The 57,671-nt window shown below is 58.6% G+C and carries 50 protein-coding genes and 1 pseudogene (1 of these 51 running past the window's edge); 27 read left to right on the plus strand and 24 right to left on the minus strand.

Annotation, left to right across the window (positions count from 1 at the left end; genetic code table 11):
* Positions 1-97: 97 nt before the first annotated feature.
* From E8M77_RS10500 to E8M77_RS10510, 3 genes are all read right to left on the minus strand, one after another.
* Positions 98-1,336: a type II toxin-antitoxin system HipA family toxin gene (locus E8M77_RS10500; RefSeq protein ID WP_137130596.1), complete on the minus strand. Its 1,239-nt coding sequence runs from the start codon at positions 1,334-1,336 to the stop codon at positions 98-100.
* On the minus strand, positions 1,333-1,605 hold the full coding sequence (locus E8M77_RS10505; RefSeq protein WP_137130597.1) for a helix-turn-helix domain-containing protein: 273 nt from the start codon (positions 1,603-1,605) through the stop codon (positions 1,333-1,335). The genes E8M77_RS10500 and E8M77_RS10505 overlap by 4 nt, the downstream gene beginning before the upstream one ends.
* Positions 1,606-1,964: 359 nt before the next feature.
* Positions 1,965-2,351 carry a helix-turn-helix domain-containing protein gene (locus E8M77_RS10510; RefSeq protein ID WP_137130671.1) on the minus strand — a complete coding sequence of 129 codons (387 nt, stop codon included), beginning with the start codon at positions 2,349-2,351 and terminating at the stop codon, positions 1,965-1,967.
* A 184-nt stretch (positions 2,352-2,535) separates the two neighbouring features.
* Between E8M77_RS10510 and E8M77_RS10515 the strand changes: the two genes are divergently transcribed.
* Complete coding sequence (locus E8M77_RS10515; RefSeq protein WP_137130598.1) at positions 2,536-3,192, plus strand: NAD(P)H-binding protein; 657 nt, start codon at positions 2,536-2,538, stop codon at positions 3,190-3,192.
* 454 nt (positions 3,193-3,646) lie between these two features.
* Here E8M77_RS10515 and E8M77_RS10520 read toward each other — a convergent pair whose 3' ends face one another.
* Genes E8M77_RS10520 through E8M77_RS10530 form a run of 3 tightly spaced genes read right to left on the minus strand, consistent with a single transcriptional unit; the run spans position 3,647 to position 5,947 of the window.
* Positions 3,647-4,267, minus strand: a complete 621-nt coding sequence (locus E8M77_RS10520) for an NAD(P)-binding domain-containing protein (RefSeq protein ID WP_137130599.1) — start codon at positions 4,265-4,267, stop codon at positions 3,647-3,649.
* Positions 4,268-4,315: 48 nt separating this feature from the next.
* On the minus strand, positions 4,316-5,257 hold the full coding sequence (locus E8M77_RS10525) for an SDR family oxidoreductase (RefSeq protein ID WP_137130600.1): 942 nt from the start codon (positions 5,255-5,257) through the stop codon (positions 4,316-4,318).
* A gap of 42 nt (positions 5,258-5,299) precedes the next feature.
* Complete coding sequence (locus tag E8M77_RS10530; RefSeq protein WP_137130601.1) at positions 5,300-5,947, minus strand: NADPH-dependent F420 reductase; 648 nt, start codon at positions 5,945-5,947, stop codon at positions 5,300-5,302.
* A gap of 122 nt (positions 5,948-6,069) precedes the next feature.
* On the opposite strand from E8M77_RS10530, the gene E8M77_RS10535 reads away from it, so the two are divergent.
* Together E8M77_RS10535 and E8M77_RS10540 are read left to right on the plus strand one after the other, a co-directional pair.
* Positions 6,070-6,633 (plus strand): TetR/AcrR family transcriptional regulator, encoded by a 564-nt coding sequence (locus tag E8M77_RS10535; RefSeq protein WP_137130602.1) that lies wholly within the window; start codon positions 6,070-6,072, stop codon positions 6,631-6,633.
* Between the two features lie 299 nt (positions 6,634-6,932).
* Positions 6,933-7,479: pseudogene (locus E8M77_RS10540) on the plus strand (ATP-binding protein).
* Positions 7,480-7,619: 140 nt separating this feature from the next.
* On the opposite strand, the gene E8M77_RS10545 reads toward E8M77_RS10540, so the two are convergent.
* The 3 genes from E8M77_RS10545 to E8M77_RS10555 form a co-directional block, all read right to left on the minus strand.
* On the minus strand, positions 7,620-11,624 hold the full coding sequence (locus E8M77_RS10545; protein ID WP_137130603.1) for a hypothetical protein: 4,005 nt from the start codon (positions 11,622-11,624) through the stop codon (positions 7,620-7,622).
* A 665-nt stretch (positions 11,625-12,289) separates the two neighbouring features.
* Positions 12,290-13,360: a neurotransmitter-gated ion-channel ligand-binding protein gene (locus E8M77_RS10550; protein ID WP_170975821.1), complete on the minus strand. Its 1,071-nt coding sequence runs from the start codon at positions 13,358-13,360 to the stop codon at positions 12,290-12,292.
* Positions 13,361-13,364: 4 nt separating this feature from the next.
* A complete protein-coding gene (locus E8M77_RS10555) occupies positions 13,365-14,471 on the minus strand; it encodes a cache domain-containing protein (protein ID WP_137130605.1) in 1,107 nt (368 codons plus the stop codon).
* 175 nt (positions 14,472-14,646) lie between these two features.
* On the opposite strand from E8M77_RS10555, the gene E8M77_RS10560 reads away from it, so the two are divergent.
* Both E8M77_RS10560 and E8M77_RS10565 read left to right on the plus strand, forming a co-directional pair.
* Positions 14,647-16,269 carry an ABC-F family ATP-binding cassette domain-containing protein gene (locus E8M77_RS10560; protein WP_137130606.1) on the plus strand — a complete coding sequence of 541 codons (1,623 nt, stop codon included), beginning with the start codon at positions 14,647-14,649 and terminating at the stop codon, positions 16,267-16,269.
* A gap of 137 nt (positions 16,270-16,406) precedes the next feature.
* The gene (locus E8M77_RS10565) at positions 16,407-16,805 is read left to right on the plus strand and encodes a thermonuclease family protein (protein WP_246659215.1); all 399 of its coding nucleotides are present in this window, start codon (positions 16,407-16,409) and stop codon (positions 16,803-16,805) included.
* A gap of 61 nt (positions 16,806-16,866) precedes the next feature.
* Here E8M77_RS10565 and acs read toward each other — a convergent pair whose 3' ends face one another.
* Positions 16,867-18,828, minus strand: coding sequence for an acetate--CoA ligase (gene acs, locus E8M77_RS10570; protein ID WP_137130608.1), 1,962 nt, complete (start codon positions 18,826-18,828; stop codon positions 16,867-16,869).
* Between the two features lie 221 nt (positions 18,829-19,049).
* Here acs and E8M77_RS10575 point away from each other — a divergent pair, with 221 nt between their 5' ends.
* Positions 19,050-19,751, plus strand: a complete 702-nt coding sequence (locus E8M77_RS10575; RefSeq protein WP_137130609.1) for a DUF1013 domain-containing protein — start codon at positions 19,050-19,052, stop codon at positions 19,749-19,751.
* Between the two features lie 134 nt (positions 19,752-19,885).
* On the opposite strand, the gene E8M77_RS10580 is transcribed toward E8M77_RS10575, so the two are convergent.
* Positions 19,886-21,817: a propionyl-CoA synthetase gene (locus E8M77_RS10580; protein ID WP_137130610.1), complete on the minus strand. Its 1,932-nt coding sequence runs from the start codon at positions 21,815-21,817 to the stop codon at positions 19,886-19,888.
* Positions 21,818-21,928: 111 nt separating this feature from the next.
* Positions 21,929-22,588 (minus strand): YggS family pyridoxal phosphate-dependent enzyme, encoded by a 660-nt coding sequence (locus tag E8M77_RS10585; protein ID WP_137130611.1) that lies wholly within the window; start codon positions 22,586-22,588, stop codon positions 21,929-21,931.
* A 166-nt stretch (positions 22,589-22,754) separates the two neighbouring features.
* Here E8M77_RS10585 and leuS point away from each other — a divergent pair, with 166 nt between their 5' ends.
* The 3 genes from leuS (at position 22,755) to holA (ending at position 26,942) form a co-directional block, all read left to right on the plus strand.
* A complete protein-coding gene (gene leuS, locus E8M77_RS10590) occupies positions 22,755-25,388 on the plus strand; it encodes a leucine--tRNA ligase (protein WP_137130612.1) in 2,634 nt (877 codons plus the stop codon).
* 244 nt (positions 25,389-25,632) lie between these two features.
* On the plus strand, positions 25,633-25,899 hold the full coding sequence (locus tag E8M77_RS24175) for a hypothetical protein (RefSeq protein WP_246659216.1): 267 nt from the start codon (positions 25,633-25,635) through the stop codon (positions 25,897-25,899).
* A 2-nt stretch (positions 25,900-25,901) separates the two neighbouring features.
* Positions 25,902-26,942: a DNA polymerase III subunit delta gene (gene holA / locus E8M77_RS10600; RefSeq protein ID WP_137130614.1), complete on the plus strand. Its 1,041-nt coding sequence runs from the start codon at positions 25,902-25,904 to the stop codon at positions 26,940-26,942.
* A gap of 9 nt (positions 26,943-26,951) precedes the next feature.
* Here holA and E8M77_RS10605 read toward each other — a convergent pair whose 3' ends face one another.
* The 8 genes from E8M77_RS10605 to hemE all read right to left on the minus strand — a co-directional run bounded on the left by E8M77_RS10605 (position 26,952) and on the right by hemE (position 35,590).
* The gene (locus E8M77_RS10605; RefSeq protein WP_137130615.1) at positions 26,952-27,833 is read right to left on the minus strand and encodes a ParB/RepB/Spo0J family partition protein; all 882 of its coding nucleotides are present in this window, start codon (positions 27,831-27,833) and stop codon (positions 26,952-26,954) included.
* Between the two features lie 21 nt (positions 27,834-27,854).
* The gene (locus tag E8M77_RS10610) at positions 27,855-28,646 is read right to left on the minus strand and encodes a ParA family protein (protein ID WP_137130616.1); all 792 of its coding nucleotides are present in this window, start codon (positions 28,644-28,646) and stop codon (positions 27,855-27,857) included.
* 19 nt (positions 28,647-28,665) lie between these two features.
* Positions 28,666-29,283, minus strand: coding sequence for a 16S rRNA (guanine(527)-N(7))-methyltransferase RsmG (rsmG, locus tag E8M77_RS10615; RefSeq protein WP_137130617.1), 618 nt, complete (start codon positions 29,281-29,283; stop codon positions 28,666-28,668).
* On the minus strand, positions 29,283-31,160 hold the full coding sequence (gene mnmG / locus E8M77_RS10620; protein ID WP_137130618.1) for a tRNA uridine-5-carboxymethylaminomethyl(34) synthesis enzyme MnmG: 1,878 nt from the start codon (positions 31,158-31,160) through the stop codon (positions 29,283-29,285). Before mnmG ends, rsmG begins: the two co-directional genes overlap by 1 nt.
* Positions 31,161-31,199: 39 nt before the next feature.
* Entirely contained in the window at positions 31,200-32,516 is a 1,317-nt protein-coding gene (mnmE, locus tag E8M77_RS10625) for a tRNA uridine-5-carboxymethylaminomethyl(34) synthesis GTPase MnmE (protein ID WP_137130619.1), read from the minus strand.
* Positions 32,517-32,580: 64 nt separating this feature from the next.
* Positions 32,581-33,846 (minus strand): transcription termination factor Rho, encoded by a 1,266-nt coding sequence (gene rho, locus E8M77_RS10630; protein WP_137130620.1) that lies wholly within the window; start codon positions 33,844-33,846, stop codon positions 32,581-32,583.
* Between the two features lie 171 nt (positions 33,847-34,017).
* A complete protein-coding gene (hemJ, locus tag E8M77_RS10635) occupies positions 34,018-34,560 on the minus strand; it encodes a protoporphyrinogen oxidase HemJ (protein WP_137130621.1) in 543 nt (180 codons plus the stop codon).
* Positions 34,550-35,590: a uroporphyrinogen decarboxylase gene (hemE, locus tag E8M77_RS10640; protein WP_137130622.1), complete on the minus strand. Its 1,041-nt coding sequence runs from the start codon at positions 35,588-35,590 to the stop codon at positions 34,550-34,552. Before hemE ends, hemJ begins: the two co-directional genes overlap by 11 nt.
* A gap of 405 nt (positions 35,591-35,995) precedes the next feature.
* Here hemE and E8M77_RS10645 point away from each other — a divergent pair, with 405 nt between their 5' ends.
* The 5 genes from E8M77_RS10645 to dnaQ are packed head-to-tail and all read left to right on the plus strand — an operon-like array spanning position 35,996 to position 39,589.
* Positions 35,996-36,817 (plus strand): pyruvate, water dikinase regulatory protein, encoded by an 822-nt coding sequence (locus E8M77_RS10645; protein ID WP_137130623.1) that lies wholly within the window; start codon positions 35,996-35,998, stop codon positions 36,815-36,817.
* Positions 36,818-36,852: 35 nt separating this feature from the next.
* Positions 36,853-37,452, plus strand: coding sequence for a Maf-like protein (locus tag E8M77_RS10650; protein WP_137130624.1), 600 nt, complete (start codon positions 36,853-36,855; stop codon positions 37,450-37,452).
* A complete protein-coding gene (locus E8M77_RS10655; RefSeq protein WP_137130625.1) occupies positions 37,445-38,296 on the plus strand; it encodes a shikimate dehydrogenase in 852 nt (283 codons plus the stop codon). Before E8M77_RS10650 ends, E8M77_RS10655 begins: the two co-directional genes overlap by 8 nt.
* Positions 38,293-38,901, plus strand: a complete 609-nt coding sequence (coaE, locus tag E8M77_RS10660) for a dephospho-CoA kinase (RefSeq protein WP_137130626.1) — start codon at positions 38,293-38,295, stop codon at positions 38,899-38,901. Before E8M77_RS10655 ends, coaE begins: the two co-directional genes overlap by 4 nt.
* Complete coding sequence (gene dnaQ / locus E8M77_RS10665) at positions 38,894-39,589, plus strand: DNA polymerase III subunit epsilon (RefSeq protein WP_137130627.1); 696 nt, start codon at positions 38,894-38,896, stop codon at positions 39,587-39,589. Before coaE ends, dnaQ begins: the two co-directional genes overlap by 8 nt.
* A gap of 57 nt (positions 39,590-39,646) precedes the next feature.
* On the opposite strand, the gene secB is transcribed toward dnaQ, so the two are convergent.
* Positions 39,647-40,120, minus strand: coding sequence for a protein-export chaperone SecB (gene secB / locus E8M77_RS10670; protein ID WP_137130628.1), 474 nt, complete (start codon positions 40,118-40,120; stop codon positions 39,647-39,649).
* Positions 40,121-40,204: 84 nt separating this feature from the next.
* On the minus strand, positions 40,205-40,708 hold the full coding sequence (locus E8M77_RS10675; RefSeq protein WP_137130629.1) for an FxsA family protein: 504 nt from the start codon (positions 40,706-40,708) through the stop codon (positions 40,205-40,207).
* A gap of 118 nt (positions 40,709-40,826) precedes the next feature.
* On the opposite strand from E8M77_RS10675, the gene E8M77_RS10680 reads away from it, so the two are divergent.
* The 13 genes from E8M77_RS10680 to E8M77_RS10740 all read left to right on the plus strand — a co-directional run bounded on the left by E8M77_RS10680 (position 40,827) and on the right by E8M77_RS10740 (position 54,261).
* Positions 40,827-41,525 carry a Tim44/TimA family putative adaptor protein gene (locus E8M77_RS10680; RefSeq protein ID WP_137130630.1) on the plus strand — a complete coding sequence of 233 codons (699 nt, stop codon included), beginning with the start codon at positions 40,827-40,829 and terminating at the stop codon, positions 41,523-41,525.
* Entirely contained in the window at positions 41,522-42,640 is a 1,119-nt protein-coding gene (locus E8M77_RS10685; RefSeq protein WP_137130631.1) for a murein transglycosylase A, read from the plus strand. The genes E8M77_RS10680 and E8M77_RS10685 overlap by 4 nt, the downstream gene beginning before the upstream one ends.
* Positions 42,637-43,191: a Smr/MutS family protein gene (locus E8M77_RS10690; protein WP_137130632.1), complete on the plus strand. Its 555-nt coding sequence runs from the start codon at positions 42,637-42,639 to the stop codon at positions 43,189-43,191. The genes E8M77_RS10685 and E8M77_RS10690 overlap by 4 nt, the downstream gene beginning before the upstream one ends.
* On the plus strand, positions 43,188-43,553 hold the full coding sequence (locus E8M77_RS10695) for a helix-turn-helix transcriptional regulator (protein WP_137130633.1): 366 nt from the start codon (positions 43,188-43,190) through the stop codon (positions 43,551-43,553). Before E8M77_RS10690 ends, E8M77_RS10695 begins: the two co-directional genes overlap by 4 nt.
* 133 nt (positions 43,554-43,686) lie before the next feature.
* On the plus strand, positions 43,687-46,122 hold the full coding sequence (gene gyrB / locus E8M77_RS10700; protein ID WP_137130634.1) for a DNA topoisomerase (ATP-hydrolyzing) subunit B: 2,436 nt from the start codon (positions 43,687-43,689) through the stop codon (positions 46,120-46,122).
* A 319-nt stretch (positions 46,123-46,441) separates the two neighbouring features.
* Positions 46,442-47,722 (plus strand): polyhydroxyalkanoate depolymerase, encoded by a 1,281-nt coding sequence (gene phaZ, locus E8M77_RS10705; RefSeq protein WP_137130635.1) that lies wholly within the window; start codon positions 46,442-46,444, stop codon positions 47,720-47,722.
* A gap of 149 nt (positions 47,723-47,871) precedes the next feature.
* Positions 47,872-48,297: a DUF2852 domain-containing protein gene (locus tag E8M77_RS10710; RefSeq protein WP_137130636.1), complete on the plus strand. Its 426-nt coding sequence runs from the start codon at positions 47,872-47,874 to the stop codon at positions 48,295-48,297.
* Positions 48,298-48,389: 92 nt separating this feature from the next.
* Positions 48,390-49,151 (plus strand): SprT family zinc-dependent metalloprotease, encoded by a 762-nt coding sequence (locus E8M77_RS10715; RefSeq protein ID WP_137130637.1) that lies wholly within the window; start codon positions 48,390-48,392, stop codon positions 49,149-49,151.
* Positions 49,152-49,240: 89 nt separating this feature from the next.
* A complete protein-coding gene (locus tag E8M77_RS10720) occupies positions 49,241-49,912 on the plus strand; it encodes a phosphoribosylanthranilate isomerase (protein WP_137130638.1) in 672 nt (223 codons plus the stop codon).
* The gene (gene trpB, locus E8M77_RS10725) at positions 49,909-51,129 is read left to right on the plus strand and encodes a tryptophan synthase subunit beta (RefSeq protein WP_137130639.1); all 1,221 of its coding nucleotides are present in this window, start codon (positions 49,909-49,911) and stop codon (positions 51,127-51,129) included. Before E8M77_RS10720 ends, trpB begins: the two co-directional genes overlap by 4 nt.
* Positions 51,130-51,131: 2 nt before the next feature.
* A complete protein-coding gene (trpA, locus tag E8M77_RS10730; RefSeq protein WP_137130640.1) occupies positions 51,132-51,971 on the plus strand; it encodes a tryptophan synthase subunit alpha in 840 nt (279 codons plus the stop codon).
* A gap of 39 nt (positions 51,972-52,010) precedes the next feature.
* Entirely contained in the window at positions 52,011-52,892 is an 882-nt protein-coding gene (accD, locus tag E8M77_RS10735) for an acetyl-CoA carboxylase, carboxyltransferase subunit beta (RefSeq protein ID WP_137130641.1), read from the plus strand.
* A gap of 25 nt (positions 52,893-52,917) precedes the next feature.
* Complete coding sequence (locus tag E8M77_RS10740) at positions 52,918-54,261, plus strand: folylpolyglutamate synthase/dihydrofolate synthase family protein (RefSeq protein ID WP_137130642.1); 1,344 nt, start codon at positions 52,918-52,920, stop codon at positions 54,259-54,261.
* Between the two features lie 76 nt (positions 54,262-54,337).
* On the opposite strand, the gene trxA is transcribed toward E8M77_RS10740, so the two are convergent.
* Both trxA and addA read right to left on the minus strand, forming a co-directional pair.
* Positions 54,338-54,658 carry a thioredoxin gene (gene trxA / locus E8M77_RS10745; RefSeq protein ID WP_137130643.1) on the minus strand — a complete coding sequence of 107 codons (321 nt, stop codon included), beginning with the start codon at positions 54,656-54,658 and terminating at the stop codon, positions 54,338-54,340.
* Positions 54,659-54,730: 72 nt separating this feature from the next.
* Positions 54,731-57,671, minus strand: the 3' portion of a protein-coding gene (addA, locus tag E8M77_RS10750) for a double-strand break repair helicase AddA (protein ID WP_137130644.1). Its footprint extends 626 nt past the window's final position; only the last 2,941 of its 3,567 coding nucleotides appear in the window; the start codon falls outside the window, past its right edge; its stop codon occupies positions 54,731-54,733.

Below are 57,671 nucleotides of genomic sequence, written 5' to 3' on the forward strand. Positions count from 1 at the left end.
GCCCATTGGGCGTCTGTCAGTACAAAACGATCCATCCAAAGCGTGAATCACATTCGCGCTGATTTGTGAATCCCCACAGACCCTAGTTCGGTTATCTTCACCCACGACATTGCGCCTGCATACGCCGGCACCGCTTTCGGATTGAGTGCACAATCTTCTCCAGCACCCTTGCCGGATCGCCAGCCAGAGCCTCGACTTGCAGCACCACCTCATCGCACGCGGCGCTGACACGCTCAGTAAGCTCCTCTACGCGCCTCACCGTCGATGCACCGCTCAACCCAACCTCGTCAGCCAGCGCCTGCCAATCCACCTTTCGCAGTTCGGTGGCATTGAACCGGCCGGCTATCCCCTGCGGAAGACTCTGGTCGACCTGGCGGTACACTGCCGCGCACATCAGGTCATAGAGCGGTGCCATCTTCGCGGACCCGCCAGAACCGATCAGGATCGAATAATTCTTGGCGTGCGAGTCCGAATTGCAGATCAGCACGTTAAAGATCACCGCATCAAGAAGCTTCAAACGCTCGGCAGGCGAAACCAGATCGCTGACGGCGTCGAACATCATTTTCAGGGTCGCGCCGCGCCCTATCGAGGAGCGCTCGTATTTCTGCGATGGGAAATGACCCGTTAGCTGGCAAAGATCTTCCTGATGCAGTCTACGGATCTCGCCTTGCGGATCGGTGAAGCGGTCATAGCGCTTCACCAGCAGATAGCGCCGGTTACCCGCGACACCGATCGTTGCATCGGCGGCGTCCAGCCCGCACGCGCGCGCGAGGGCAAGGCAGAAAGCTTCGTTCTCGACACTGCCCGCCAGCCGTTCTGAATCCGGCTTCAGAATATGGGTTGAGGGTGTCCCATCAACCGGAATGGAGATGGCGCCGCCCTCATCTACGAAGACCGGCAGCTTCTCTTGAACGCCCGCAAGAGACATGGAGACGCCATGTTCTCCAACCAGGAAGGGTTTTGCCGGAAGCTCGTCCAGGATGCGCTTCAGTGCCGTAGCATCCGGCACGGGCTGAAGATGAATACCCGGCTTCCGGGGCTCACCAATCGACAATGCGCCGGCCGTGTCACGGCCGATATGGCCAAGCAGGCCGACGATGTCCTGGGGAGACACCTTCAGCCGCTGGCCGATTTCGGCAAGATGCGTTTCCGGGAGCAGATTGGCAAGCCAAGGCAGGAGCCTGTCGGCAGCGACTGGGCCTGAACGTAGCGGCATGGTCAGCGACACCGGGAAGGCCGAACGACGCGCCTCCCAGCTCGGATCATAGTCCAGTCGCCACTCGCCATCGAAGGTCAGGTGGGCGACGGGGAGGGCTTCATAAAAGATCGTCGTCATCGACGGTCACCGAAGGTCGGCAGGAAGTCCAAGTCATCGTCAGACGAGGTCGGGGCGGCTTGGGCCGTCCGGAGATCGCCGATTTCGATGCCGACAGTGCGCGCCACGATCAGGGACTTTTCAAGCTGACAGCTTGGCTTGCCGGATTCGAGCTCGACGATGAAACGCTCGCCCGTGCCGGACCGGGCGGCAAGCTCGGTCTGGGTCCAACCGAGGGCCTTGCGTTTGTCCCGGATGGCGCCGCCGAAATCGCTTGCAGACCTGAACATCGAGCATCTCCTGAGATGGCTTACCGTACAGGAAGATTTTTCCCAGATCAACGCAATCCTTACCGATCGGGAAGCGCACGCAGATACGCTCCGAAATCACCCCGATCGGGAAGTTTCGTGTCTCCGTACGACGTCGAAAAATGAGGTCCTTGAGATCCGGGTATCGCGTGTGGTACACCTGCGGGTATCGTAATTTCCCGAACGGGAGCAGAGGCTTACGAGAAACCCTTGTTTCTCAGGTATCGCGGGCCTAATTGGCGGAGAGTCCCACCCTCTCCGCCATTGCCGCCGATTTCTTGCTATGACCCGATATCGCCGCCTGGGCACCGGGATCGCTTTGAACCTTTGTCTGGTGCCGGTCAGTAGCGCCGCGCGAATTTATCGCGCGATTGCGTGATGGCGTCGTGATGGGCATCAGCCCAGTCCAGCACAGCTTTCAGCGGCTGCAAAAAGGAAACGCCCATTTCGGTGAGGGCATATTCAACCTGCGGCGGGGTGGATTGATGGACAGTGCGGCTGATGAAACCGTCTTCCTCCAGGTGCCGCAGCGTGCGTGACAATACCTGCTTGGAAATATCGCCGATCTTTCGATGCATCGCATTGAAGCGCAGTGATGACTCGGCAAGATGACCCAGCACCAGCAAACTCCACCGATCACCGATGCGGTCGATCACATCACGCACCACGCAAGGCTGATTAAGATCCGTGCCCACCGGCGGGAGAAGTCTGACTGAGGCTGCCGCCATTGCTTCCGACATCATGCTTCCTTTCTAGGTCATTTTCTTATGACTTGGGCCTGTCAATGTAACTCCTTGTCACCGTGAGATCAAGAGTGCAGACTAGGTCACAAATCCAGACCGGAAAATTTCTGGCTCAGGACCGAAGGCGGAGCGACAAAATCGCTCCATAACCATAGCAAGAGGATATGTCGTGGTAGCGCAAAAGAAGATCATCGTCATCGGCGGCACCGGCTATGCAGGGTCGGCCATCGTCAAAGAGGCCGCCCGGCGCGGCCATGCGGTGACATCGGTCAGCCGCTCCATTCCCGACGCGCGGGTGGACGGCGTCAGCTACGTCACCGGCGATGCGATGAACGCGACCGTCCCCCTGGGTGAGGCCGATGTCGTGATCGGCGCCCTGTCACCGCGTGGCGACAATGTCGGGCAATTGGCCTCAACCTATGAACGCTTGGCCGCGCAGGCCCAGAAGGCGGATGCGCGCTTGGTTCTGGTCGGTGGCTTTTCGTGCCTGCGCCCAGCCGAAGGCGCCCCCCGCATGATCGAAAGCGTCGCCTTCCCTCCTGAAGTACCGCAAGCGGTCGTCGCGGAAGCCAAGGAGAACATGGTTGTTCTCAACAATCTTCTGGCCGACACTTCGGGCCTGGACTGGCTGTTCGTATCGCCCGGCATGGACTTCTCGGCCTGGATGCCCGGCGAGGATCTGGGACGTTATCGAGTTGGCGGAGAAGTGGCGCTTTTTGATGAGCAGGGCAAGTCTGCCATCAGCGGCATCGACTATGCGCGCGCTGTGCTGGACGAGATCGACACGCCGACTGTTGAGCGCGCCCAGATCGGCGTCGCTTATTGACGCGCCAGATCAAGCCATGACGGTGAAGGCCGGGTCGCCATAGTGACGGAGGCCCGGCCCAATCCGCCGGCAAAAATGACTTTCTGGCGTGTCCCCCAAAAGCGGGCCCTAGAGGGGTATAGCGCAGACATAGTTCTCATCTTGGTTGCTCGCGGCCCGCCATTTTGGCTGAAATCGCCTTCTGGGCGAACAATTTGCCGACGATAGCCTGATATTCCCGCCGATCACCGCATGAGATCGTGCGATACATCTCCCATGAATCTGAGCGGGAACCCGCCAGCGTGGCAGCGGCTTAAGCCCCGCTTGCCGCTGTTCTAGCCTCATGGGAGAAATGGCGACGCGATTGCGCAGCGCGAGGCTACCGCGCTCAAACGGCTCAACCAGTTTGCTCATCGACGAATTCCTTGTGCGGTCGGGGATATACACCTGCCGACGAGGACGTGGCGTCGGTGATTCAGCCGATATCGACCTTCATGGCGAAGTCCCAGGTGCCAGCACCGTTTTTGGCCAGGCCGATCATCATCAGACCGAGCGCCTCAAGCGTCTGGGCCATTTGCAAACCGCCAACGTCGAACGGACGCAGCCCAAGACTTTCGAGGAAGGTCGCAACGCGCGCCTTGGCCTGCGCATCGTCGGCCGCGATAAACGCGTCGAGGCGTCCACCCTTGACAAGGACATGGCCGAAGATCGTGTTGAGCGCCTTCACGACATACGCGCCGGCGGGGAGGCGCTTGGCAGTCTCCTGCGCACCGGAACTGCCGGGAGGGGTGACGAGGCCCGAGAGGTCGGGAGCGACAGGATTGGCAATGTCGATGATCACCTTGCCGGCAAGCGCATCCCCGAAGTCGGCCACCACAGCCGCCACACCGGAATACGGCACGGCGATAATGACAATGTCGCCCGTCGGTGGAGCGCCATAAGCTCTTGTGGTAGCGCCGGATGCGAGCTTGTCGGCCAGTTCCTGTGCTTTGAGGGTGTCGCGGGTGATCACCTCGACAGTGTGGCCCGCCTTGGCGATCCGGCTGGCGATGGCGGTAGCCATGCTGCCCGCGCCGATGATGCTAATAGTGCTCATATTCAGTCTCCTAGGAAATGGAATGTCGTGCTTGGTCGCTACGCAGGATCAGCCGGCCGGGAAGTAGTGGCCGTTGTCCAAGTCGGCCAGCAGGCCGGGCTGAGCGGGCTCCCAGCCGAGGCTCTGGCGGGTAATGAGGCTGGACGCCGGGACATCCAGCGTGACCAGGTTCGCGAGGAACCCAAAATATCCCGGCAGCATCAGGACATCAGCGGGAATGGGCACGGCCGGCAGGTTCACGCGACTGCCGATAGCCTCGGCGATCTCGCGGAACGGGATGCCCTCGTCACCGACCGCGTGCCAGGCTTTGCCGGCTGCCCCTTTCTCCAGCGCAAGGCGGAACAAGGAGGCGAGATCGCGAGCGTGGACGGCCGACCAAAGGTTCGAGCCCTCTCCCGGATAGCCAATGACGCCTCTCTCCTTCGCCAGTCCGATCAGCAAGGGTAGAAAGCCGGCATTGTCGGTAGCGCTGTGCATGACGGGAGGAATCCGTACGACCGAAGACCGCACGCCTCGTTCGGCGAGTTCGATCACGGTCGTCTCCACGATGTTGCGAATCCGCAAGGCGCCCTTGTGCGCGTCACCGGCGGGCAAAGCGGCATCTTCCTCGGTGGCTGGACGGCCAAGGCCTTCCCAACCGGGTGAGCCAATGCTCCCCGACACGACCAGCGGCTTGCCGGTTCCTGCCAGCGCCTCGCCATAGGCGAGCATGATTTCAACCTCGGCTGCCGCCACGGCGTTGAGCCCGCCGGAGGGAAGCAGGTCTTGCCTGTGGGCCATATGGATGACGCCGTCAGAGTTTACCGTTGCGGCTTTGAGCCCGTCGAGGTCTTCCAGGCTGCCGCGATGCACTCTGGCGCCGAGTGCGGACACCTCAGCCTCTGACTTGTCCGATCGAGCCAGAGCGGTGACCTGGTGGCCGGCGGCGATGAGGTCGGAGATGATGTACGGACCGGAATGGCCGGTCCCGCCAGTAACAAAGACATGCATATGATTGCTCCAGGTAGATGATGTGGAATGAAAAGAGGGGCGCTAGCGGGGCGCTCCGCCGGGAATGCTGACGCCGATTGAGAAGTTGGCGTGTTTGACGGAATGGGTCATGAGGCCGAGCCAGAGCATGCAGGCGTGTTCCAGCGTCCGCGCCATGGTCAGTGGCCCAGCATCCAACGGCCGCAGTCCGAGGCTCTCGATGAACGCCGCTACACGCGCCTTTCCCTGCGCGTCGTCACCCGCGATGAACACGTCCAACAGGCTGCCTTCAACCGAAGCGGCGGCCAGAACGTGGGAGGGCAAGGTATTGAAGGCCTTGACGATATCCGCATCGGCAGGAGCGGCCTTGGCGATCTCCTGCGCGCCGAAGCTGTCATCCGGGGTCGAGAAACCCGAGAAGTCGGATTTGATGGGGTTGGTGATGTCGACCAGCAGTTTGCCTGACAAACCCTTGCCGTACTGCTTCACCACGTCGAGGGCGGCTGAATAGGGAACCGCCAGAATGACGAGATCTCCTGTCGGGGCGATGCCGAATGTTCCTGTCGTTGCGCCGACTCCGATCTGTTCGGCCAACGCCTTCGATGTAGCGGGGTTGCGACTCATCACCTCGACGGTATGTCCCGCCTTGGCGGCGAGGCCACCGATCGCTGCGGCCATCCCGCCAGAGCCGATGATGCTGATAGTGCTCACGTCCGTCGCCTCTGTTCCCAAGCGCATTCATGCGCTATGTCTTGTGGATCGCTGATCCGAATCCATCAATTGGATCACTGATCCACATATATGGAGCAGTGGTCCAATTATCAAGGGAACCCATGCGCGCAGACGCCAGAAAAAATTACAGCCATATCCTCGCGGTAGCGCGTACGGTGATCAGCGAACATGGCGCCGACGTTTCGATGCGCGACATCGCCCGGCGGGCCGAAGTGGGGTTGGCCACGCTGCTGCGTCATTTTCCAACGCGAGAAGCTCTGTTCGAAGCGCTGTTGTGCACGAACCTTGATGCACTGACGCAGAAGGCCGGCGAGCTAGAAGCGTCGGATGCGCCTGGCGCAGCCCTCGTGACGTGGTTCCGTGAGTGGTTGGCATTCGCACAAAGTTACAGGGGCGTTGTGGCGATGATGGCCGCCGCCCACACAAACCCGGAGTCGGCGCTTTATGCGTCATGCGCGGCGGTGCATTCTGCAAGTGCGCGGCTACTGCTCCTTGCTCAGGCCGAAGGAACGGCGCGCGCCGATATGAACGGAGACGACCTGTTCGCCCTGATGACCGCTCTTGGCTGGGCGGTAGACCAGCCCTCATTCGCGCCACGGGCGGACCATCTTGTTCTCCTTCTTGCGAGTGCTATCCTCACAAGTCGGCCGAGCGGGGATGGCTAAAAGGTAGCGCGTTGATTCAGGGCAGGATCGGATGGTCAGTGATTGCCGCCGTACGAGACAGTTCGGCACCAAGGCGAAGAGGGATCGGAAAGGCGATTGAGGACCTGAAGGAGATCCGCAACCCCGATGTCGGAGATCGAGTGGAAACGCCGGGCGGTGTCAGAGCGCTATAGCGTAGGCAAAGTGCTCATCTTCGTCGGGCGTGGCCCGCCATGTCTTTACCATTGATTTCATTGTAATTTTCGTCGCCCATCGGGTCAACTCTACCCAAGAGAATACCCAGCGCCGCCGTGGTCATCATGCTGCGGAGCCTAAAAATGTATGGCATGGCCCAGGCGGTCATGGATCTGATCGAGCAGGGAGCGCCAGCCTTCGATACATCCGTGCCGATCCTGTCCCAGTTGCTGAAAGCCGAGATGGCAGAGCGCGAGGTCCGCTCCATCGCCTATCACATGAAGGCAGCTCGCTTCCCGGCCTACAAAGACATCTCCGGATATGACTTCGCCGCCAGCGAGATCAACGAAGCTACCGTGCGCCAATTGCATCGGTGTGAGTTCATGGACGAAGCCCAGAATATCGTTCTCGTCGGCGGGCCTGGCATGGGAGAAACACATGTCGCGACCGCCCTCGGTGTCCAGGCGGTCGAGCATCATCACCACCAACCTCAGCTTCAGCGAATGGGCAACCGTCTTCGGCGATGCCAAGATGACGACCGCTCTGCTCGATCGGCTGACCCATCGTTGCCACATCCTGGAAACCGGAAACGACAGCTTCCGCTTCAAGGCCAGCTCGGCCGCAGCGGCACAGAAGAGAGGAGAAAAGGCCAGCCCATTGACCAAACCCTGATCAGAAAACCATACTCAAAGGTGGCTCAGTTCCAAGTGGAAACCAACAAAACCCCCTGGATGTTGCCAGGGGGTTGTCAGCAGTCTGAGTTATGCCCGCCAAAAGGCGGGCATAACGAGTGCTGGAAGGAAGGAGCGGTATCAGGCCTGATAGGCCGCGATGACGGCTTCCACCTGGGCGGTATTCATCGCCTGCAACTGTGCCGTGGTGAAGGCCTGCAGTTGGGTCTCGGTCAGGCCACCGATATCCTCGGCGGAAAGACCGGAGATTGCCTTGGTGCTGATTGCCGCAATTTCCGCGTCGGCAAAAGCTGCGAGATCCTCGGTGGTCATCGCCGCGATCTGCACCGAACTCATCGCTGCCGTCTGCGTGAGGCTGAAGGCACCCGTCTGGTCAGCGCTCATCGCGTCGATCTGCGCCGCCGTGAGGCCGGTCACCGCTGCCGTGCTGAGAGCCGTGACCTGTGCTTCCGTCAAAGCTGCGACCTGATCGGTGGTCATTGCCCCGACCTGCGTCGATGTCAATGCGCCGACCTGCGCATCGCTCAGATAACCAAGCTGATCGGTCGTCAGTGCCTTCACCTGGTTGGCAGACAGAGCAGCGATCTGGGCATTGGTCAACACATCGATCTGACCCTCATCGAGAGCTGCAACTGCGGTGGTCGTCAGGCCGGAGATAGCCTTGGTCGTGATCGCCGTCACCTCGTCGTCAGCGAGAAGAGCAATGGCGTCCGCATCGAAACCAGCCACCTGTTTGTCGCTCATCACGGCAACCTGTGCCGCACTCAGCGCCGTCACCTGATCATCGGTGAAGAGACCGATCTGGGTGGCCGTCAGGCCCGGAACGGCCTTGGCGCTGATGGCTGTTACCTGTTCGTCGCTCAAGGCTCCGACCTGGGCATCGGTCAGCGCACCGACCTGGGTGGCCGTCATGGCACCGACCTGCGCCACTGTCAGATAGCCGATCTGGTCCGTCGTCAGCGCCTTCACCTGGGTTGCAGTCAAGGCCGCAACCTGCGTATTCTTCAAGGCACCGACCTGGGTTTCGGTCAGGGCCGCAACAGCCGCCGCCGTCACACCGGTGATGGCGTTGGCGCTGATGGCCGCCACTTCTTCATCAGCCAGAAGTGCAATGGCAGTGGCATCAAAGCCAGCCATCTGCTTGTCGCTCAAAACCGCAGCCTGGACGGCAGTCATTGCCGTCACCTGGTCATCGGTGAAGAGACCGATCTGGGTCGCCGTCAGGCCCGGAACGGCCTTGGCGCTGATCGCTGTTACCTGACCATCGCCCAAGGCACCGAGCTGGGCATCGGTAAGAGCGCCGACCTGGGTCGCCGTCATCGCACCAACCTGGGCAGTCGTCAGGAAGGCGATCTGGTCCGTCGTCAGTGCCTTCACCTGATTGGCGGTGAGGGCCGCAACCTGGGTATTCTTCAAGGCGCCGAGCTGATCTTCCGTGAGAGCGACAACAGCCGTCGTCGTCACACCGGCAATCGCCTTGGCGCTGATGGCCGCAACTTCAGTCGGGTCGAAAAGCGCGATGGCATCTGCATCGAAACCAGCCATCTGCTTGTCGCTCATCACGGCAACCTGGGCAGCGCTCAGCGCAGTGACCTGATCGTCGGTGAGGAGGCCGATCTGGGTGGCCGTCAGGCCAGGAACTGCCTTGGTGCTGATCGCCGTGACCTGTTCGTCGCTCAAGGCTCCGACCTGGGCATCGGTCAGCGCACCGACCTGAGTGGCCGTCATCGCACCGACCTGCGCGGTGGTCAGATAGCCGATCTGGTCCGTCGTCAGCGCTTTCACCTGGGTTGCCGTGAAGGCTGCAACCTGGCTATTGCTGAGAGCGCCGATCTGATCTTCGGTGAGAGCGGCAACTGCCGTCGCGCTGAGCCCTGTGATCGCCCTGGCGCTGATAGCGGTGATTTCCGCCGTGCTGAACTCCGCGATATCGTCTGCGGTGAGAGCAGCAACCTGCTTGTCGCTCAGCACTGCCGTCTGTTTGTCGGTCAAGGCACCAAGCTGATCGGCGGTCATCTGGCCGATCTGGGCCGCCGTCAGACCCACGACCGCCTTGGTGCTCATGGCGCCGATCTGGTCTTCCGTCAGCACACCGATCTGATCATTGGTCAGCGCGCCGACCTGAGCTGCCGTCATGACGCCGACCTGGGCCACTGTCAGATAGCCGACCTGGTCCGTCGTCAGTGCCTTCACCTGATTGGCGGTGAGGGCCGCAACCTGGCTGGTCTTCAACGCACCGACCTGATCTTCGGTGAGAGCGGCAACAGCCGCCGTCGTCACACCGGCAATCGCCTTGGCGCTGATGGCCGCCACTTCATCCGTTGAAAGCAGCGCAATGGCAGTGGCATCAAAGGCGGCGACCTGCTTGTCGCTCATCACGGCAACCTGGGCCGCACTCAGCGCCGTCACCTGATCATCGGTGAAGAGACCGATCTGGGTGGCCGTGAGGCCGGGAACGGCCTTGGCGCTGATGGCCGTGACCTGTTCGTCGCTCAAGGCTCCGACCTGGGCATCGGTCAGCGCACCGACCTGGGTTGCCGTCATCGCGCCGACCTGCGCCACTGTCAGATAGCCGATCTGGTCCGTCGTCAGTGCCTTTACCTGATTGGCGGTGAGGGCCGCAACCTGGGTATTCTTCAAGGCACCGACCTGATCTTCCGTGAGAGCGGCAACAGCCGTCGTCGTCACACCGGCAATCGCCTTGGCGCTGATAGCCGCAACCTCAGTCGGGTCGAAAAGCGCGATGGCATCGGCATCGAAACCGGCCATCTGCTTGTCGCTCAATACCGCAGTCTGGGCAGCGCTGAGCGCCGTCACCTGATCGTCGGTGAGGAGGCCGATCTGGGTGGCCGTCAGGCCGGTGACAGCCTTGGTGCTGATCGCCGTGACCTGTTCGTCGCTCAAGGCTCCGACCTGGGCATCGGTCAGCGCACCGACCTGAGTGGCCGTCATCGCCCCGACCTGCGCGGTGGTCAGATAGCCGATCTGGTCCGTCGTCAGTGCCTTTACCTGGGTTGCAGTCAAGGCCGCAACCTGAGTGTTCTTCAAGGCGCCGATCTGGTCTTCGGTGAGAGCGGCAACAGCCGTCGCGCTGAGCCCGGTGATTGCCTTTGCGCTCAGGGCAGCAATTTCAGTCGGGTCGAAAAGCGCGATGGCATCCGCATCGAAACCAGCCATCTGCTTGTCAGTGAACACTGCAGCCTGCGCAGCGCTCAGCGCCGTCACCTGGTCATCAGTAAACAAGCCAATCTGGGTGGCCGTCAGGCCCGGAACTGCCTTGGCGCTGATCGCCGTGACCTGTTCGTCGCTCAAGGCTCCGACCTGGGCATCGGTCAGCGCACCGACCTGGGTTGCCGTCATCGCGCCGACCTGCGCGGTGGTCAGGAAGCCGATCTGGTCTGTCGTCAGCGCTTTTACCTGGGTTGCCGTGAAGGCTGCAACCTGGGCATTCTTCAAGGCGCCGATCTGGTCTTCGGTGAGAGCGGCAACAGCCGTGGCCGTGAGACCGGTCATCGCCTTGGCGCTGATGGCCGCAACTTCAGTCGGTTCGAAAAGCGCGATGGCATCCGCATCAAAGGCAGCCATCTGCTTGTTGCTCATGACAGCAACCTGCTTGTCGGTCAGGGCCGTGACCTGATCATCGGTCAGTGCCCCGATCTGTGTTGCTGTCAGGCCAACAATCGCCTTGGCACTGATGGCGCCGATCTGGTCGGCGCTCAGAAGAGCGATCTGATCGGCTGACAGGCCTGCGACCTGGCTGGATGTCAACGCTCCGATCTGCGCGGTTGTGAGGGCACCCAGCTGATCTTCATCAAGACTGTTCAATTGAGCACTGGTCATCGCACTAAGCTGGCTATTGCCCAGCCCGCCGATCTTGGCGGCATCCAGAGCATCGATCTGGTCGAGGGTCAAACCGACAATCGCACTTGACGTGATGGCGGCCAGCTGATCGGGGCTCATGCCCGCGACGTCTTCCGCATCCAACGCGTTGATCTGGGCTGAGCTCAGCACCTTGACTTGCCCGACACTAAGCGCCTGCACGTCATCAGTCGTCAACGACTTGATTGTGGCGGTGGAAAGGGACTGTATTTGTTTGCTGGTGAAGGAAGTGACGATGGAAGTCATGGACCCAAGCCTATGATGTTAACCGGACGTGGATAGCATCACTTCTTTCCGATCATCTTCGCGGGCCATCGCCACGGAAGTTCATCGGAGAGCACGCGCTTTCTCGGAAACCCGACGCACCAAACGCTATAGAGCGCCAAAGAACATCATGATGTCTGTTTGAACGGCAGTGATGCTACTGGGAACATGGCTCGCAAGAGCCTGTGCGTGGAAGGGCATCATGCTTCCAAAGCCACCCATGGCCGTGGTTCCTACGCCTAACGATTCGATTGCACTGCAATGCATTTCCGCGCTTCGTTGGGGGTGGTAAATCTCCCTGCCGACGTGCTTACGTTAGGTTTAAAAGTATAGCTTGAAAATTAATTTTTCCCTAAGGTCCAAAAATAACTCGGTAAACATGTGATTAAAATCAGCCTGAATTAAGTATAATGAATCATAGTCACATTATTCAGTGCTATTATGATTATATATATTATTTTTATTTTGCGATATTGACTCATAAGTTCAGTTTATTGAAATAATTTTTGTTAAACTCATGATTTTTATATACAAAATATAATGTACAATTCAAAAAATCCAATATGATTGAATATTGGATTTTTGCGAAACGAAAATCTACTAGGCCGCGGAGCGGTAGTATCCCTAACATGTCTCACATTTCTGCTTCAGGCCATGGAGCGCAATGTAATGCCGATGCAGATGATAATAAAAAGTGCCGGCATGAGGTATCGCACCGCTACACGCGCTTCTTGCGGCAGATAGGGAAAAGCCAACCGACCGGGAAGGCTTTTGCTTTCCAGCAGGAGATCAACCAGCAGGGCGAGGATCAGGTAAAAATAGCCGATCGATATCATGAAGGCGATCGGCGAGGTGACCGACATGCTGCCGGGAAAGCTTGCCTCGAAAGTGAAACTCAGTGCTGCCAGGGCCAGCAGCGCCGAATAGGTAACCCCCGTCTTGTCGCCGATCAACCCTTTGGGCGACCACAGAATAAACAGCGATACCGACAAGACAGCCATGAACGGAACGAAAATGCGGAGAAAATAGCGCGGCCATTTTCTGTCGATCACCATCTCGGCTGTCATCCGGGCAAAGGGCCGGGCGCTCCAGCCATAAAATTGTGCGGTCGTGAAGGTCAGGCTTTTGGCATCCCAATCGGACGCGCTCAGCTCATCGGGAATCGTCGAAAGCTGCCGGTCCTGATGGTTGAGCACGAAGACAAGATCATCGGCCGGATAGAATTGCGACACGAAGGAAAGGGGAAGGCGCTGCATATCAAAGGGAAATGCGGAAAGATCCTTGGCAAAGCGAAAGCTGCCTTCAAGCCGGCGCGTCAGCGTCACATCGCCAGTGCTGCGAACCGACAGCGCTTCCAGTTGCACTTTCCCATCACCGATCTGGTTTTCGATAATGATGCTTGGCGTCCAGATGACAGCGGTCCTTTCGGCGGCCTCCCGGCCAGCGAAATCCTGCCGATCCCGGCCAAATGCGATCGGATTGAAAGTTTGGGTCGGATCGCGCCAGCGCTGTTGGATCTCCACCCCGATTTGCGCCTCACCAGTGGTTTCCTCGATCTTCAGCACATCAAGGATACGCACGACCAGATGCACCTGTACCGGCCTCTGGATGCCCTCGGGCAGCGGCTTGCGCACCGATGCGTCATCAGCCAGAGACAGGCCGGTCAAGCTCAGAACGGCGAATAGGGCCAGAAGGATCGACAGGCCAATGCGGTACATCCTCTCAGCCTTCCGCCCTGGGCCCATTACGATCTGACACAGCATTGGACACCGCTCGATGCAGACGCCGAAAATCCGTCAGCCCGCTGGAAGGCGGAGTATCGTCAAGTTCGTGCGGCATGGTCTCCACCTTGTGGGCAAGCTCAGCCAGTGGGCGCACGATCGCTGCCCGGATAGCAACCATGATGATGGAAAAGACGATGAGCAGACCCGTAAGGAAGATAGAACCCAAGGTTACGGCACTGCGGTTGTAATGCGCCTCCAGCCGGCTGAAATCACGCGCCGTCAGAATGACGCCGATGACATTGCCACTATAGTCAATGAGCGGTTTGCTCTGAAACGTCAGGCTCCTGTCGCCAGCACTATAGGAGAATATCGAATTGCTGCGCGACAGATGCACAGCACCCGATGCAATCACCTGGTCAAACAGCGCTTTGTCGGTCGCGGCATCCAGCGCCAGACCAATGCCGGACGAGGCGGCGCCATTACCGTCGCGCATGTAACGCGGATCGAGCACAAGCGCGAAATCGCTGCCGCTGGCAGCCTTTGCCAGATCCGCCAGCGCCTGCAGGTTGACACCAACCTCCACGGTACCGACCAGGCTCTTGCCATCATTGTCCATGACGGGTGAGACTGCGCGCAGACTGAGGCCACGAATGCCAAGCTCTAGCCCCTTCTGCGTCTGGCGATCGTGATTGGCTGCAACCACCATCGGGCGGAAGGTGGAGAGATCCTGGCCGAAATTCTGTGGCTCCCACACCCGGAGGAAGGATCTCATCTGAGCATCATGAAAATGAACGACATCGATGCCGGCCAGGCGTGCCAACCGATCGAAGATCGGTTTGGCATGCAACTGCATTTCGGCGCGGGAGCCTGCCTTCAGCAGCGCGCGCACCTGTGGATCGGAGGCCAGTGCTTCGGAATGGGTCGCCGACAGGATGGCCGCCTGATCCATGGCCGTGGTGAATACCACCGCCGTCTGGTCAATCTCGCGCTGGCGGGCGTCCGCCAACAGGGCCTGCTGATCGGCCATCATCAACCAGCCCCCCAGAAGGAGAACGGAAGCAACGGAAAACGCAGCTATGGCAGCGAGAAGGCGATCAATCGTCATGAATTGAACTTCTAATAGAGGCCTGTTGTCATCTCCCGCGGCCAGCGGGAAGTCAATACAATCTGTCTGTATCGGTCGCGGTGTTGCTGCCGGTGATTGTGCGCTGCGAAAATGGGGGACAGACGGCGGCACTCATGGCATAAGGCGCCCGTCATCCACGCCAGGCCGCCCGCACATGATCCGTATCGAAAACATTTCCAAGCAGAACAGCCATCGCCTTCTGTTCATCGAAGCATCCGCCGCCCTGAACAAGGGCGAAAAGATCGGCCTCGTCGGGCCGAACGGCGCCGGCAAGACGACGCTGTTTCGCATGATCACCGGTGAGGAATTGCCCGATGAAGGGCAGGTCTCCATGGAAAAGGGCGTAACGATCGGCTATTTCAACCAGGATGTCGGCGAAATGGAGGGCCGCAGCGCCGTCGCCGAAGTGATGGAAGGTGCAGGCCCCATCAGCATCGTGGCAGCCGAACTGCGTGAGCTGGAAGCGGCCATGTCCAATCCGGACCGCATGGACGAGATGGATGCCATTATAGAGCGCTATGGCGAAGTGCAGGCACGTTACGAAGAACTCGACGGCTATGCTCTTGACGGGCGAGCCCGCGAAGTGTTGGCCGGCCTCTCCTTCAGCCAGGAGATGATGGATGGAGATGTCGGCAAACTGTCCGGCGGCTGGAAGATGCGCGTGGCGCTGGCCCGCATTCTCCTGATGAAGCCGGACGTGATGCTGCTTGATGAGCCGAGCAACCATCTGGATATCGAAAGCCTGATCTGGCTGGAAAGCTTCCTGAAGAATTACGACGGCGCGCTTCTGATGACCTCGCATGACCGCGAATTCATGAACCGCATCGTCACCAAGATCATCGAGATCGACGCAGGCTCCCTGACCAGCTTCTCCGGCGATTACGGTTTTTACGAGCGCCAGCGCGAGCAGAACGAGAAGCAGCAGCAGGCGCAGTTTGAGCGCCAGCAGGCCATGCTGGCCAAGGAAATCAAGTTCATCGAGCGGTTCAAGGCGCGTGCCTCGCATGCGGCGCAGGTGCAGAGCCGGGTGAAAAAGCTCGACAAGATCGACCGTGTGGAGCCGCCACGGCGCCGTCAGACGGTGGCCTTCGACTTCCTGCCGGCACCGCGCTCCGGCGAAGACGTCGTCAACGTCAAGGGTGTGCACAAGGCCTATGGCAGCCGCACCATTTATGAAGGGCTGGATTTCATGGTCCGCCGGCGCGAGCGCTGGTGCATCATGGGCATCAATGGCGCCGGCAAATCGACGCTTCTGAAACTGGTGACCGGAACGACGACACCCGACCAGGGCAGCGTCACTCTGGGGGCGAGCGTCAAGCTTGGCTATTTCGCCCAGCATGCCATGGATCTGCTGGATGGCGAGGCGACCATCCTGCAATGGCTGGAGGAACAGTTCCCCAAGGCAGGCCAAGCCCCCTTGCGCGCGCTTTCGGGCTGTTTCGGCTTTTCCGGCGATGATGTGGAAAAGCGTTGCCGCGTCCTGTCCGGCGGCGAAAAGGCACGCCTGGTCATGGCCGCCATGCTGTTTGACCCACCCAATTTTCTGGTGCTGGACGAACCGACCAACCATCTTGATCTCGACACGAAGGAAATGCTGATCAAGGCGCTATCGGCCTATGAAGGCACCATGCTGTTCGTCAGCCATGACCGGCATTTTCTCGGCGCGCTGTCCAACCGCGTGCTGGAGCTGACGCCCGATGGTATCCATCAGTATGGCGGTGGCTATCTCGAATATGTCGAGCGTACCGGCCAGGAAGCGCCGGGCCTGCATTCCTGATTTTGGGCGCGTATTTGACATTTGATTTAGGTCTGAATTCCTATTGACCGCATCATGATTAAGGAATATTTTCCTTAATCATGATCAAACGCGCTCACATTCTCTGCTCTGTGACAGTTCTACTTTTCGCTGCGCCCATGCCGATTCAAGCAGAGACGCTGGTCGAAGGTCCGGTTTCGGCGGATATTGTTCGCGTGGTGGATGGTGATACGCTGCTGGTCACAGCACGACCCTGGCCTCAACAAAGCGTCGAAGTGTTTGTCAGGCTGCGCGGCATCGATACGCCCGAGCTGAAATCCAAATGCGCCTCCGGCCGTCTCGCGGCTGAGGAAGCCAAACAGCTTCTGGAAGCGCTGGCCGCGCACTCGCCGCAGGTCAAGCTGACGAAAATTGCCGCCGACAAATATTTCGGCAGAATTGTAGCCGACGTTGCGCTGGCGGATGGCAGGAACCCGGCGGATGAAATGCTGAGCGCGGGCTTGGCAAGCTTCTATTCCGGCAAGGGCGCCAAGAACGATCTCTGCAACTCAGGCTAACCAGTCGTAAAGTGAGAAGGAGAGGGGCGAATGCCTTGGCATCCGCCCTCCCGTGTTTCGATCAGGCAGGTACCGGCGCCTTGTTCTGCCGGTTCTCGATCAGATCCTCGACCACCGCCGGATCGGCAAGTGTCGAGATATCGCCGAGAGCGCCAAAATCATCTTCGGCAATCTTGCGCAGGATACGGCGCATAATCTTGCCCGAGCGGGTTTTCGGCAGGCCCGGTGCGAACTGGATCTTGTCCGGCGTGGCGATCGGGCCGATCTCTTGGCGCACATGCTTCACCAGATCCTGGCGCAGCACATCCGTGCCCTCATTGCCTTCCATCAGCGTCACATAGCAATAGATGCCCTGACCCTTGAGGTTGTGCGGATAACCGACAACGGCGGCTTCCGACACAAGGTTATGGGAGACAAGCGCCGACTCGACTTCCGCGGTGCCCAGACGGTGTCCCGACACATTCAGCACGTCATCCACACGGCCAGTGATCCAGTAATAGCCGTCCTCATCGCGCCGGCAGCCATCACCGGTGAAATATTTCCCCTTATAGGTTGAGAAATAGGTCTGGATGAAGCGCTCGTGGTCGCCATAGACGGTGCGCATCTGGCCGGGCCAGCTGTCTGTGATGCAGAGATTGCCGTCGGCTGCACCTTCCAGCACATTGCCTTCATTATCGACCAGTTGCGGCTTGATGCCAAAGAAGGGCACAGTAGCCGATCCTGGCTTCAGATCGGTTGCACCGGGCAGCGGGGTGATCATATGGCCGCCTGTCTCCGTCTGCCACCAGGTATCAATCACCGGGCAGCGCTTTTCGCCCACCACATTGTAATACCATTCCCAGGCTTCCGGATTGATCGGCTCGCCGACTGTGCCGAGCAGACGCAGGCTGGAGCGCGATGACCGGGTGACGAAATCATCTCCCGCTCCCATCAGCGAGCGGATGGCAGTCGGTGCCGTATAGAAGATATTGACATTGTGCTTGTCGATAACCTCCCAGAAACGGCCCTGATCCGGAAAATTCGGCACGCCTTCAAACATCAGCGTCGTGGCACAATTGGCCAGCGGCCCATAGACGATATAGGAATGGCCGGTGACCCAGCCCACATCGGCCGTACACCAGTAGATGTCGCCATCATGGTAATCGAAGACATATTCATGCGTCATTGCCGCATAAACGAGATAGCCGCCGGTCGTGTGCAGCACGCCCTTGGGCTTGCCGGTGGAACCGGACGTATAGAGGATGAACAGCGGATCTTCCGCCTTCATCTTCACCGGCTCGCAATGGCCCTTCACACTGGCAATTTCCTGATGATACCAGAGGTCGCGTCCCGGCGCCCAATTGGTCTTGCCACCGGTACGGCGCACGACCAGCACATTGCTGACGGTGACATACTGGCGCGCTGCAATATGGATCGCCTTGTCGGTATTTTCCTTCAGCGGCACCGGCTTACCGCCGCGCACGCCCTCATCACAGGTGATGACGAAGGTTGATTCGCAATCGACAATGCGGCCGGCCAGGGCTTCCGGTGAAAAGCCGCCGAACACGACGGAATGCACCGCACCAATGCGGGCGCAGGCCAGCATTGCATAAGCCGCTTCCGGGATCATCGGCATGTAGATGGTGACGCGGTCACCCTTCTTCACACCGTGCTTCTTCATCACATTGGCGAGACGGCAGACCTGATCATAAAGCTGGTTATAGGTGATCTTCTTGTCGATATAGGGGTTATCACCTTCCCAGATAATGGCGGTACGTTCCCCATTCGTCTTCAGGTGCCGATCGATGCAATTGTAGGAGACATTGGTGAGGCCATCCTCAAACCACTTGATCGAAACCTTGCCCTTAAAGGACGTGTTCTTGACCTTTGTATAGGGCTTGTACCAATCAATCCGCTTGCCGTGCTTGCCCCAGAACTTGTCCGGATTCTCGACGCTTTCCTCATACCATTTCAGGTACTTATCGCGATCAATCAGCGCACGGCTCTTCACGTGTTTCTGGACCGGATAGACTTTCTCCGACATCAAAATCCTCCTCATTCTCCCGCAGCTTTGCACAGACAAGCGCGGCTCCCTGAACGCATTCTTATCAGCTGGAACAGGGGCGGCAATTAGACAAAGGGTCATGCTGCTTGAAGAATTGCAATTTAGTCGTAATGCGGTTATAGAGCGGCAGAATTCCCGGAAATTTGTGGTGACAGCCCACGGCCCGCGACACCGGCGCGGACGTTAGAAGGATCATATCCATGGCTCAACAATTGCTCATGCCGAAGGCGACGGCGGTCTGGCTCGTCGATAACACAGCGCTCTCCTTCGATCAGATCGCCCAGTTCTGCAAGCTTCATCCCCTGGAGGTGAAGGCGATTGCAGATGGCGAAGCCGCACAAGGCATCAAGGGCCTGGATCCGATCGCTACCGGGCAGCTGTCGCGCGACGAAATTGGCCGTGCCGAGAAAGATATCGCCTACCGCCTGAAGCTGTCAGAGCCGAAGGTTCGCGTTCCGGAATCCAAGCGCCGTGGCCCGCGCTACACGCCGGTATCCAAGCGTCAGGACCGTCCCAATGCCATTCTCTGGCTGGTGCGCAACCATGCGGAACTGAAGGACACGCAGATCTCGCGTCTCGTCGGCACCACGAAGTCGACGATCGAGCAGATCCGTGACCGCACCCACTGGAATGCCGCCAACCTGACCCCGATGGATCCGGTCACACTTGGCCTCTGCAGCCAGATCGATCTGGATCTTGAAGTGGAACGCGCGTCCAAGAACCGTCCGCTGCCGACGGCCGCCGAACTCGGCGCAACGCTGCAGGCCGCCAGCGAAACCGAGAACCTCGGCTATCGCTATGAGCGCCCCGAGGAAAAGGAAATCGATGCGGATGCCGTCTTCGCCAAGCTCTCCTCGCTGAAATCGACCCGCACGCAGGATGAGGACGAAGACCTCTACTGAGCGACCTTCTCTTGAGAATTGCAAAAGCCGGCCTTCGCGCCGGCTTTTTTGTGTCGAGTGGAATTTTCGAATTTGACATTTGATACCCGCTTGCGACGCGTTCATCGATCAAATGTCGGAATCGAACCACTAGCTCAGGCGCTCAGCATGGTCGGATTCCCGGCATAGCCATTCTCGCGCAGGATATCGCGGATCTCATCCAGAATGGCCGGGTCATCGATCGTGGCCGGCATATTCCACGGCATGCCATCGGCGATCTTCTGCATAGTGCCGCGCAGGATCTTGCCGGAGCGGGTTTTCGGCAGGCGTTCCACGATCATCACTGCCTTGAAAGCGGCCACAGGGCCGATTTCGGTACGCACCAGATCGATCACTTCGCGGCTGATCAGGCGCGGATCCCGCTCCACGCGATGTTTCAGCACCAGGAAACCGCAAGGGATCTGCCCCTTCAACGCATCGGCAACACCGATGACCGCGCATTCAGCAACATCAGGATGCATGGCGCAGACCTCCTCCATCGCACCTGTCGACAGCCGATGGCCGGCACAATTGATGATATCGTCGGTGCGCGCCATGACGAAGATATAACCGTCTTCATCGATCAAGCCAGCATCGGCCGTCTTGTAATAGCCGGGAAATTCTTCCAGGCACGTGCTTCGGAAGCGCTCATCGGCATTCCAGAAACTGACGAGGCAGCCGGGGGGCAAGGGAAGCTTGATGACGATATTACCGAGCGTTCCAGCTGCCACCGGATGGCCGGCATCGTCTACAACCTCCACCGTATAGCCCGGCATGGGGCATGCCGGCGAACCATATTTGACCGGCAGGAACCCGAGGCCTGCGGGATTGGCGGCAACCGGCCAGCCGGTTTCCGTCTGCCACCAATGATCGATCACCGGAACATTCAGCTGCTGCTCGGCCCATTTGATCGTTTCTGAATCCGCTCTTTCGCCAGCCAGGAAAAGTGCCCTGAAGCCTGAAAGGTCATAGCGGCGGATAAGGTCGCCCTGCGGGTCGTCCCGACGTATGGCGCGAAACGCCGTCGGCGCGGTAAACATCGATTTGACGTCATAATCCTGAATGATCCGCCAGTAGGTTCCGGCGTCCGGTGTGCCGACCGGCTTGCCTTCAAACACCACCGTGGCATTGCCGGCAAGAAGCGGCCCGTAAACGATGTAGGAGTGCCCGACGACCCAGCCGATGTCGGAGGCCGCCCAGAAGGTCTCGCCGGGCAGAACGCCATAGATGTTGCGCATGCTCCAATACAGCGCGACCATATGGCCGCCATTGTCGCGCACCACACCCTTCGGCTGACCCGTGGTGCCGGATGTGTAGAGAACGTAGAGCGGATCGGTGGCAGCCACCGGCACGCAGGCAACCGCAGTGCCCTTCACCTTCTCCACCTCGACGGCCTGAGCGAAATCCATGTCGCCATGTTCGTAGCGAAGTGCGGCATGCAGCTGATCGCGCTGCAGAACGAGGCAGCAATCCGGCTTGACCTTCGCCATATCGACGGCCTGATCGAGGAGCGGCTTGTAGGGCACCACACGGCCCGGCTCCAGCCCGCAACTGGCGCTGATCACCACCTTGGCCTGCGAATCATCAAGCCGGGTTGCCAATTCGTGCGCGGCAAAGCCTCCGAACACGACAGAATGGATGGCGCCCAGCCGGGCACAAGCCAGCATTGAGAAAATCGCTTCCGGCACCATGGGCATATAGATGACGACACGGTCACCCTTGCCGACGCCCAGATTCTGCAGCACGGCGGCAATTGCCTGGACCTCTTCCAGAAGCTGATCGAATGAAAAGAAGCGCTTCTCCCCGGTCATGGCGCTGTCGAAAATCAGCGCCCTCTGCGCGCCGCGGCCAGCCGCAACATGACGATCGATGCAGTTATAGCAGGTATTCGTCTCGGCGCCGGCAAACCAGCGACCATAGACACCGTCCTTAGCCGAGAAGATCGTCTCCGGCGGCTTGAACCAGAAGAGTGGCTCGGCCGCTTCGCGCCAGAAGGCCTCCGGATCGTTTTGCCAGGCCTCATAGACCTTCTTGTAGTCGCTTTGCATCTGTTCCTCCCAACATCCGCGCGCATGTTCCCAGCGCTAGAGTAGTAGCAGGTCAGATCAGGAGGAAGCCCGACGAAAGGGGCAGAGTGAACCAGCCTGTCTTGCGCTTCGTCAACGATGGCCGAAAATAGCCGAACCGACGCGCACGCTGGTGGCGCCAAAACCGATCGCCGTTTCGAAATCCCCCGACATGCCCATGGAGAGTTTTTCCACGCCGCATTCGCGCGCGAGCTTCTCCAGAAGCGCGAAATAGGGGCCGGGATGACCCTCCGCAGGCGGAATGCACATCAACCCCTCGACCGATAGAGCCAGTTCCTTGCGGCAGAATGCAACAAAAGCCACAGTTTCTTTCGGCTCGATACCCGCCTTTTGCGGCTCCATGCCGATATTGACCTGAACATACAGCTTCGGCGTGCGCCCCTGGATCTTCATTTCGCTGGCCAGCGCCCGCGCAATCTTTTCGCGATCAACCGTCTCGATCACATCAAACAGGGCAACCGCATTGGCAGCCTTGTTCGACTGGAGGGGACCGATCAGATGCAGTTCAATACCCGGCGTCTCTGCCTTCAGCGCCGGCCATTTGCCTTCACTCTCCTGCACACGGTTTTCACCGAAGATGCGCTGGCCGCTGACAATAACCGGGCGGATCGCATCCGCCTCGAAGGTTTTAGACACAGCAACGAGTGTCACCGCACCTCTGCTGCGACCGGCCTCGCGCTCTGCCGCTTCGATCTTCTGGCAAACATCGGCCAGGCGTTGTTCGATTGTCATCGGATAGTCCTCTCGCATGGTCTTCCCGTGTCTGGCGATAGCGGCCCATGGCTGCAATGCCAAGTGTTTGATCGGCAATGCGGCCCTTGGCGCCCTCAAAACTTGACGCTCACGGCCTTTCGTGGTGAAGGTCACCCATCTTATTCATACCCGGAATTTCACTGAAATGGCGACCGAACGTTACAATCCGCGGGATGCCGAACCCCGTTGGCAGAAAAAGTGGGCCGAAGACAAAACCTTCGAGACCGACAACAACGATACCCGCGAAAAGTACTACGTGCTCGAGATGTTCCCCTATCCCTCGGGACGCATCCATATGGGCCATGTGCGCAATTATGCGATGGGCGACGTCGTGGCGCGCTACAAGCGGGCCCGTGGCTATAACGTTCTGCACCCGATGGGCTGGGATGCCTTCGGCATGCCAGCGGAAAACGCCGCCATGCAGAACAAGGTCCATCCCAAGGAGTGGACCTACCAGAACATCGCATCCATGCGCACGCAGCTGAAATCCATGGGCCTGTCTCTCGACTGGTCGCGTGAATTCGCCACCTGCGATGTTGATTACTACCACCGGCAGCAGTATCTTTTCCTCGACATGATGGAAAAGGGCCTGGTCTACCGCAAACAGTCCAAGGTCAACTGGGACCCGATCGATCAGACGGTGCTTGCCAATGAGCAGGTTATCGATGGCCGCGGCTGGCGCTCCGGTGCGCTGGTGGAACAGCGCGAACTGACCCAATGGTTCTTCAAGATCACCGATTTTGCCGAGGATCTGCTCGAGGCCCTGGACGGTCTCGACCAGTGGCCGGAAAAGGTCCGGCTGATGCAAAAGAACTGGATCGGTCGTTCGGAAGGTTTGACGATCCGCTGGGACGTATCCGAGGCAAGCCGTGCGGCAGCCGGCTGCAGCGAGATCGAGGTCTATACCACACGGCCGGACACGCTGTTTGGCGCCTCGTTCCTTGCCATTTCCGCCGATCACCCAGTTGCTAAGGCCGTGGCCGCAACCAATGCTGCGGCCGCTGAGTTTGCCGATGAATGCCGTCGCCAGGGCACATCACTTGCAGCGCTGGAAACCGCCGAGAAGAAGGGCTTCAACACAGGCCTTACCGTCAAGCATCCGCTTGACCCAAGCTGGCAACTACCGGTCTACATCGCCAATTTCGTGCTGATGGACTATGGTACCGGCGCGATTTTCGGCTGCCCGTCAGGCGACCAGCGCGATCTGGATTTCGCCCGCAAATACGGCCTGCCCGTCGTACCGGTCGTCATGCCGAAGGACGGCGATGCCGCAACCTTCAGCGTGGATGTTGACGCCTATGTCGGCGACGGCGTGATGATCAATTCACGCTTCCTCGATGGGCTGTCTACCGACGAGGCCTTCGACAAGGTCGCAACGCTGCTTTCAGAACAGACGCTGGGAAATGCTTCCCAGGCTGCGCGCAAGGTCAATTTCCGCCTGCGCGACTGGGGTATTTCCCGCCAGCGCTACTGGGGTTGCCCGATCCCGGTCATTCACTGCGAAGTCTGCGGCGTGGTACCGGTGCCGAAGAAGGACCTGCCGGTCAAGCTGCCGGATGACGTAACCTTTGATGTGCCTGGCAATCCACTCGATCGTCACGCCAGCTGGCGCCACGTGGCCTGCCCTCAATGCGGCCATGATGCGCGGCGTGAAACCGACACTATGGATACGTTCGTCGATTCGAGCTGGTATTTCGCCCGCTTCACCGCCCCTTGGGAAGATCGCCCGACAGATCCGAAAATGGCCGATCACTGGCTGCCGGTGGACCAGTATATCGGCGGTATCGAGCATGCCATCCTGCATCTGCTCTATTCGCGCTTTTTCACCCGCGCCATGCGCGCGACCGGCCATGTAAGCTTAAGCGAACCCTTCAAGGGCCTATTCACGCAAGGCATGGTGGTTCACGAAACCTATCGTCTGGGCCAGGGCCAAAACGGCCAATGGGTTGCGCCTGCCGAAATTCGCATCGATGAGATAGACGGCACCCGCAAAGCCTATATGCTGGCATCGGGCGAGGAAGTGTCGATCGGCTCGATCGAAAAGATGTCGAAGTCGAAAAAGAACGTCGTTGATCCGGATGACATCATCGCCTCCTATGGCGCCGACACGGCCCGCTTCTTCGTTCTCTCCGATTCCCCGCCCGATCGGGACGTAATCTGGTCGGAAGCCGGCGTCGAGGGTTCACATCGATTCGTACAACGCGTCTGGCGCCTCCTATCGGAAGCAGCGCCGCTCCTGAAAACCATTGAACCGAATCCGGCTAAGGAAGGTGAAGCGCTGCCGATTTCGCAGATCGCCCACAAGACGCTTCAGGCGGTCCAAGCCGACTATGACAAGCTCTCCTTCAACAAGGCCGTGGCGCGCATCTATGAATTCGTCAATGCCTTGGCAGCGCCGCTTACGGCTGTAGCGGGCGCCCAGAAGGATGATGCCTATGTGGCAGCCGTTCGCGAGGCGGTTCATATCCTCATCAAGCTGATCGCGCCCATGACGCCGCACCTGGCTGAAGAATGCTGGTCGGCTCTTGGCAATGAGGGTATCGTTGCCCAATCCGCATGGCCTGTTTTCGACCTGGCTCTTGTCGCCGACAATGACGTGTTGATGCCGGTCCAGATCAATGGCAAGAAGCGTGCGGAATTGACAATCGCCCGTGATGCTGACCAGAATGCGATCCAGCAGGCTGTGCTTCAGCTTGAAGCGGTTCAGACGGCACTTGCCGGTGGACAACCGAAAAAGATCATCATCGTCCCACAGAGGATCATCAACATTGTTGTGTGAGATCTCGCCCGCGTTGCGGCGCGCCAGCCGATTCGTCCTTGCCCTAACCGTTGTTGGCCTTTTGGCCAGCTGCCAGGTCAGGCCGCTTTATTCCTCCGCCGGCGGCACACCCGCCAAGCTGGCGGCGATTAAATTTTCGCCAGCTGGTGATCGGGTAACACAGGTCGTTCGCAACCACCTGATTTTCCTGACATCAGGTGGGGCAGGGGAAACAGCAAAGGCAGATTACCAACTGCAACTGAGCGTGTCATCGACCCGAGCCGATATCCTCGATGACGAAATCGTCGATGTGCTAAAGCCGGGTCGTGTAACGCTTGTCGGCACATATAGCCTCACGCGCATCGGTGACGGATCGGTGGTGAAATCGGGAAGCCGCTCCGTGACATCGCTCGTGGATGTCGGCAATCAGGAATTTGCGAAACTGCGCGCCTATCGCGACGCAGAAAACCGCGCCGGCCGCGAACTCGCTGAATTCATTCGCGCCGATATTGCTACGGCGCTTGGCCGCTAGGCATGGCCGAGATCAAGGCTCACGAATTCGATCGCCTTCTGCCGAGGGCGGCCGAACTCTATCGGATTTTCTTGATTTATGGGCCTGATCATGGGCTCGTTTCGGAGCGCGCTGCCGAACTTGCAAATCAAGCAGGCGTAAAGCTCGACGACCCTTTCTCCTTCACCAGGCTTGACCTCTCGGATCTGTCGGGAGATCCCGGCCGTCTTGTCGATGAAGTGAACTCACTTGGTCTTTTTGGCGGCAGCAAGGTTGTATGGCTTCGCGGCACTGGCAGCGACAAGCCGCTCGGTGATGCATTGCAAGTCCTGGTGAGCGGTCCGCAGCCGGATAACATTCTCATCATTGAGGCAGGCGACCTGAAGAAGACCAGTATCCTGCGCAAGATCTGCGAAAGTGCCAAGCTTGCCCTTGCCATCCCCTGTTATGCGGATGACATAAAGGCTTTGAATGCCCTCATCGATCTGGAACTGCAAAAAGAAGGGCTTCGCATCACACCTGAGGGCAGGGCAAGGCTTCTCGAAGGCTTGGGCGGTGACCGGGTGGCATCCCGCAACGAAATTCGCAAACTTACCCTCTATTGCCGCGGCATGCAGATCATCGATGAAGGGCATGTTACAGATATCATCGGAGATGCCAGCGCGATTTCCACCGATGATGCCGTGGATTGCGTTCTGAAAGGCGACTTGCCCGGCCTGCACCGCGCCATCCAGAAAATCATCAGTTCCAAAACCCCGATTTTTCTCGTGCTGCAATCCTGCCTCAAGCAGTTCCAGTTACTGGACGCCATGCATGCCGAAATGGATGAAAAGAAAACACCTGCGGCTCAGGTCATGCAGACAATGGGTCGGCACATCCACTTCAAGCGCAAGCCTTTGGTCGAGGCGGCCCTGCGCACCTGGACCAGTGAGGCCCTAGCGCGGGAGACAAACAGGCTGCAGGGCGCCGTACTTCAGTCACGCCAGAGATCGGTGCTCGAAGACACGATTGCCTTCCAGACACTACTTGCTACCGCTCTGCAATCGGCCCGTGGTAAACGGTAGACAGTTTGCTCAGCGACGTTCCAGAAGCCGACACACTTCCTCGAGCTGATCGAGGGAACGATAGGCGATGCGAATCTGTCCGCTCCCGCCTTTGTGACTGATCTTCACCTCGAGACCGAGCGCATCGGTCAGACTGCGCTCGAGCGCAAGCGTGTCAGAATCCTTTTCCTTGGCGCGCTGCGCCACAGGCGGCTCCGACTGTGCCTTGATATCGTTCTGCGCTAGCCGCTCGGCATCACGCACCGACATGCCCTTGGTCACAATCGTTCTTGCAAGGGCAGACGGGTCCGACGTCGAGACAAGCGCGCGGGCGTGACCAGCCGAAAGCTCGCCCCCGGCGAGCATATCCCGCACCGGCTCTGGAAGCCTCAAAAGACGTAGACTGTTTGCCACGTGACTGCGGCTCTTACCGATGATCTCACCAAGGTCATTCTGGGTATAGCCATGTTCAGCAATCAACTGTTCATAACCCATGGCCTCTTCGAGAGGATTCAGATCAGAACGTTGCACATTTTCAACGATGGCAATTTCCAGCGCCGTCCGGTCATCGACATCTCGAACTATTACCGGAATTTCGACGAGGCCAGCCAATTGTGCCGCACGCCAGCGCCGTTCACCAGCGATGATCTCGAAATCACCACCGCGAGGGCGGACAACAACAGGCTGGACAATGCCATGTTGCCGAATCGAGCTCGAAAGATCCTGAAGTTCCTGTTCATCGAACATCCTGCGCGGATTGCGCGGATTGCGCAGCACATGTTCAATCGGAACCAGTCGATCAGCACTCACGGACTTGGCAGGCGGCTCGCCAACGGGCACCGTCTGATCCATCTCACCGATCAGAGCAGCAAGGCCGCGACCGAGACGGCGCTTGGACAGATCTTCACTCATCATCATACCTTTGGTCTATCGTCAGGCAGCCTTCCGCCGCCGCTCACGCTGGATTACTTCGGATGCCAGCTGCAAATAAGCCTGGCTCCCAGCGCATTTGAGATCATATAATATAGCCGGCTTACCATAGGACGGTGCCTCGGAGACGCGAACATTGCGAGGGATCAACGTGTGATAGACCTTTTCGCCAAGATGGGTCCTCACATCGTTGACAACCTGCTGCGCCAGATTGTTGCGCGCATCAAACATGGTCAGCACAATACCCTGAATATCAAGGCCCGGATTGACCGTCTGACGCACCTGATCAACCGTTTCCAGAAGCTGGCTCAAGCCTTCCAGGGCGAAGAACTCGCACTGAAGCGGCACGAGCACCGAATGGGCTGCCGCCATAGCATTGACAGTCAGAAGATTGAATGAAGGTGGACAATCCAACAGAATATAAGAAAATTGCCGAGCCTCCTCGGTCTGCAAGGCGCGCCGCAAACGAAAGGCGCGATCAGACTCTCGGCCTATTTCCATTTCCAGACCCAAGAGATCCATCGTCGAGGGGACAATGAAAAGGTTGGGGACAGCTGTTTCTACAGCGGCCAAGGCCACGGATTGCGTGCCCATCATGACATCGAAAGAGGAAATCTTGCGTTCGCGCCGGTCTATACCGAGACCGGTACTGGCATTCCCCTGCGGATCCAGATCCACAATCAGAACGCGCTCACCGATCGCAGCGAGGGCCGTCGCAAGATTGATCGCTGTCGTGGTTTTTCCGACACCGCCTTTTTGGTTGGCAATGGTGATAATGCGATTGGTATCGAACATGGAGCACCTACAAATGAGGTCAAACCTTGCGCCGGAGCCCGGAAATTTCCAGGATTACGGAGTCTTGTTCAACTCGGCTTTCATGTTGTACCAGATCGAAGCTCCAGCGACTATTCGCATTCGCCACTTCTGCCGCGTAATCCCGTCCTTTATGCAGAAAGGCTGTAACGTCACCTGCTTGAAGCATCCAGTGTGAGCAATAGGCGAGGAGAGTCGGAAGATCGGCCAGCGCACGCGCGGAAATATGATCGCAGCGAGGAATGTCCTGGCCGGCTGATTCGATGCGTATGGGGTGGACGCTACCACGCCCGCCCGTCTCCATAAGCGCTGTACGCAGAAAAGATGCTTTCTTCTGATTACTTTCGACAAGATGAACCCATCCGTCACCGAGTTCCGCCAGAAAAATAGCGGTGATAATTCCTGGGAAGCCGCCGCCTGATCCAAGATCGACCCAAATGGCCGGCTTGGGTGCCAACTGGAAAATCTGAGCACTATCAGCAATGTGACGCTGCCAAAGATCCGCCTTTGTTGATGGCGCAACCAGATTGATCGTCTTTGCCCATTTTTCGAAGAGGGATGCGAAGCGCTCCAGGCGAATCACTGTTTCACGTGAAACACGTATGCCGTTCAGTTCCATCAGGAGACTCGCAACTCACGCTGCGTCGCAATTGCAGCTTTCTTAACCAAGGCCAGTATGAGCGCCAGAGCAGCCGGAGTCATACCATCGATTTTCGCCGCTTGGGCTATGTTACGCGGCCGAACCGCTTTCAACTTCACCTTCAGTTCATTCGACAGCCCGGACACATCAGAAAAATCGAAATCCAGCGGAATCAGACGATCTTCATCGCGCCGCACGGACTGAATATCCGACTGCTGTCTTTCCAGGTAAACTGAATATCCGGCTTCTATTTGTAGGGCCTCTGAAACAGGTTTGCGCAAATCGGAGAGTTCTGGCCAGATCCGGCAGATGTCGACCATATCAATGTCCGGATAGGACAGGAGTTCAAAGGCAGTACGCCGCTGACCGTCCTGGTTCAGTTTTATGCCGCCAACCAAAGCCTCATTCGGCGTCACAGACAGGGACTTGAGCTGAGAACGCCCTTCATCCAGCTCCAACAGATAGGTGGTAAAACGTTCAATGCGGGACCGATCCGCCAGACCGAGTGCAATGGCTGTCGGTGTCAAACGTACATCGGCATTGTCTGCGCGAAGCGATAGGCGATACTCTGCCCGAGAGGTGAACATACGATAGGGTTCACTGACACCGCGGCTGGTCAGATCATCAATCATCACGCCGATATAAGAATCGGTCCGACTGAAGATATGTGGCTGCGACCCAAAAGCCTTCCGCGCCGCGTTCAGGCCGGCGACCAGGCCTTGAGCACCGGCCTCTTCATACCCAGTCGTTCCGTTGATTTGGCCCGCTAGATAGAGGCCGGGCAGGGCCTTCATCTGCAGATCAGCCGTCAACTCACGCGGGTCGATGTGATCATACTCAATGGCATAGCCTGGCTGAAGGATCTCTACCCTTTCGAGACCCGGAATGGTTCGGATGAAAGCTTCCTGAACCGAGGCTGGCAGCGATGTCGAAATACCATTGGGATAGACGGTGTCATCATCGAGACCCTCGGGTTCCAGAAAGACCTGATGTCCGTCTCGTTCGCCAAATCGCACGATCTTGTCTTCAATCGATGGGCAATAGCGTGGACCAATGCCCTTGATCTGCCCCGAATACATAGCTGACTGGCCGATATTGTCAGCGATGATCTTATGGGTCGCATCCACCGTACGTGTAACACCGCAGGCGACCTGTCGATTGGTTATACTGTCGGTCATGAAGGAGAATGGCACAAGTTCGTCATCAGCCTCTTGTCGACCAATAGAATCCCAGTCGATCGTCTTACCATTGAGGCGTGCCGGCGTGCCGGTCTTAAGCCGGCCAAGGGAAATACCGAGCCGCATCAATGTGCCTGACAAGCCTTCGGATGGCGCCTCTCCCATGCGGCCCGCTGGAGTCGTTTGGTTGCCAATGTGGATCAAACCGCGCAAGAAAGTACCGGTCGTCAGCACAACTGATTTCGACGAGATCTGACGACCGTCTTTCAGCACGACACCAGTAACTGAACCATTGTCTTGGATAAGATCAAAGGCATCGCCTTCGATAATTGTCAGATTGACATGCGCTTCCAGCGCTGCCCGCATGGCATCCCGGTAAAGACGGCGGTCGGCCTGGGTACGGGGTCCGCGAACCGCTGGACCTTTCTTCCGGTTGAGGATACGAAACTGAATGCCTGCGGCATCGGCCATCTTGCCCATCAAGCCGCCGAGCGCATCAATCTCGCGAACAAGATGGCCCTTGCCCAATCCGCCAATGGCTGGATTGCAGGACATGACACCCAGTGTGGCGCGATGGTGGGTTACCAAGGCGGTCTTGGCGCCAATGCGCGCGGCGGCCGATGCGGCTTCGCAGCCGGCATGCCCGCCGCCAATAATAATGACATCAAAGCTGTTCATTGGGTCACCAACCACTGCCATGGCAGTGTTTCACGTGAGTCACTTACCGACGCAGAACTCGGAGAAAATGACGTCGAGCAAATCCTCGACATCCACTCTTCCGGTAATACGTCCAAGGGATTCTGCCGCGAGGCGGAGGTCTTCCGCCCGCAGATCCAGTTCGGATCCTGATAGCGCGTCTGCAACAAAATTGGAAGCCCGCTGGAGATGCGTGAGATGGCGCAGCCGACCTGCGCCCAGCGCACCGATAGAGGCCCAATTCTCTTCGACACGATTGAGGATATGCCGACGCAACTCTTCCAGCCCGTCGCCAGTGTTCACCGATATCACGATATTAGTTTGATCCGCCGGATGGACCTGCGTTCGAAGATCGCCTTTGGTTGCGACCCGCAGAAGTGGAACACTATCCATCTCAATGGGTATTTGTTCCGCTTCCGAATCGATTCCTTGCATCCAAAGGACCAAATCCGCGCTAGAGATCGCTCTGCGTGCCCGCCTGACGCCTTCCAATTCAACGACATCCTGCGTTTCCCGTAGGCCAGCCGTATCGGAGAAGCGAACGAGAAAGCCATTCATGTCCAGATCAATTTCGAGCACATCGCGCGTTGTGCCGGCAATCTCAGTCACGATCGCCACATCACGCTTCGCTATAGCATTGAGGAAACTGGATTTTCCGGCATTGGGCGGCCCTGCGATGACAACCTTGAACCCGTCGCGGACCGAGCCTGCTTTCTCCGTGGCCATCATCTGCTGCTGGATCTCCTTGAAGATCCGCTCGACATCGGCCCAGACCAAATCGGAAACAGAGCCTGGAACATCATCTTCGTCAGCAAAGTCGATCTCTGCCTCGATCAACGCGCGTGCGCGCGTCAGGCGCTCTGCCCAATCCATATAGAGCTGTGACAGCCCGCCATTGCTCTGCTCGATCGCCAGGCGACGCTGCATTTCCGTATCGGCAGAAATTAGATCGCCAAGGCCTTCAACTTCGACCAGGTCAAGCTTGCCGTTCTCGAACGCACGCTTGGTGAATTCTCCTGCCTCGGCCGGCCGAAGCCCCAGCGCCTGCAACTCGTTGAGAAGCGCGACAATCACAGCTCTACCGCCATGCAGCTGGAATTCTATACAAGTTTCGCCGGTAAATGACTGCGGAGCAGGGAACACCAAGATTAAGGCGCGATCAATGAGCAAGCCGTTCCGGTTACGAATCGATCGGAGATACATGCCGCGCGTTTCAGGCAGATCAACTATCAGAGTTTGCGCAGCTGCCATGGCATTTGGACCGCTGGCCCGAACGACAGCGACGCCCGAAGGCGCCGCACCGCTGGACAGGGCAAATATCGTATCCGAAATCTTCATGCTGCAAGGCTTTCGGAAAACTCCGGATAAACACCTCCGTGGGAGATATGAATCCGGCTACTGATCAGGTGTTCATCGAGTCGAAGAAGTCGCCATTGTTCTTCGTCTGCTTCAGCTTGTCGATGAGGAATTCGATCGCATCGGTGGTGCCCATCGGCGCCAGGATACGACGCAGCACGAAGATCTTCTGGAGATCCTGGCGCGGCACCAGCAGGTCTTCCTTGCGGGTGCCGGATTTCAGGATGTCCATCGACGGGAAGATGCGCTTGTCAGCGACCTTGCGGTCCAGGACAATTTCCGAATTGCCGGTGCCCTTGAACTCTTCAAAGATGACTTCGTCCATGCGGCTGCCCGTATCGATGAGGGCTGTTGCAATGATCGTCAGCGAGCCGCCTTCTTCGATGTTACGGGCGGCGCCAAAGAAGCGCTTCGGGCGCTGCAGCGCATTGGCATCCACGCCGCCGGTTAGAACCTTGCCGGAGGAGGGCACAACCGTGTTGTAGGCGCGGCCAAGGCGTGTGATCGAATCGAGCAGAATGACCACGTCACGGCCATGCTCGACAAGACGCTTGGCCTTTTCAATGACCATTTCGGCCACCTGAACGTGGCGGACCGCTGGTTCATCGAAGGTGGACGACACCACTTCGCCCTTGACCGAGCGCTGCATGTCCGTGACCTCTTCTGGCCGTTCATCGATGAGGAGAACGATCAAATAGCATTCCGGATGGTTTGCAGTGATCGAATGGGCAATATTTTGTAGAAGAACCGTCTTACCCGTGCGTGGCGGTGCAACGATCAGACCGCGCTGACCCTTACCAAGCGGCGCCACCAGATCGATCACGCGGGCCGACAGATCCTTGGAGGTCGGAATGTCCAGTTCCATCTTGAAGCGCTCATTGGGATAGAGCGGCGTCAGATTGTCGAAATGAACCTTGTGACGGATCTTTTCAGGATCGTCGAAATTGATCGTGTTGACCTTCAGCAAGGCAAAATAACGTTCGCCTTCCTTGGGTCCACGGATAGGGCCTTCCACCGTATCGCCGGTCTTCAGCGAGAAACGACGGATCTGCGAGGGGGAAATGTAGATGTCATCCGGGCCCGGCAGATAATTGGCATTGGCCGAACGCAGGAAGCCGAATCCATCCTGCAAGAGTTCCACCACGCCTTCGCCAATGATTTCGACATCCTGACTGGCCAAGACCTTGAGGATCGCGAACATCAATTCCTGCTTGCGCATGGTGCTCGCGTTTTCGACCTCCAGCGATTCGGCGAAGGTCAGCAGGTCGGTCGGCGACTTGCTCTTAAGTTCTTGAAGCTTCATTTCAGCCATGAAGAGGGACCGCTTTGGAAATTCGAGGGAAATGGCGTGTCTGTGGATGTCGCATCCCCAGGGAGACCGGGGAGGATGAAGAGATTACACACGAGCCACGAGAGAAGGATTGGCGCAGAAAATAGCGACTTCACCCATTCGCCGCAAGGGGGGAGAAGTATTTCTTCTCGATCAAAACGGCTTCACGATCACGAGGATGACAATCAACATCATGAGAACAGTCGGAATTTCGTTCATCATGCGCCAATAGCGGGCCGATCGGCGTGGCGCGTCCACCGAAAACTGACGAACTGCATGGCTCTGATGCATGTGGGCGAGCGTGAGCAGAATGACAAGCAGAATTTTTGCATGCAGCCAACCACCCTGGAATCCATACACCGACCAGGCAAGGTAAAGCCCGAGCACCCAGCTGATCATCATGGCAGGATTCATGATCACTTTCAGAAGCCGGCCTTCCATCACCTTGAAGGTTTCAGACTGAACCGATCCCGGTTGCGCATCGGTGTGATAGACGAAAAGCCGTGGCATGTAGAACAGACCGGCCATCCAGGCGATGACCGCAATCACGTGAAAGGCCGTGATCCACCGGCTGAAACTGTCGGGCTGAAGCACATAGACGAGGGCGATCAAGCCGACAAAAATTCCGATGGCAATGCCGGCGCGCAGAGAGGCGCGCTTGCCGGCGGAAGCCGAAATCTGTTTTTCAGCTGCCATTCCCCAAGCCCCGTACACGGTTGACGAGCTGCGTCACATGATCCGGATTGGCCTCCGGAGTGATACCGTGACCGAGGTTGAACACGAGAGGACCCTGGCCAAGCACCTGGAGAATGGCATCGATCCCGTCATCAAGAGCCTTGCCGCCGGCGACCACCCGCATTGGATCGAGATTGCCCTGAATAGGGCCATCCTTTTGCAACTCGGCTGCAAAACTCAAGGGAACGGACCAATCGAGGCCAATCATGTCGGCACCGGTCTTCTGGCGATAATGGCGCAGGTTCATGCCCGCTCCTTTGGCAAAGGCGATGATTTTTGCATCCGGCCGCCGGGCCTTCACCGATTGGATGATCCGGCGAACCGGTGCAATCGCATAGGTCTCAAATTCGGCTTCACCGAGAACCCCTGCCCAGCTGTCAAAAATCTGCACGGCATCGGCACCCGCATCGATCTGCGCGACAAGATAGTCCGCGGAAATTTCTGCAAGAACGGCGAGCAGCTGCGCAAAGGCCTGCGGATGGCGATAGCCGAACAAGCGGGCAGGTGCCTGGTCCGGCGTGCCGTGCCCTGCGATCATGTAGGTCGCAACCGTCCAGGGCGCCCCGCAGAAGCCGAGCAGCGTCGTTTGGGGCGGCAGGGCTGCACGGATCTGTCCAACGGCCTGCATGACCGGCTGCAGGTGGTCCAGAACCCCTTCAGGTTTCAGTGCAAGGATGCCAGCCTCGTCAATCGGATCCATCCGCGGTCCCGAACCTTCGACGAAATGCACATTGCGGTTAAGCCCATCGGGAATGACGAGAATATCGGAAAACAGGATTGCCGCGTCAAAAGCGTAACGCCGGATCGGCTGCAACGTGACTTCAGTTGCCAGATCCGGCGAATAACAGAGGTTCAGGAAGCTTCCAGCCTTCCCCCGCGTCTGACGATATTCCGGGAGATAGCGGCCTGCCTGTCTCATGAGCCAGATGGGTGGAGGTGAAACGGTTGCACCATTCAAAACCTCGATAACCTTTCGGCGTTCTGTGGCCAAGTGGTGTCCTCCAATAAAGAAAGAAATCTAGAATCTTAGATTTTATGATTCTTAGAGTCGGTGACTATCAAGGATCCTTTCTCTTGCACAGTCCAGACAGTCAGACTGCGACAATCAGAACGTTGAGAGATAAAATCGACGCCAATTCTCCTCGATACGGGAATTTTCGATATTTTATCTTTAAAATCAATTGTTTGTCGCCTATTCTAATGGGTGACAACCTGTGGATAAGATATGAATCGCGACCTAAGAGATTGCGCTTGTCCACATTACCCACAAGGGCTGTGACACAGGCCCCACAGTCATGCTGAATGTGGATAAAGTCGAGGTTATCCCGAGTGCGGGCGTGCCGCGCTTAGGAACCCTTCCATTGTCCCAGGTTATGAACAGAGGCAGAAGAATAACGTGGAGAACCGCAAAAGCTTCTTTCATCTGCATCTGATATCTGACTCCACGGGCGAAACGCTGATCTCTGCCGGTCGCGCAGCATCTGCCCAGTTTCGCAATGCGATGGCCATCGAGCATGTCTATCCGCTGATCCGTAACAAACGGCAGTTGATGCCTGTCCTGCAATCGATCGACGAAAAGCCGGGCATTGTTCTTTATACGATCGTGGACCAGGAACTGGCCGATCATGTTGATCAGCGCTGCCGCGACATCGGAGTTCCGGTTGTCAATCTCCTGGAACCGGTTCTGGCGACATTCCAGGCCTATCTCGGCGCAAGGTCTCTGAGACGGGTTGGGGCACAGCATGCCTTGAATGCGGATTATTTCCGCCGCATCGAGGCGTTGAATTTTGCCATGGATCACGATGACGGCCAGATGCCGGAAAGCTATGACGAAGCGGATGTGGTGATCATCGGCATCAGCCGAACCTCGAAAACCCCGACCAGCATCTATCTGGCCAATCGGGGTGTCAAAACCGCAAATATCCCCATCGTTCCGGGCGTGGCTCTGCCTGAAAGCCTGCTTGTGGCAACCAAGCCATTGATCGTTGGACTGATCGCCACCACCGACCGTATTTCGCAGGTGAGGGAAAACCGCGAGCTTGGTGCGACAACCGGCTTTGACCGGAGCCATTATACCGACCGGGCCAATATCAATGAGGAACTGAAATATGCGCGTTCGCTTTGCGCCCGCCACCAATGGCCGGTCATCGATGTGACACGCCGCTCGATCGAGGAAACCGCAGCGGCAATCGTTGCTCTGCGTCCGAAGCTGCGTTAATCCCGATCCAGTGTTTCACGCGTCGGGAAATTATTGTGACCCAGCAGCTTGTCCTTGCTTCCTCCAGTCCCTTCCGCCGCATGCTGATGCAGAATGCCGGTCTGAGCTTTGAAGCGCGCGCCGCTGAGATCGACGAACGGTCTATCGAAGCATCGCTGGAAGAGGGGCATGCGGCCCCTCACATCGTGGCACTGGAACTTGCGCGGGCCAAGGCTCTGGATGTCTGCCGGCATTTTCCGGGTGCCTTCGTTATCGGTTCGGATCAGACCATGTCTCTCGGTGAACGGGTCTATCACAAGCCGCGAACTCGGATAGAAGCTCATGAAAACCTGATGTCTCTGTCGGCAAAGACCCATCACCTCAACAGCGGCGTGGTGATTGCCAAGGATGGCGAGGTAGTATGGCAGACGGTGGCAACAGCCGCGCTATCCGTCCGGGCTTTGAGCGATGCATTTGTCGAGGACTATCTCGATCAGGCCGGCGACGCCGTGCTGCTCAGTGTCGGAGCCTATCAGCTCGAAGGTCTGGGCATTCAGCTTTTTACCGCAATCGATGGCGACTATTTCACCATACTTGGCCTGCCCATGCTGCCCTTGCTGCAGGCCCTACGCGAGCTTGGAGCGATTAATGGCTGATTCACGTGAAACGTTGAAGGCTTTCGTGGTCGGCACGCCCATTCGCCATTCGCGTTCGCCGCTGATCCATGGTCACTGGCTGCGGCAGTTCGGCATTGCCGGGGACTATCGCGCAATCGAGATTCCGCCGGATGAATTTGAGAGCTTCATCCGATTGCTGAAAACGGAACAGACCTATCGCGGCGGTAATGTTACCATTCCGCACAAGGAGCGAGCCTACCAGTTGGCCGACCAGCCGGATACACTGGCGCAGGAACTGGGTGCTGCCAATACACTATGGCTGGAAGACGGTGCTCTCAAGGCGACTAATACGGATGGTTACGGTTTTACCGCCAATCTGGATGAGCGCGCCACCGGCTGGGATCAGGTCGGATCGGCCGTCGTGCTGGGGGCAGGTGGGGCAAGCCGGGCCATCATTCAGGCCGTGCGCAATCGTGGGATCGGCGAGATCCATGTGGTCAATCGAACACTTTCACGAGCGCAGGAACTCGCCGACCGCTTTGGCGAGCGCGTTCACGCCCATGCCATGGACGCCTTGCCGGAACTCATGCAGGGCGCTGGCCTCTTCATCAACACGACATCGCTTGGCATGGATGGTGAAGGATCCATTACGCTGGACTTTTCATTGCTTGCACCCGGCGCTGTTGTCACAGACATTGTCTATGTGCCACTGGAAACTCCGATCCTTACCCAGGCAAAGGCGCAAGGGATGAGGACGGTCGATGGACTTGGCATGTTGCTGCACCAGGCCGTGCCCGGCTTTGAAAAATGGTTCGGGCAAAGGCCGCAGGTGGATGAGGCGCTGCGGGCCATGATTATCAAGGACATGGAGCGCCACGTATGATCCGCATCGGACTGACAGGCTCGATCGGCATGGGAAAGTCCACGACAGCTCTCCTGTTTGCCGATGAAGGAATTCCGGTCAACGACGCCGATGCCGTGGTGCATGCGCTTTATCAGGGCGAGGCGGTTGCGCCTGTGGGTGCCGCATTTCCGGGGACTGTGAAGGATGGCAGCATAGACCGCGCCGAGCTGGCGCGTCAGCTCGCAGCAGAGCCGCAACGGTTTTCCGAACTGGAAGCCATCGTTCACCCTTTGGTACGACAGAAAGAGCAGCTCTTTTTGGATCACCAAAGGGCGAGCGGCGCAAAAATGGTGCTGCTCGATATACCGCTTCTGTTTGAAAGCGGGGCGGCCGACCGGGTGGATGTTATCGTGGTGGTGACCTGCGATCCACAGGTCCAGCGGCAAAGAGTGCTTGCCAGACCGGGCATGAGCGAAGAGAAGTTCGCCATGATCCTTGCCCGTCAGGTTCCGGATGCGCAAAAGCGGCAGAAGGCGGATTTCATGATCGATACGGGCCACGGCATAGACCAGGCCCGCAGCCGGGTTCGCGATATTGTCGCAGCCATACGGCAGGGTAAGCGGAGCGAAACGAAGCATGCGTGAGATCATTTTTGATACTGAAACAACCGGGCTTGAAAACAAGCTCGACCGCATCATTGAAATTGGCGGCATCGAACTTCTCAACCATTTTCCGACCGGTCGGACATTCCACGTCTATATCAATCCTGGTGACCGCAAGGTGCATCCGGACGCCTTGGCTGTGCATGGCATTACCGATGACTTTCTCAAAGACAAGCCGCGCTTCGGCCAGATTGTCGATGAACTCTTAGCCTTCTTCGATGGTGCCAAATGGATCGCGCATAATGCGACATTCGACATGGGCTTCATCAATGCGGAATTTGATCGTCTAGGCCTGCCGCCGGTGGCGCCCGAACATGTGATCGACACGTTGTCGATGGCACGACGCAAGAACCCTATGGGACCCAATTCGCTGGATGCGCTCTGCCGTCGCTACGGCATCGACAATTCCCACCGCTCCAAACACGGGGCTCTTCTCGACTCCGAGCTTCTGGCGGAAGTCTATATCGAGATGATCGGTGGACGGCAGGCAGCTTTTGGTCTGGTCAATTCCGGCCAGGTCACAAAGGTTGTCGAGGAAGAGGAGGTGGAGATCGTAGCACTTACGCGACCGCGACCGCTTGCACTGCGCCTGAATGATCAGGACCGCGAGGCGCATCAGGCGCTCATCAAGTCGCTGGGTGAAAAGGCGCTCTGGGGGCGATATCAGTAGACATGAAAAAGCCCGGACGAGCCGGGCTTTCGCATCGATTGCAAAGTCTATGGCCGATCAGCTGTTCAGCGGCTGAACCTGCGAACGGGTCTGTTCTTCTGCTACGCGCTGGGCAAACATCTGGCCGAAATCGATCGGATCGATCATCAGCGGCGGGAAGCCGCCATTGCGCGTCACATCGGAAATGATCTGACGGGCGAATGGGAAGAGCAGGCGCGGGCACTCGATGAAGAGAACCGGCAGCATGTGTTCCTGCGGGAAACCTGTAATGCGGAAAACGCCGCCATAAACCAGCTCGGCCGCAAACACCACCTTGTCGCCATCCTTGGCTTCGGCATTCAGCGTTAGCACGACGTCAAAATCCGTCTCCGACAGCGGATTGGCGTTGACATTGACGTTGATATTGATGGCCGGAGCCTTGTCACGGGCCTGGAGCGAGCGCGGCGCACCGGGGTTCTCGAAGGAGAGGTCCTTCGTATATTGCGCTAGGATGGTGAGCGACGGTGACTGCGTTTCGGTTTCGTTGGCCATTGCTGTTCCTCGGCTTCGGTCATTTTTCGCCGTCTACCACTTCGATTTAAGCCTTACAAGCCTTGGACCGGGCGCGCCCTATGCTCAAGGCTCGTCCTTGGGGCGATCGGACCAGGGCGAAGAAGGGTTCGACGTGCGGGTGTAATCGTCCGTGTCAAGGTCGAGCGTCTGGGTCTGCTTCGGGTGTGGGCCTCGGTTGGAAGGGCCGGATGCTTGAGAATAACTGCTTCTTACGACGACCCTTTGACCGATCATCTGCCACAAAAGCCTTCGGAAGGCCGGGATGAACAGGAGAATGCCCAGAATGTCCGTCAGAAATCCGGGAATCACCAGGAGAACAGCGGCAAACACGATCATGGCGCCATTGACGAGTGCTTCGCCCGGTATCCGTCCTTCACGGCCGTCCTGATTGATCTGTCGCAGAACGTTCAGGCCCTGGACCCGCAGAAGCAGTGCGCCTGCGACACCGGATAAAATGACGAGCGCCAGCGTTGGCCAGAGCCCCAACCAATTGCCGACGATCACAAAGCCGGCAATTTCCGCCAGCGGAAGACCGAGAAAGAGAAGCGGAAACAGGAAACGGCGCATGATATCCTTCGAAGCCTTGTCATTGACGAGAGGAACGACCGTCTCGGTATTTGAATGATCGTCAGATCAGACTATATGAGGTGGAACCTTATAAATTCCAACGACACCGCGGGTGAAAATGGGCGCGAACGACTTCATAACTCTGTTTTTCCTTGTGGCAGCGGTGCTGATCTTCCTGCAATTGAGAAGCGTGCTTGGCCGACGTACCGGCCACGAGAAGCCACCTTTCGATCCGATCAGTGCGCGTGATGCAACGAGAGCAACAGGAACTGATGACGGCAAGGTTGTCACGCTTCCGCGTCGGGACCAGGTGGACGACGAGCAACGCTTCGCCGATATCGATGCCGTGGCCAAACCTGGTACCGATCTTAACGGCGCATTGCGCGAGCTGACCAAGGCCGATCCGAGCTTTCGGCCCAAGGATTTTCTCAACGGCGCACGCATGGCCTATGAGATGATCGTGATGGCCTTTGCTGATGGCGATCGCAAGACGCTGAAGGGGCTCCTGTCCAAGGATGTCTTTGATGGTTTTGATGCAGCGATCAACGATCGCGAGGCGCGAGGCGAAACGGTCAAGTCGAGTTTTGTCGGCATTGACAAGGCCGACATCACACATGCCTCGGTCAAGGATCATGACGAGCAGATCACTATTCGCCTTGTCAGCCAGCTGATCTCGGCCACCTATGACAAAAATGGTAGCCTGATCGATGGCGATGCGGAAGCCGTCGCGGAGGTCACCGATATCTGGACCTTTGCGCGCGATCTGCGCTCACGCGATCCGAATTGGAAACTGGTGGCGACCGAATCCGAGCAATGACACACTCAGAGAGCTATACGCTTCGGCGGACAGATTTCTCCGAATTGAGGGGGTGGCGGATCGATGATCCCCGCCCCCTCTTTTCTGCGATGGCTGACTGTCTGAGTTATTTGGAACAGGGAAAGCCCTATCGCACGGGCGCGCTGGGGCTGACGTCCGATGATCTGCGCGTGCTGCTGCAGGAGGCAGCGGGCCAGGTTTTTCCCGATGCCCATGCCGCCCGGCAATTCTTCGAAACCCGGTACGTGCCCTTTCAGATCCTGCGTTCGGGCGGGGAACAGGGCTTTGTCACGGCCTTCTACGAGCCGGAGGTCTTGGTCTCTGATGTTACGGAATCCGGCTTTCAATTCCCTTTCTATCGCCGTCCGCTGGATCTAGTCGACATTGATGACTCCAATCGTCCTGCGGACCTTGGAAGCTCTTATGCCTTTGCGCGCCAGCGCGAGGGCTCGATTGACGCCTATCCCGACAGACGGGATATCGATCTTGGATATCTGAACGGACAAGGACTGGAGATCGCCTGGGCGCGCTCGAAGGTGGATGTGTTCTTTGCCCATGTTCAAGGGGCGGCAAGGCTGCGTTACCCGGATGGGAGACTGCAGCGCATCACCTATGCGGCGAAAGCCGGGCATCCGTTCTCCGCAATCGGCCGCCTGCTCATGGATCGGGGAGAGATCGATCCGCAGAAGATTTCTATGCAATCCATCCGCGCCTGGTTGGCTCGGAATCCGGCTAAGGTGGATGAAGTTCTCTGGCATAACCGTTCCTATATTTTTTTCCGGGAAGCCAATGTGGAGGGGCTCGAGAAGGGGCCGATCGCGGCGGCCAAGGTTCCGCTGGTCGCCGGGCGTTCGCTTGCGGTGGACCGGTCGATCCACACATTCGGATTTCCGTTCTTCATCCAGTCTGACAGCCTGACGCATCTCGATGATGGTCGCTCCTTCGGCCGGCTTATGCTGGCGCTCGATACGGGCACAGCCATTGTCGGGCCGGCGCGCGGCGATATTTTCACCGGGTCCGGTGATGCGGCGGGCGAATTGGCTGGCACCGTGCGAAATGCGGCCGATTTCTTTCTGCTTGTGCCCAAACATGCGGCGGCGAGACTCGGCGCATGAGGGGTGGTCGAAAACTCAGCACGGAAGAGCGGATTCTCTGGGGTACGGTGGCAAAGACCACCAAGCCGATCTCCGGCCGTCTGGAGGATCTGCTTGCCTTTGAGCAGGAACTGATCGAGCCCGAACCGGTGAAGGCGCAGCTGCCGATGAAATCGGATCCGGCGCAGGAGCTGACGTTCACACCGTCTGGCAAGCAGCAGCCGAAGGGAACGCATCATCCGCTCGAAAAGCCGGTCAAGCGCAAGATTGCACGCGGTCGCCTCGCGCTCGAAGCGCGTATCGATCTGCATGGCATGATCCAGAGCGAGGCGCACGGCGTGTTGCTTGACTTCCTACTTCGCGCCCATGATCGGGGACTGCGCCATGTGCTGGTAATCACCGGCAAGGGCAGTTCCTATGGCAGCGAGGGTGCCCTGAAACGGGCCGTGCCCTTGTGGTTTTCAAAGGCCGAGTTTCGCTTCCTCATCTCTTCCTATGAAACCGCTGCCCGTCAACATGGCGGGGAGGGTGCCCTCTATGTGCGGCTGAGTCGTCGGGGAGGCGAGCTATGACCCCGTTTGGCGAGGCACTGCGTCAACTGCGGCGCAGCAAAGGTGTGAGCCAGCAGGAGATGGCCACGGCAATCGGAGTGTCACCTGCCTATCTCTCGGCACTGGAGCATGGCCGTCGCGGTCGGCCCAGTTTTGATTTTCTCCAGCGCGTCGTCGGTTATTTCAATATCATCTGGGACGAGGCGGAGGAATTGTTCAGGCTGGCTGAATGTTCTGATCCGCGCGTGGTGGTGGATACGGCCGGACTTGCGCCGCAATACACGGCACTTGCCAACCTTCTGGCGCGACAGATTCGCTCTTTGGAACCGGACATGGTAGACGATTTGACAAAGCTGTTGGAAAAAGCCCGAAAACCGGGCTAACGGCGCATGTCATCCCCTGTTTTCCAGGGGCAACACTTTGGAATCAGGGCGGAAACTTCCTATAGTCCGTCCCAAAGGACACCGGTGATTCGCCGCTTCGCCGTCCTTAAGCCAAGAACTAGAAAGTTGTTTGATGAGCGATACACCCGTCAGCGATAGCAGCGCGAGTGCCGAATATGGAGCCGATTCGATCAAGGTCCTGAAGGGACTGGACGCGGTTCGCAAGCGCCCCGGCATGTATATTGGCGATACCGACGATGGCTCGGGTCTCCATCACATGGTCTACGAGGTCGTTGACAATGCGATCGACGAAGCGCTGGCGGGCCATGCTGATATCGTCACCGTGACGCTGAATGCGGATGGCTCCGTGACCGTGACCGACAATGGCCGTGGCATTCCAACGGATATTCACACCGGTGAAGGCGTGTCTGCCGCCGAAGTCATCATGACGCAGCTGCATGCCGGCGGTAAATTCGACCAGAACTCCTATAAGGTCTCTGGTGGCCTTCACGGAGTCGGCGTGTCAGTGGTAAATGCACTGTCGGTTAAGCTGAACCTGAAGGTTCGCCGAAACGGCAAGCTCCATGAAATCAGCTTCACCCATGGGGTTGCCGACGGTCCGCTGAGGGTTGTCGGCGAGTATGAGGGACGTTCGGGAACGGAAGTCACCTTCCTGCCCAGCACGGAAACCTTCACCAAGGTCGATTTCGACTACGCAACGCTTGAGCATCGCCTGCGCGAACTCGCCTTCCTGAATTCGGGTGTGCGCATCCTGCTGACGGATAAGCGTAAGTCCGATATTCGCCAGGAAGAAATGCTCTATGACGGCGGCCTGGAAGCTTTCGTGCGCTATCTCGACCGTTCCAAGAAACCGCTCGTCGATCGGCCAGTGGCTATCAAGGGCGAGAAGGATGGTATTACCGTTGAAGTGGCGATGTGGTGGAACGACAGCTATCACGAAAACATGCTGTGTTTCACCAACAACATTCCCCAGCGCGATGGCGGCACGCATATGGCGGGCTTCCGCGGCGCGCTGACCCGTCAGGTCACCTCCTATGCGGATTCCTCCGGTATTACCAAGAAGGAAAAGGTAACGCTGCAGGGCGAAGATTGCCGTGAAGGCCTGACCGCCGTTCTGTCCGTCAAGGTGCCGGATCCGAAATTCTCCTCGCAAACCAAGGATAAGCTGGTCTCGTCGGAAGTCAGACCGGTTGTTGAAAACCTCGTCAACGAGGCGCTCAGCACCTGGTTCGAAGAGCATCCGACGGAAGCTAAGATCCTGGTAGGCAAGGTTGTCGAGGCTGCCGTTGCCCGAGAAGCCGCCCGCAAGGCGCGCGAACTGACCCGCCGCAAGGGTGCGCTCGATATCGCCTCGCTGCCCGGCAAGCTTGCCGATTGCTCGGAGCGCGATCCGGCCAAATCCGAACTCTTCCTCGTCGAGGGTGATTCCGCCGGCGGTTCCGCCAAGCAGGGACGCTCACGCGAGAACCAGGCGATCCTGCCTCTGCGCGGCAAGATCCTCAATGTGGAACGCGCCCGTTTCGACAAGATGCTGTCCAGCCAGGAAATCGGCACGCTGATTACCGCTCTTGGCACATCGATCGGCAAGGACGAATTCAACGCAGACAAACTGCGCTATCACAAGATCATCATCATGACGGATGCCGATGTCGACGGCGCCCATATTCGCACGCTTCTGCTCACGTTCTTCTTCCGTCAGATGCCGGAACTGATCGAGCGCGGTCATCTCTATATTGCCCAGCCGCCGCTCTATAAGGTCTCGCGTGGCAAGTCGGTGCAGTATGTGAAGGATGAAAAGGCGCTTGAAGACTACCTGATCGGCCAGGGTCTCGAAGATACGACGCTGACACTTGGCTCCGGCGAAGTGCGGGCAGGGGCTGATCTGCGCGACGTGATTGCCGATGCATTGCGTCTTCGTACCCTTCTGGATGGTCTTCATTCCCGCTACAGCCGTTCCATCGTTGAGCAGGCTGCCATCGCCGGCGCTCTCAATCCCGATCTCACCGACAACCCGACCCGTGCGCAGGAAACGGCCGACGAAGTGGCTCGCCGCCTCGATATCATTGCCGAGGAAACTGAGCGCGGCTGGTCCGGCCATGTCACGCCTGAAGGTGGTATCCGTTTTGAACGCATGGTGCGCGGCGTGAAGGAAGCAGCCTTCCTCGATGTCGCGCTGATCGGTTCGGCCGATGCCCGCCATATCGACCAGATGACGTCACGACTTCATGACATCTATGGCACGCCGCCGGTTCTGGCACGCAAGGAAGGCACGACCGAAATCGCCGGCCCCCGCGCCCTGCTGGATGCCATCTTTGCGTCCGGTCGCAAGGGTCTATCGATGCAGCGCTATAAGGGCCTTGGCGAAATGAACGCCGAGCAGCTTTGGGAAACGACGCTTGACCCGAATGTCCGTTCGCTTCTGCAGGTTCGCGTCAACGACGCGACCGATGCCGATGGCCTCTTCTCGCGCCTGATGGGTGATGAGGTTGAGCCGCGCCGCGAATTCATCCAGGAAAACGCGTTGAGCGTTGCCAATCTCGATATCTAATCAATTTTTGTTTCACGTGAATCTTTCCTGTGGATTGATTCACGTGAAACATTTCTCGTTCACGGCCTGTCAACGGATCGACTTCACCCGAGGTCGCACAGGCTATGTGCTGGAGACCGCGTTGCGCGTCCAGCCCCTTCCAGACCACGGAACTTTCGGCAGTGCAGGGCTCTTTGGCAAGGCGAACATGTCGAAATCGCAGCTGTGCGGCGATGTTGCACTGCACTTGTAACCTGTTAGTTTACTTTCCCTGTGCTAGATGTGTTGCAGCCGGCCAGAAACCCGGTTGACAGAGCCCCAAGAAGAAAGGTGGCCTTGCATGTTTTACCAGCTCTATGAGTTGAACCACGCGGCCATGGCGCCTTTGCGCGCCTCCACGGAAGCCTTGCGCTTCTTCTGCAGCAATCCGATGAACCCGATGGCCAATACCGAGTTTGGGCGCAGCTACGCAGCCGGTCTTGAAGTCTTCGAGCGCATGACGCGCCGTTATGGTAAGCCGGAATTTGGGCTCCCCACCACAGAAGTGAACGGCCACACGGTTGCCGTCACCGAAAGAGTGGTCTGGTCGAAACCCTTCTGCAATCTTTTGCATTTTGAGCGGGCTTTGCCGAAAAGCCATGGCGAAGACCCGAAGATCCTGGTGGTTGCGCCGATGTCGGGCCACTATGCCACATTGTTGCGCGGCACTGTCGAGGCGCTGATGAAGGGCGCCGATGTTTATATCACCGACTGGATCGATGCGCGCAACGTACCGGTGACGGAAGGCCTTTTCGACCTTGATGACTATATCGACTATGTCATCGACATGATCCATTATCTGGGTCCCAATACGCATCTGGTGGCGGTCTGTCAGCCGTCCGTGCCGGTGCTGGCGGCAGTGGCCGTCATGGAAGCCGCCGAGGATCCGCTGGTTCCGGCCTCAATGACCTTGATGGGTGGGCCGATCGATACCCGCATCAACCCGACAGCCGTCAATCAGCTGGCACAGGATCGTCCGCTGAAATGGTTCAAGGATAATGTCGTCATGACGGTGCCATGGCCGCAGGCTGGTTTCATGCGACCAGTCTATCCGGGCTTCCTGCAACTGTCCGGCTTCATGTCTATGAACCTCGACCGGCATGTGGTGGCGCACAAGGAGTTCTTCCAGCACCTCGTGAAGAACGACGGTGAATCGGCTGAAAAGCACCGCGACTTCTATGATGAATATCTGGCGGTGATGGACCTGACAGCGGAATTCTATCTGCAGACGGTCGATACGGTCTTCATCAAGCATTCTCTGCCGAAGGGCGAGATGATGCACCGCGCAGCGCTGGTCGATACGAAGGCGATCAAGAATGTCGCGCTTTTGACCATTGAAGGCGAGAATGACGACATTTCCGGTGTCGGCCAGACAAAGGCCGCGCAGACCATCTGCACCAATATTCCAGAGGCAATGCGGCTGCATTATGTACAGCCGGATGTTGGCCACTACGGCGTTTTCAACGGCTCGCGCTTCCGCAAGGAAATCGCTCCGCGCATTCTGGCTTTTGCCCGCGAACACAGCCGAGTGGCCCGCAACGCCCCGGTTACGCGGGTGATCAAAGGCGGCAAGAGCAGCTGACACGGCTGTAGGTGCCGATTTCCTGAAATAAAAACAGCGCCTTTGCCGATTTGGCAAGGGCGCTTCTTGAACGTTGGGTCAGCTCTTACCAAATCGATTCTCGACGGAACGGCATCTCGCCGCCCGTGACAACCGAGGTAAAACAACCCATGAACCAGTCAGCATTGATACGTCCCGATTGGACACCGGCGACCATCGTCCTGATGGTGCTCGGATTCGTGGTCTTCTGGCCGCTGGGCCTCGCAATGCTCGCCTACATCATTTTCGGTGAGCGGCTGCGGGATTTCAAGCGCGATGCTAATGCCCGTGCCGATGGCTTCTTTGCCGGTTTTCGCCGGTCCAGCCGCCGCTATGGCACGCCTTTCTCCGCCACTGGCAATGTCGCCTTCGATGATTGGCGGGTGGCAGAGCTCGACCGTATCGAAGAGCAGCGCCGCAAGCTGGATGAAATGCGGGAAGAGTTCGATTCCTACATGCGCGAACTTCGCCGCGCCAAGGACCAGGAAGAGTTCGATCGCTTCATGCGCGAACGCGGCAATCACCGCGGAGCCGACGGCCCTATCTCCACCATCTGACCGCCGTGCTGATAAGTATCATCTGCCGGCACCCGTACAGGGTGCCGGTTTTTTCTTGGCTTTCCGCCCGCCGAATCGGCTAGACAGGCCTCATGTTTGCCCTCCTCAAAAAGCCGCAGAAGAAAAAAGCCGCGCCGCCTGTCAAGACGGAACGAACGCTGCAGGTTGGCGAACGCCTGATGCCACTCACCATCCGCGAACATGCCCAGGCATCGCGCATTACGCTACGCATCGAGCCGGGTGGGCGCGCGCTGCGGCTGACGGTGCCAAAAGGCCTGAAGATGCGCGAGGTGGACTCCTTTCTCGCCCGCCACGACGGATGGCTGCGCGTCAAGCTCGCCAAGTTTTCGACAGATGGGGACCTGCGGCCCGGCGGCCGGATTTTCCTGCGCGGCATTGCCCATCGCATCGTCCATACCGGTTCGCTGCGTGGCTTGACCGAGGTGGGGCAGGAGGGCGACGAGCCGGTGGTTCGGGTGAGCGGTCTTGAGGATCATCTCGGTCGACGGCTTGCCGCGTTCCTGAAAAAGGAAGCGCGCGCCGATCTCGAAACTCTCGTTGCCCGCCATGCGGCAGCTGTCGGAAAGCCGGCAAAATCAATTGCCATGAAGGATACCCGAAGCCGCTGGGGTTCCTGTTCCTGGGATGGAAACTTAAGCTTTTCCTGGCGGATCGCCATGGCGCCGCCCTTTGTCATCGATTATCTGGCCGCCCATGAAGTGGCGCATCTGAAAGAGATGAACCATGGCCCGGCTTTCTGGTCGCTCTGCGAAACGTTGTGTCCCGGCATGGAGGAAGCGCGTCGCTGGCTGAAACAGAACGGCTCGCAACTGCATGCGATCGACTTCAGCTGACGCGCATTGGCATGGGCCATGGCGGATACAAAGCCGCAGCCTCGCCTTTGGTCTCGACTTGGCCGCCGATTCGTGCGAATTCGCCTCATATGACACCAGACATCAAAATCTGCGGATTGAAGACGCCGGACGCTGTCGATCTGGCAGTGGAACGCGGCGCCACGCATATCGGTTTCATTTTCTTCGAAAAGAGCCCCCGCCATATCGATGCGATGACCGCCGGCATTCTGGCCGATCGCGTTCGCGGATGGGCCAAGATCGTTGCCGTGACCGTCGATGCCGATCACGAGGAACTGGAAGAAATCATCGCCTTCCTGAAGCCCGATATTCTGCAACTGCATGGCCGCGAAACGCCCGAGCAGGTCTTGGGCATCAAGGCGATGTTCGGCCTGCCGGTGATGAAAGCCTTTGCTGTGCGCAGCGCAGATGAATTGCGCAAGATCGACGCCTATGAGGGGCTGGCCGACCGCTTCCTGTTTGATGCCAAGCCGCCCGAAGGCTCGGATCTTCCCGGCGGCAACGGCGTTTCCTTTGACTGGAAGATCATGGGCGCGCTTGACGACAGCGTGGATTACATGCTTTCCGGTGGCCTCAACGCGAATAATGTGGCTCTGGCGCTTTCGGCCACGAAAGCGCGTGGCATCGATGTTTCATCCGGGGTGGAGAGCGCGCCGGGCGTGAAGGATCTGCACAAAATGAACGCCTTTTTCGATGCAATCGATCAATGGCGCAGGACGGGATCAAAGGGAGTAGAGACGTGAACCAGGTGCTCAAACCGAATTCCTTCCGGGCCGGTCCCGATGAAGATGGTCGCTTCGGCATCTATGGTGGCCGATTTGTCGCCGAGACGCTGATGCCTCTGATCCTCGATCTGCAGGATGAATGGAACAAGGCAAAGACCGATCCGACGTTCCAGGCGGAACTCCAGCATCTGGGCACCCACTATATCGGCCGACCGAGCCCCATGTATTTTGCCGAGCGCCTGACGGCTGAGCTGGGTGGCGCAAAGATCTATTTCAAGCGCGACGAGCTCAACCATACGGGCAGCCACAAGATCAACAATTGCATCGGCCAGATCCTTCTGGCCAAGCGCATGGGCAAGAAGCGGATCATAGCCGAAACCGGTGCCGGACAGCATGGCGTTGCATCCGCAACCGTTGCTGCCCGCTTTGGCCTGCCTTGCGTGGTCTATATGGGCGCAACCGATGTCGAGCGTCAGGCGCCGAACGTCTTCCGCATGAAGCTGCTGGGCGCCGAGGTGATCCCGGTCACTTCGGGCAATGGCACGCTGAAGGATGCGATGAACGAGGCGCTGCGCGATTGGGTTACCAATGTCGAGGATACCTATTACATCATCGGCACGGCAGCTGGCCCGCATCCCTATCCGGAAATGGTGCGCGAGTTCCAGTCGGTGATCGGCAAGGAAGCCCGCGAGCAGATGATGGAAGCCGAAGGCCGCCTGCCGGACATGCTGGTGGCTGCCGTTGGCGGTGGCTCCAATGCCATCGGTCTTTTCCATCCCTTCCTCGATGATGAGAGCGTTCGCATTGTTGGCGTCGAGGCGGGCGGCAAGGGCCTGGACGGTGAGGAACATTGCGCCTCTCTGACCGCCGGTCGGCCGGGCGTACTGCATGGCAACCGCACCTATCTGCTGCAGGATGACGACGGACAGATCAAGGAAGGTCATTCGATTTCCGCCGGTCTCGATTATCCCGGCATTGGGCCGGAGCATTCCTGGCTGCGCGATGTCGGTCGCGTCGAATATGTCCCGATCAAGGATGACGAGGCGCTGGCCGCATTCCAGATGCTGACCCGCACGGAGGGCATCATTCCGGCACTTGAGCCGAGCCATGCTTTGGCCGAGGTCATCAAGCGCGCGCCGACCATGGACAAGGAGCAGATCATCCTGATGAACCTGTGTGGGCGTGGCGACAAGGACATCTTTACCGTCGGCAAACTTCTTGGGATGGGCCTCTGATCATGACTGCACGTATGGACAAGCGTTTTGCCGATCTGAAGGCCGAGGGACGCCCGGCACTCATCACCTATTTCATGGGCGGCGATCCGGATTTTGAAACCTCGCTCGGCATCATGAAGGCTTTACCGGAGGCCGGTGCCGATGTGATCGAACTCGGCATGCCATTTTCCGATCCCATGGCCGACGGCCCGGCCATCCAGATGGCGGGCTTTCGTGCACTGGCCGGTGGCCAGACGCTCGCAAAGACGCTCGACCTTGCCCGTGAGTTCCGCAAGGGCGACCAGGCAACGCCGATCGTGCTGATGGGCTATTACAACCCGATCTATTCGTTCGGCGTCGATCGCTTTCTCGATGAGGCGCTCAAGGCCGGGATCGACGGGCTGATCGTTGTCGATCTGCCGCCGGAAATGGATGACGAACTTTGCCTTCCGGCCATTGCCAAGGACATCAACTTCATTCGCCTCGCAACGCCGACGACCGATGAAAAGCGCCTGCCGACCGTGCTGCGCAATACATCAGGCTTCGTCTATTACGTCTCGATGAACGGCATTACCGGTTCGGCACTTCCCGATCTTTCGCAGATCGCCGGTGCCGTCAACCGTATCAAGGCGCATACGGATCTTCCCGTCTGCGTTGGTTTTGGTGTGAAGACTGCCGATCATGCCAAGGCGATCGGTGCCGCGGCCGATGGCGTCGTCGTCGGTTCGGCCATTGTCGCGCAGGTTGCCGGCAGCCTGGATGCCAATGACCAGGCGACAAGCCATACGATTTCTGCAGTGTCGACGCTGGTGCGCGGTCTTGCCACCGGTGTTCGTGCGGCGCGCCTTGTTGCCGCCGAATAAAGTTACCACATTGACGATGGTCAATCAGGAGTTTTGCCCGTGAACTGGATCACCAACTATGTGCGCCCCCGGATCAATTCGATGCTGGGTCGCCGGGAAGTGCCGGAGAACCTCTGGATCAAGTGCCCGGAAACGGGTGAAATGGTTTTTCATAAGGATCTTGAGGACAATAAGTGGGTTATTCCTGCCTCCGGTTTCCATATGAAAATGCCGGCCAAGAGCCGTCTGATCGATCTCTTCGACGGTGGCGTTTTCGAGAGCCTGCCGCAGCCGAAAGTGGCGCAGGATCCGCTGAAATTTCGCGATTCCAAGAAATACGCTGACCGATTGAAGGATAGCCGCGTCAAGACTGAGCAGGAGGATACGATCCTTGCCGGTCTCGGCCAGGTGCAGGGTGTCAAGCTCGTGGCCGTGGTGCATGAGTTCAACTTCATTGGCGGGTCGCTGGGCATGGCGGCCGGCGAAGCGATCGTCAAGGCCTGCGAGCGGGCGCTGGCCGAGCGCTGCCCGCTGGTGATCTTCCCGGCTTCGGGTGGCGCACGCATGCAGGAGGGCATTCTGTCACTGATGCAGTTGCCACGCACCACCGTTGCCGTCAACATGCTGAAGGAAGAGGGCCTGCCCTATATCGTCGTTTTGACAAATCCCACAACCGGCGGCGTCACGGCCTCCTATGCCATGCTGGGCGATGTGCATATCGCCGAACCGGGTGCTGAGATTGGCTTTGCCGGCAAGCGCGTCATCGAGCAGACTTTGCGTGAAAAGCTGCCCGAGGGTTTCCAGACGGCGGAATATCTGCTGGAGCATGGTATGGTGGATATGGTGGTCAAGCGTCACGACATTGCGACCACGCTGGCGACTCTCTTGAAGATCATGCTGAAGCGTCCCTCGGACGCTGCACCTCTGGCCCTCTCGGCCTAACATCCCAGAAGCCTCGGGGAGTTTCATGAACGACGTTGCCCATAGCGAGGCTGAACAGGTTATCAACGAGCTGATGAAGCTGCATCCCAAGGGTTATGACATGACCCTGGGACGCATGCGCCGTCTGCTTGAAGTGCTCGGCAATCCGCAGCTGCGCCTGCCACCGATGATCCATGTGGCGGGAACCAATGGCAAGGGCTCGGTGTCGGCCTTCTGTCGCGCGCTTCTGGAAGCCGGCGGTTATTCCGTGCATGTCCACACATCGCCGCATCTCGTCCACTGGCATGAGCGCTACCGCATCGGTGCCAAGGGCGCGCCCGGCCGGCTTGTGAACGACAAGGTGTTGGCGGATGCTCTGCGCCGCGTGGCCGAGGCCAATGCCGGCCAGGCGATCACCGTCTTTGAAATCCTGACCGCCGCCGGCTTCCTGATGTTTTCCGAAATGCCGGCGGATGCAGCCGTCATCGAGGTTGGCATGGGCGGACGCCTCGATTGCACCAATGTCGTCGATGATCCGGCGGTCTGCGTCATCATGCCGATTTCCTTCGATCACCAGGCCTATCTTGGCGATCGCGTCGAGCTGATCGCCGCTGAAAAGGCCGGTATCATCAAGAAGGGCCGACCGGTCGTCATTGGCCATCAGGAATTTGATGCGGCACGCGAGGTTCTGGTGGCCACTGCCGAGCGCGCCGGGTGTCCCACCTCGGTTTATGGGCAGGATTTCACCGCCCATGAAGAGTTTGGCCGCATGGTCTACCAGGACGAATATGGTCTGGCCGATCTGCCGTTGCCGCGTCTTCCGGGTCGCCATCAGCTGGCCAATGCCGCCGCTGCCATCCGCGCCGTCAAGGCTGCCGGTTTTCCTGTAACCGATGCCATGATGGAAACGGCCATGAGCAGTGTCGAATGGCCGGGCCGGCTGCAGAAGCTGACCGAGGGTGCGCTGGTCGAACTGGCACCTGTCGGGGCGGAAATCTGGGTGGATGGCGGACACAATCCAGGCGCTGGCGAGGTCATTGCGGAGGCCATGGCCGCTTTCGAGGAGCGCCAGCCGCGTCCGCTCTATCTCGTCGTCGGCATGCTCAATACCAAGGATCCGATCGGCTATTTCCGCGCCTTTGCCGACATTGCCGAATATGTCTTTGCCGTACCGATCCGCGGCAGCGATGCCGGGCTTGATCCGGTGGTGGTTGCCACCTCCGCCTATGAGGCAGGTCTGGTGGCCGAGCCGGCTTTGACTGTGGCTGATGCCTTGCGGGAAATCGCCAGCCGGCAGGTTGATGATGCGGCACCGCCGCGCATTCTGATCGGTGGCTCGCTCTATCTGGCCGGCAACGTATTGGCGGACAATGGAACACCGCCGAAGTAATCACGTCTCAGTGCAGCAGACATGAAAAAAGCCCGGTCAATGCCGGGCTTCTTCATATTCAGCCGGTGTGGCAGGCTCAGGCTGCGCCGGAAATCCAGGCAGACAGCGCGGTCTTCGGGGCAGCGCCCACCTTGATATCAGCCACTTCACCGCCCTTGAACATGGCAAGGGTCGGGATGGAACGGACGCCAAACTTGGCCGCCAGTTCCGGGTTCTCATCGATGTTGAGCTTGGCAACCTTCACCTTGCCGGCAAGTTCATTCGAGATTTCCTCAAGGCTCGGCGCGATCATCTTGCACGGGCCGCACCATTCCGCCCAAAAATCCACGACGACGGGCTCTGCGGATTCCAGAACTTCCGACTGGAAGTTCGAATTGTCGACTTTCACGGTAGCCATGGGGCTCTCCTTCGTAAGGGGTGTTGGCAAGAATGTGATGCGCTGCGGCGCAAAATTCAATGCCTGCCTATCTCACTTTGTCACCAGTTCGGCAAGGGAGCGGGTCAGCACGTCACCCGGCAGGGTGATGACCTTGACAGTCTCCGTATAAACGAGAATGCACTCTATCGCATGGTCCGGGTAGAGCGGCTGCAGGATCTCCCGATAGATGGCAAGCTGGGCGCGATGCGCCAGAGGCACCTGTTCTGCTGTTCTCGGCGCAAAACGATTGGTCTTGTAATCGAGAATGACCACCCGGCGATCCGGTGTCACGGCCAGTAGATCGATCCGGCCCGACACGGCATGCGCCCGACCCTTGAGCCGCAGCGTCCCCATGATGGAGACTTCGGCCTGTGCATGGCCGCTGAACACAGTCTGCAGATCCGGATGGCCGAGCACGGCGAGCACGGAGGCAAGCAGCGCCTCGCGCTCTGCCGGGCGCCAGAAGGCAGCCGTGCGCGACAGGTAGCGGCGTGCGGCATCTTCCTGCTCTGACCTTGGCAGGGCCGGCAGCATTTGCAGCATGCGGTGCGTCAGTCTGCCCTTCTGCAGGGCAAGGCCGGAAGATGCCTTTTCGCCAAACAGGGGCGAAACGAAAACGGCATCGCCATCCTCGTCCTCGATCATCACCCCGGCACCCGACGGACTGAGCGGGCGGGGCAGCGGCGGTAAGGGTGGCAGTGGTCGAAACAGCGCTTCCGGCAGCGCCTGCTCCAGGGGGCTTGTCCGCTCTTCTGTATGGCGCTCAAAAGGCCGTGAGGGGCCGGCCGGCGCCTGCCAGCGATATCCGCCCCATTCTCCATCCGGACCACTGAACCGTGCCACGGTGCAGCGCTCGGTATTGGCTGACAGCGCCCGCGCGATCATCGCCTGCCAGCTTTCATCATTTTCCCGCTGGCCGCGATAGCCGCAGACGATCAGCCGGTCGGCGGCGCGCGTCATGCCGACATAGAGAAGCCGGCGGTATTCTTCTTCGGTTGCCAGCCGCACCCGTTCATCGTCAGCAGTCGTCAAGCCGTTGGACAGTGACTTCATCGGCACCCAGGCCGGAGCAGTGCGGCCATTGATCTTGAGGAAGCGGAATTTCGGCACATGCGAGGGGATGAAGGCTTTCGAGCCGCTATCGACCAGGAACACAACCGGCGCCTCGAGCCCCTTGGAGGCATGCACTGTCATGATGCGCACCTCGTCGCGCCCGCTATCCTGCTCGCGCTTGATTTCCGGTGTTTCCAGCTCGAGCGTCGAGATGAAGGATTGCAGACCCGGCAGCGCATTCGTCTCATGGGCGAGGGCAAGGCTGAGGAACTCATCGAGAATATCGCCGGCCTCGCTGCCAAGCCGGGCAAGGAAATGTTTGCGCCCGCCTTCCGCGCCCAGAATCCGGGCAAAGAAATCATAGACGCTGAAGCGCCCCGCCATGGTGATCAATCGCTCAAGCTGTGCGACAAGCCCTGGAAACTCGCCCGATCCAGCTTCAGTCAGCTGGCGCATATGGCTCCAGACGCTGGTATTGTCTGGCCGCAGGGCGGCCATCTGGAAGACCTCGTCTTCACTGCGATTAAACAGCGGGCTTTTCAGCGCTGCCGCCAGTGACAGGTCATCATGCGGCTGCAGGGCAAAGCGCGCCAGCGCCATCAGATCCTGCACGGCGATATGGTTGGTCAGCTTCAGCCGGTCGGCACCGGCGACAGGGATTTCCCCGCGACGTTTCAGCGCCCGCGTCAGCGCATTGACGAAGGCATCGCGCTTGCGCACCAGAACCAGAATATCGCCGGGCCTGATCGCACGCTCCTTGTTCTTCTCGATGATGGTCTGCTTGCCGATCATCTCGCCGATTGCATGCGCGATGCGGGCTGCCAGAATGGCAGAGGGTGCGCGATCGGGCGTTGCGTCGAAAGGGGCTGTCCAGTCATCCTCCAGCTCGGCCACTTCGGGCGCCACCGTATCCCAAAGATCGACAGCGCCGGCATGGCCGATGCGGTTGGAGCGATGAATGACGGGATCGCCCACGGCGCTCAGGCCACGGGCATTGTCGGGCAGCGAAAACACCTCATCGACGGCGCTCAAGACATCGGCCGTGGAGCGGAAGGACAAAGGCAGGCGCACGGGGTGGAAGTGCTGGCCGCTTTGGCCGACGCGTTTTTGCGTTTCGGATCTCTCTTCGGCAAAGCGCTCCGGTCGTGCGCCCTGGAAGGAGTAGATCGATTGCTTCTCGTCGCCCACGGCAAAGATCGTGCGGCGCGTCTCGCGCGCACTGCGGCCGGTGAAGAAATCCTCGGCCAGGGATTTGATCACCGCCCATTGTACAGGACTTGTATCCTGCGCTTCATCCACCAGAATATGATCAATGCCCTGATCAAGCTTGTAATGCACCCAGGCGCCCACCCCGTCTCGGGTCAAGAGATCGGCGGTGCGGCCGATCAGGTCCTCGAAATCGAGAAGACTGCGCTGGCGCTTCAGATCCTCGTAATCCTCGTTCAGCCGTTCGGCGAGAATGAGGGCGGCGCGCGTTGCGGCAAACATGCGCATGATCCGCAGCTTCTCGCGGCAGGCCACCACATGGTCTCGGGCCGCTGCTACGGCCTCTGCCAGATCCGGTGCCGCCGTGAGCATTGCCTTGGCGATGAGCGAACTGTCGGCTTTCGGCTTGCCGACGAGCGTCAGGAACACCTGGTCGAGAATGCGGGCACGTTCAAAGACGTCACTTTCTGCGAAAGCCCGCTTCAGCATATAGGCCGCTTCACCGGCCTTTGCGCCGCCCTTGCTTTCGGCAAGTTCCAGATAGAGAGAAAACCGGCGGCCATTCAGGCCGGCGAGCGGCCAGTAGGCTGCGGCAAGTGTTTCTTCGGTCTCTCCGCCTTCAAGTCCGAAGGCATCGCGCAAAAGCGCGTCTAGGCCTCCGGCTTGCTCCGCCTGCGCCAGGAAATGGCGAATGGCGGTGCGGTTCGAGACGATATCGGAGAGCAGCACTTCA

It is taken from the genome of Rhizobium sp. FY34, assembly GCF_005222845.1.
In the GTDB taxonomy this organism is placed as follows: domain Bacteria; phylum Pseudomonadota; class Alphaproteobacteria; order Rhizobiales; family Rhizobiaceae; genus Neorhizobium.

What these genes read in the sequence shown, in the direction of transcription:
- E8M77_RS10535 (WP_137130602.1), top strand. Translation starts at nt 6,070, where the DNA reads ATGCGCGCAGACGCCAGAAAAAATTACAGCCATATCCTCGCGGTAGCG.
- E8M77_RS10575 (WP_137130609.1), top strand. Translation starts at nt 19,050, where the DNA reads ATGGCTCAACAATTGCTCATGCCGAAGGCGACGGCGGTCTGGCTCGTC.
- E8M77_RS10500 (WP_137130596.1), bottom strand. Translation starts at nt 1,336, where the DNA reads ATGACGACGATCTTTTATGAAGCCCTCCCCGTCGCCCACCTGACCTTC.
- E8M77_RS10680 (WP_137130630.1), top strand. Translation starts at nt 40,827, where the DNA reads ATGGGCGCGAACGACTTCATAACTCTGTTTTTCCTTGTGGCAGCGGTG.
- E8M77_RS10675 (WP_137130629.1), bottom strand. Translation starts at nt 40,708, where the DNA reads ATGCGCCGTTTCCTGTTTCCGCTTCTCTTTCTCGGTCTTCCGCTGGCG.
- holA (WP_137130614.1), top strand. Translation starts at nt 25,902, where the DNA reads ATGGCCGAGATCAAGGCTCACGAATTCGATCGCCTTCTGCCGAGGGCG.
- trxA (WP_137130643.1), bottom strand. Translation starts at nt 54,658, where the DNA reads ATGGCTACCGTGAAAGTCGACAATTCGAACTTCCAGTCGGAAGTTCTG.
- E8M77_RS10715 (WP_137130637.1), top strand. Translation starts at nt 48,390, where the DNA reads ATGTTTGCCCTCCTCAAAAAGCCGCAGAAGAAAAAAGCCGCGCCGCCT.
- E8M77_RS10555 (WP_137130605.1), bottom strand. Translation starts at nt 14,471, where the DNA reads ATGACGATTGATCGCCTTCTCGCTGCCATAGCTGCGTTTTCCGTTGCT.
- secB (WP_137130628.1), bottom strand. Translation starts at nt 40,120, where the DNA reads ATGGCCAACGAAACCGAAACGCAGTCACCGTCGCTCACCATCCTAGCG.
- trpA (WP_137130640.1), top strand. Translation starts at nt 51,132, where the DNA reads ATGACTGCACGTATGGACAAGCGTTTTGCCGATCTGAAGGCCGAGGGA.
- E8M77_RS10720 (WP_137130638.1), top strand. Translation starts at nt 49,241, where the DNA reads ATGACACCAGACATCAAAATCTGCGGATTGAAGACGCCGGACGCTGTC.
- E8M77_RS10560 (WP_137130606.1), top strand. Translation starts at nt 14,647, where the DNA reads ATGATCCGTATCGAAAACATTTCCAAGCAGAACAGCCATCGCCTTCTG.
- mnmE (WP_137130619.1), bottom strand. Translation starts at nt 32,516, where the DNA reads ATGAAGATTTCGGATACGATATTTGCCCTGTCCAGCGGTGCGGCGCCT.
- mnmG (WP_137130618.1), bottom strand. Translation starts at nt 31,160, where the DNA reads ATGAACAGCTTTGATGTCATTATTATTGGCGGCGGGCATGCCGGCTGC.
- gyrB (WP_137130634.1), top strand. Translation starts at nt 43,687, where the DNA reads ATGAGCGATACACCCGTCAGCGATAGCAGCGCGAGTGCCGAATATGGA.
- E8M77_RS10685 (WP_137130631.1), top strand. Translation starts at nt 41,522, where the DNA reads ATGACACACTCAGAGAGCTATACGCTTCGGCGGACAGATTTCTCCGAA.
- rho (WP_137130620.1), bottom strand. Translation starts at nt 33,846, where the DNA reads ATGGCTGAAATGAAGCTTCAAGAACTTAAGAGCAAGTCGCCGACCGAC.
- E8M77_RS10695 (WP_137130633.1), top strand. Translation starts at nt 43,188, where the DNA reads ATGACCCCGTTTGGCGAGGCACTGCGTCAACTGCGGCGCAGCAAAGGT.
- E8M77_RS10740 (WP_137130642.1), top strand. Translation starts at nt 52,918, where the DNA reads ATGAACGACGTTGCCCATAGCGAGGCTGAACAGGTTATCAACGAGCTG.
- E8M77_RS10550 (WP_170975821.1), bottom strand. Translation starts at nt 13,360, where the DNA reads ATGTACCGCATTGGCCTGTCGATCCTTCTGGCCCTATTCGCCGTTCTG.
- E8M77_RS10690 (WP_137130632.1), top strand. Translation starts at nt 42,637, where the DNA reads ATGAGGGGTGGTCGAAAACTCAGCACGGAAGAGCGGATTCTCTGGGGT.
- phaZ (WP_137130635.1), top strand. Translation starts at nt 46,442, where the DNA reads ATGTTTTACCAGCTCTATGAGTTGAACCACGCGGCCATGGCGCCTTTG.
- hemJ (WP_137130621.1), bottom strand. Translation starts at nt 34,560, where the DNA reads ATGGCAGCTGAAAAACAGATTTCGGCTTCCGCCGGCAAGCGCGCCTCT.
- E8M77_RS10525 (WP_137130600.1), bottom strand. Translation starts at nt 5,257, where the DNA reads ATGCATGTCTTTGTTACTGGCGGGACCGGCCATTCCGGTCCGTACATC.
- E8M77_RS10585 (WP_137130611.1), bottom strand. Translation starts at nt 22,588, where the DNA reads ATGACAATCGAACAACGCCTGGCCGATGTTTGCCAGAAGATCGAAGCG.
- E8M77_RS10610 (WP_137130616.1), bottom strand. Translation starts at nt 28,646, where the DNA reads ATGTTCGATACCAATCGCATTATCACCATTGCCAACCAAAAAGGCGGT.
- E8M77_RS10710 (WP_137130636.1), top strand. Translation starts at nt 47,872, where the DNA reads ATGAACCAGTCAGCATTGATACGTCCCGATTGGACACCGGCGACCATC.
- E8M77_RS10520 (WP_137130599.1), bottom strand. Translation starts at nt 4,267, where the DNA reads ATGAGCACTATTAGCATCATCGGCGCGGGCAGCATGGCTACCGCCATC.
- E8M77_RS10565 (WP_246659215.1), top strand. Translation starts at nt 16,407, where the DNA reads ATGCCGATTCAAGCAGAGACGCTGGTCGAAGGTCCGGTTTCGGCGGAT.
- acs (WP_137130608.1), bottom strand. Translation starts at nt 18,828, where the DNA reads ATGTCGGAGAAAGTCTATCCGGTCCAGAAACACGTGAAGAGCCGTGCG.
- dnaQ (WP_137130627.1), top strand. Translation starts at nt 38,894, where the DNA reads ATGCGTGAGATCATTTTTGATACTGAAACAACCGGGCTTGAAAACAAG.
- E8M77_RS10655 (WP_137130625.1), top strand. Translation starts at nt 37,445, where the DNA reads ATGGCTGATTCACGTGAAACGTTGAAGGCTTTCGTGGTCGGCACGCCC.
- E8M77_RS10510 (WP_137130671.1), bottom strand. Translation starts at nt 2,351, where the DNA reads ATGGCGGCAGCCTCAGTCAGACTTCTCCCGCCGGTGGGCACGGATCTT.
- rsmG (WP_137130617.1), bottom strand. Translation starts at nt 29,283, where the DNA reads ATGGAACTGAACGGCATACGTGTTTCACGTGAAACAGTGATTCGCCTG.
- leuS (WP_137130612.1), top strand. Translation starts at nt 22,755, where the DNA reads ATGGCGACCGAACGTTACAATCCGCGGGATGCCGAACCCCGTTGGCAG.
- coaE (WP_137130626.1), top strand. Translation starts at nt 38,293, where the DNA reads ATGATCCGCATCGGACTGACAGGCTCGATCGGCATGGGAAAGTCCACG.
- E8M77_RS10545 (WP_137130603.1), bottom strand. Translation starts at nt 11,624, where the DNA reads ATGACTTCCATCGTCACTTCCTTCACCAGCAAACAAATACAGTCCCTT.
- E8M77_RS10505 (WP_137130597.1), bottom strand. Translation starts at nt 1,605, where the DNA reads ATGTTCAGGTCTGCAAGCGATTTCGGCGGCGCCATCCGGGACAAACGC.
- E8M77_RS10580 (WP_137130610.1), bottom strand. Translation starts at nt 21,817, where the DNA reads ATGCAAAGCGACTACAAGAAGGTCTATGAGGCCTGGCAAAACGATCCG.
- E8M77_RS10605 (WP_137130615.1), bottom strand. Translation starts at nt 27,833, where the DNA reads ATGAGTGAAGATCTGTCCAAGCGCCGTCTCGGTCGCGGCCTTGCTGCT.